General features: G+C 60.2%; 45 protein-coding genes, 1 pseudogene and 2 riboswitches (1 of these 48 running past the window's edge). Of the genes and pseudogenes, 16 read left to right on the forward strand and 30 right to left on the reverse strand.

Annotation, left to right across the window (positions count from 1 at the left end):
* Positions 1-32: 32 nt before the first annotated feature.
* The 4 genes from DLM86_RS03055 to DLM86_RS03070 form a co-directional block, all read right to left on the reverse strand.
* Positions 33-767 carry a 3D domain-containing protein gene (locus tag DLM86_RS03055; protein WP_245954313.1) on the reverse strand — a complete coding sequence of 245 codons (735 nt, stop codon included), beginning with the start codon at positions 765-767 and terminating at the stop codon, positions 33-35.
* Positions 768-840: 73 nt separating this feature from the next.
* Positions 841-2,754 carry a threonine--tRNA ligase gene (gene thrS / locus DLM86_RS03060; protein ID WP_110838472.1) on the reverse strand — a complete coding sequence of 638 codons (1,914 nt, stop codon included), beginning with the start codon at positions 2,752-2,754 and terminating at the stop codon, positions 841-843.
* Between the two features lie 414 nt (positions 2,755-3,168).
* Complete coding sequence (gene thrS, locus DLM86_RS03065) at positions 3,169-5,106, reverse strand: threonine--tRNA ligase (RefSeq protein WP_110838473.1); 1,938 nt, start codon at positions 5,104-5,106, stop codon at positions 3,169-3,171.
* A gap of 360 nt (positions 5,107-5,466) precedes the next feature.
* Entirely contained in the window at positions 5,467-6,387 is a 921-nt protein-coding gene (locus DLM86_RS03070; RefSeq protein WP_110838474.1) for a putative sporulation protein YtxC, read from the reverse strand.
* A gap of 169 nt (positions 6,388-6,556) precedes the next feature.
* Between DLM86_RS03070 and DLM86_RS03075 the strand changes: the two genes are divergently transcribed.
* Both DLM86_RS03075 and DLM86_RS03080 read left to right on the forward strand, forming a co-directional pair.
* The gene (locus DLM86_RS03075) at positions 6,557-7,498 is read left to right on the forward strand and encodes an SMP-30/gluconolactonase/LRE family protein (RefSeq protein ID WP_245954314.1); all 942 of its coding nucleotides are present in this window, start codon (positions 6,557-6,559) and stop codon (positions 7,496-7,498) included.
* 158 nt (positions 7,499-7,656) lie between these two features.
* Positions 7,657-8,505, forward strand: coding sequence for a hypothetical protein (locus DLM86_RS03080; RefSeq protein WP_110838475.1), 849 nt, complete (start codon positions 7,657-7,659; stop codon positions 8,503-8,505).
* 58 nt (positions 8,506-8,563) lie between these two features.
* On the opposite strand, the gene mqnC is transcribed toward DLM86_RS03080, so the two are convergent.
* The 10 genes from mqnC to DLM86_RS03130 form a co-directional block, all read right to left on the reverse strand.
* Positions 8,564-9,703, reverse strand: coding sequence for a cyclic dehypoxanthinyl futalosine synthase (gene mqnC / locus DLM86_RS03085; RefSeq protein WP_110838476.1), 1,140 nt, complete (start codon positions 9,701-9,703; stop codon positions 8,564-8,566).
* A 201-nt stretch (positions 9,704-9,904) separates the two neighbouring features.
* Entirely contained in the window at positions 9,905-11,524 is a 1,620-nt protein-coding gene (locus DLM86_RS03090) for a type 2 periplasmic-binding domain-containing protein (RefSeq protein WP_110838477.1), read from the reverse strand.
* A 232-nt stretch (positions 11,525-11,756) separates the two neighbouring features.
* Entirely contained in the window at positions 11,757-12,749 is a 993-nt protein-coding gene (locus DLM86_RS03095; protein WP_110838478.1) for a hydroxyacid dehydrogenase, read from the reverse strand.
* A gap of 254 nt (positions 12,750-13,003) precedes the next feature.
* The gene (locus tag DLM86_RS03100; RefSeq protein ID WP_110838479.1) at positions 13,004-14,401 is read right to left on the reverse strand and encodes an extracellular solute-binding protein; all 1,398 of its coding nucleotides are present in this window, start codon (positions 14,399-14,401) and stop codon (positions 13,004-13,006) included.
* Positions 14,402-14,508: 107 nt separating this feature from the next.
* Positions 14,509-15,867, reverse strand: coding sequence for an EAL domain-containing protein (locus tag DLM86_RS03105; protein ID WP_110838480.1), 1,359 nt, complete (start codon positions 15,865-15,867; stop codon positions 14,509-14,511).
* A gap of 254 nt (positions 15,868-16,121) precedes the next feature.
* Positions 16,122-17,276, reverse strand: a complete 1,155-nt coding sequence (locus tag DLM86_RS03110) for an aminotransferase class I/II-fold pyridoxal phosphate-dependent enzyme (RefSeq protein ID WP_110838481.1) — start codon at positions 17,274-17,276, stop codon at positions 16,122-16,124.
* A 212-nt stretch (positions 17,277-17,488) separates the two neighbouring features.
* Positions 17,489-18,451 carry a homoserine O-acetyltransferase MetA gene (gene metA / locus DLM86_RS03115; protein WP_110838482.1) on the reverse strand — a complete coding sequence of 321 codons (963 nt, stop codon included), beginning with the start codon at positions 18,449-18,451 and terminating at the stop codon, positions 17,489-17,491.
* Positions 18,452-18,531: 80 nt separating this feature from the next.
* A riboswitch (SAM riboswitch) is annotated at positions 18,532-18,659 on the reverse strand.
* 8 nt (positions 18,660-18,667) lie between these two features.
* The gene (locus DLM86_RS03120; protein ID WP_110838483.1) at positions 18,668-19,792 is read right to left on the reverse strand and encodes an alpha/beta hydrolase family protein; all 1,125 of its coding nucleotides are present in this window, start codon (positions 19,790-19,792) and stop codon (positions 18,668-18,670) included.
* A 102-nt stretch (positions 19,793-19,894) separates the two neighbouring features.
* Positions 19,895-22,840, reverse strand: a complete 2,946-nt coding sequence (locus DLM86_RS03125; RefSeq protein WP_110838484.1) for a DUF4962 domain-containing protein — start codon at positions 22,838-22,840, stop codon at positions 19,895-19,897.
* Positions 22,841-22,867: 27 nt separating this feature from the next.
* On the reverse strand, positions 22,868-24,217 hold the full coding sequence (locus tag DLM86_RS03130) for an ABC transporter substrate-binding protein (RefSeq protein WP_158289298.1): 1,350 nt from the start codon (positions 24,215-24,217) through the stop codon (positions 22,868-22,870).
* Between the two features lie 412 nt (positions 24,218-24,629).
* On the opposite strand from DLM86_RS03130, the gene DLM86_RS03135 reads away from it, so the two are divergent.
* Both DLM86_RS03135 and corA read left to right on the forward strand, forming a co-directional pair.
* Positions 24,630-26,045: an extracellular solute-binding protein gene (locus DLM86_RS03135; RefSeq protein WP_110838486.1), complete on the forward strand. Its 1,416-nt coding sequence runs from the start codon at positions 24,630-24,632 to the stop codon at positions 26,043-26,045.
* A gap of 610 nt (positions 26,046-26,655) precedes the next feature.
* A complete protein-coding gene (corA, locus tag DLM86_RS03140) occupies positions 26,656-27,591 on the forward strand; it encodes a magnesium/cobalt transporter CorA (RefSeq protein ID WP_110838487.1) in 936 nt (311 codons plus the stop codon).
* 72 nt (positions 27,592-27,663) lie between these two features.
* On the opposite strand, the gene DLM86_RS03145 is transcribed toward corA, so the two are convergent.
* The 3 genes from DLM86_RS03145 to DLM86_RS03155 form a co-directional block, all read right to left on the reverse strand.
* A complete protein-coding gene (locus DLM86_RS03145; RefSeq protein WP_110838488.1) occupies positions 27,664-29,100 on the reverse strand; it encodes a galactose-binding domain-containing protein in 1,437 nt (478 codons plus the stop codon).
* A gap of 309 nt (positions 29,101-29,409) precedes the next feature.
* On the reverse strand, positions 29,410-30,705 hold the full coding sequence (locus DLM86_RS03150) for a homocysteine synthase (protein WP_110838489.1): 1,296 nt from the start codon (positions 30,703-30,705) through the stop codon (positions 29,410-29,412).
* A 223-nt stretch (positions 30,706-30,928) separates the two neighbouring features.
* Positions 30,929-31,978 carry an HRDC domain-containing protein gene (locus DLM86_RS03155; protein ID WP_110838490.1) on the reverse strand — a complete coding sequence of 350 codons (1,050 nt, stop codon included), beginning with the start codon at positions 31,976-31,978 and terminating at the stop codon, positions 30,929-30,931.
* 203 nt (positions 31,979-32,181) lie between these two features.
* Between DLM86_RS03155 and DLM86_RS03160 the strand changes: the two genes are divergently transcribed.
* The gene (locus DLM86_RS03160) at positions 32,182-33,543 is read left to right on the forward strand and encodes a TrkH family potassium uptake protein (protein ID WP_110838491.1); all 1,362 of its coding nucleotides are present in this window, start codon (positions 32,182-32,184) and stop codon (positions 33,541-33,543) included.
* Between the two features lie 35 nt (positions 33,544-33,578).
* On the opposite strand, the gene DLM86_RS03165 is transcribed toward DLM86_RS03160, so the two are convergent.
* Complete coding sequence (locus tag DLM86_RS03165; RefSeq protein ID WP_146250141.1) at positions 33,579-34,286, reverse strand: hypothetical protein; 708 nt, start codon at positions 34,284-34,286, stop codon at positions 33,579-33,581.
* 109 nt (positions 34,287-34,395) lie between these two features.
* Between DLM86_RS03165 and DLM86_RS03170 the strand changes: the two genes are divergently transcribed.
* Both DLM86_RS03170 and DLM86_RS03175 read left to right on the forward strand, forming a co-directional pair.
* The gene (locus DLM86_RS03170) at positions 34,396-34,695 is read left to right on the forward strand and encodes a DUF3055 domain-containing protein (protein WP_110838493.1); all 300 of its coding nucleotides are present in this window, start codon (positions 34,396-34,398) and stop codon (positions 34,693-34,695) included.
* Between the two features lie 80 nt (positions 34,696-34,775).
* Positions 34,776-35,117 (forward strand): hypothetical protein, encoded by a 342-nt coding sequence (locus tag DLM86_RS03175; protein WP_110838494.1) that lies wholly within the window; start codon positions 34,776-34,778, stop codon positions 35,115-35,117.
* A 95-nt stretch (positions 35,118-35,212) separates the two neighbouring features.
* Here the strand turns inward: DLM86_RS03175 and DLM86_RS03180 are convergent, their stop codons facing one another.
* From DLM86_RS03180 to DLM86_RS03200, 5 genes are all read right to left on the reverse strand, one after another.
* Entirely contained in the window at positions 35,213-36,412 is a 1,200-nt protein-coding gene (locus tag DLM86_RS03180; protein ID WP_245954315.1) for an MFS transporter, read from the reverse strand.
* Entirely contained in the window at positions 36,409-37,575 is a 1,167-nt protein-coding gene (locus tag DLM86_RS03185; RefSeq protein WP_110838496.1) for an MGDG synthase family glycosyltransferase, read from the reverse strand. The genes DLM86_RS03180 and DLM86_RS03185 overlap by 4 nt, the downstream gene beginning before the upstream one ends.
* A gap of 41 nt (positions 37,576-37,616) precedes the next feature.
* The gene (locus DLM86_RS03190; RefSeq protein ID WP_342773045.1) at positions 37,617-38,144 is read right to left on the reverse strand and encodes a phosphatase PAP2 family protein; all 528 of its coding nucleotides are present in this window, start codon (positions 38,142-38,144) and stop codon (positions 37,617-37,619) included.
* Positions 38,145-38,791: 647 nt separating this feature from the next.
* On the reverse strand, positions 38,792-39,274 hold the full coding sequence (locus DLM86_RS03195) for a GNAT family N-acetyltransferase (RefSeq protein WP_110838498.1): 483 nt from the start codon (positions 39,272-39,274) through the stop codon (positions 38,792-38,794).
* Positions 39,275-39,388: 114 nt separating this feature from the next.
* Positions 39,389-40,261 carry a 5'-3' exonuclease gene (locus DLM86_RS03200; RefSeq protein WP_110838499.1) on the reverse strand — a complete coding sequence of 291 codons (873 nt, stop codon included), beginning with the start codon at positions 40,259-40,261 and terminating at the stop codon, positions 39,389-39,391.
* 200 nt (positions 40,262-40,461) lie between these two features.
* A riboswitch (PreQ1 riboswitch) is annotated at positions 40,462-40,505 on the forward strand.
* 118 nt (positions 40,506-40,623) lie between these two features.
* On the opposite strand from DLM86_RS03200, the gene queF reads away from it, so the two are divergent.
* Positions 40,624-41,124, forward strand: a complete 501-nt coding sequence (gene queF, locus DLM86_RS03205; protein WP_110838500.1) for a preQ(1) synthase — start codon at positions 40,624-40,626, stop codon at positions 41,122-41,124.
* A gap of 31 nt (positions 41,125-41,155) precedes the next feature.
* Entirely contained in the window at positions 41,156-41,689 is a 534-nt protein-coding gene (locus DLM86_RS03210; RefSeq protein WP_110838632.1) for a VUT family protein, read from the forward strand.
* Positions 41,690-41,799: 110 nt separating this feature from the next.
* Here DLM86_RS03210 and DLM86_RS03215 read toward each other — a convergent pair whose 3' ends face one another.
* Both DLM86_RS03215 and DLM86_RS03220 read right to left on the reverse strand, forming a co-directional pair.
* The gene (locus DLM86_RS03215) at positions 41,800-42,633 is read right to left on the reverse strand and encodes an alpha/beta hydrolase (protein ID WP_110838501.1); all 834 of its coding nucleotides are present in this window, start codon (positions 42,631-42,633) and stop codon (positions 41,800-41,802) included.
* An 84-nt stretch (positions 42,634-42,717) separates the two neighbouring features.
* Positions 42,718-45,006, reverse strand: coding sequence for a helix-turn-helix domain-containing protein (locus tag DLM86_RS03220; RefSeq protein WP_110838502.1), 2,289 nt, complete (start codon positions 45,004-45,006; stop codon positions 42,718-42,720).
* A gap of 311 nt (positions 45,007-45,317) precedes the next feature.
* On the opposite strand from DLM86_RS03220, the gene DLM86_RS03225 reads away from it, so the two are divergent.
* From DLM86_RS03225 to DLM86_RS03240, 4 genes are all read left to right on the forward strand, one after another.
* The gene (locus DLM86_RS03225) at positions 45,318-46,208 is read left to right on the forward strand and encodes an ABC transporter permease (RefSeq protein ID WP_110838633.1); all 891 of its coding nucleotides are present in this window, start codon (positions 45,318-45,320) and stop codon (positions 46,206-46,208) included.
* 19 nt (positions 46,209-46,227) lie between these two features.
* Complete coding sequence (locus DLM86_RS03230) at positions 46,228-47,112, forward strand: carbohydrate ABC transporter permease (protein ID WP_110838503.1); 885 nt, start codon at positions 46,228-46,230, stop codon at positions 47,110-47,112.
* Between the two features lie 37 nt (positions 47,113-47,149).
* Positions 47,150-48,784: an extracellular solute-binding protein gene (locus tag DLM86_RS03235; RefSeq protein ID WP_110838504.1), complete on the forward strand. Its 1,635-nt coding sequence runs from the start codon at positions 47,150-47,152 to the stop codon at positions 48,782-48,784.
* A 268-nt stretch (positions 48,785-49,052) separates the two neighbouring features.
* Positions 49,053-49,469 (forward strand): VOC family protein, encoded by a 417-nt coding sequence (locus tag DLM86_RS03240; protein WP_110838505.1) that lies wholly within the window; start codon positions 49,053-49,055, stop codon positions 49,467-49,469.
* Positions 49,470-49,546: 77 nt separating this feature from the next.
* Here DLM86_RS03240 and DLM86_RS03245 read toward each other — a convergent pair whose 3' ends face one another.
* The 3 genes and pseudogenes from DLM86_RS03245 to DLM86_RS03255 form a co-directional block, all read right to left on the reverse strand.
* Positions 49,547-49,972: an SRPBCC family protein gene (locus tag DLM86_RS03245; protein WP_110838506.1), complete on the reverse strand. Its 426-nt coding sequence runs from the start codon at positions 49,970-49,972 to the stop codon at positions 49,547-49,549.
* A gap of 76 nt (positions 49,973-50,048) precedes the next feature.
* Positions 50,049-51,008, reverse strand: a pseudogene (locus tag DLM86_RS03250) (sigma-70 family RNA polymerase sigma factor); the annotation flags it as partial.
* Between the two features lie 387 nt (positions 51,009-51,395).
* Positions 51,396-52,271 carry an AraC family transcriptional regulator gene (locus DLM86_RS03255; RefSeq protein WP_110838634.1) on the reverse strand — a complete coding sequence of 292 codons (876 nt, stop codon included), beginning with the start codon at positions 52,269-52,271 and terminating at the stop codon, positions 51,396-51,398.
* A gap of 187 nt (positions 52,272-52,458) precedes the next feature.
* Between DLM86_RS03255 and DLM86_RS03260 the strand changes: the two genes are divergently transcribed.
* From DLM86_RS03260 to DLM86_RS03270, 3 genes are all read left to right on the forward strand, one after another.
* Entirely contained in the window at positions 52,459-53,751 is a 1,293-nt protein-coding gene (locus DLM86_RS03260; RefSeq protein WP_110838508.1) for an ABC transporter substrate-binding protein, read from the forward strand.
* 438 nt (positions 53,752-54,189) lie between these two features.
* Positions 54,190-55,098, forward strand: coding sequence for a carbohydrate ABC transporter permease (locus DLM86_RS03265; protein ID WP_110838509.1), 909 nt, complete (start codon positions 54,190-54,192; stop codon positions 55,096-55,098).
* Position 55,099: 1 nt separating this feature from the next.
* The gene (locus tag DLM86_RS03270; RefSeq protein ID WP_245954317.1) at positions 55,100-55,939 is read left to right on the forward strand and encodes a carbohydrate ABC transporter permease; all 840 of its coding nucleotides are present in this window, start codon (positions 55,100-55,102) and stop codon (positions 55,937-55,939) included.
* A gap of 55 nt (positions 55,940-55,994) precedes the next feature.
* Here DLM86_RS03270 and DLM86_RS03275 read toward each other — a convergent pair whose 3' ends face one another.
* Both DLM86_RS03275 and DLM86_RS03280 read right to left on the reverse strand, forming a co-directional pair.
* Complete coding sequence (locus tag DLM86_RS03275) at positions 55,995-57,083, reverse strand: sialidase family protein (RefSeq protein ID WP_110838510.1); 1,089 nt, start codon at positions 57,081-57,083, stop codon at positions 55,995-55,997.
* A 24-nt stretch (positions 57,084-57,107) separates the two neighbouring features.
* Positions 57,108-57,671: the 3' portion of a carbohydrate ABC transporter permease gene (locus DLM86_RS03280; protein ID WP_110838511.1), read on the reverse strand. The gene runs 339 nt beyond the window's last position; only the last 564 of its 903 coding nucleotides appear in the window; its start codon lies beyond the right edge, outside the window — the gene reads right to left on this strand; the stop codon is at positions 57,108-57,110.

Consider the following 57,671-nt stretch of genomic DNA (forward strand, 5'->3'; position numbering starts at 1 on the left):
TCGACAAACCGGTCCATCGGTTTCCTTGATCGCTATAGGCCCAACGAACTAAGCTCGGCCGCCTGCACCGGGGACCATATTTCGTCCCACTTGCGCAGCGTATCCTCGGATACGCGGCCGTTGCCCATCCGGACGACGAACACGTTCACGGTTCGCTTGCCCCATTCCTTGTACACTTGATCCTTCGTGGCGAAATACAGGTCGATCTTGTTGCCCTTGATCGCCGAGCCGGTATCGGCCACGATCCCGTAGCCATAACCGGGAATGTAGAGAATCGTCCCCATCGGAAAAACTTTCGGGTCGGCCGCGATCGTGGACAGAACGCCTTTTCGCGCCTTTACGCCGGAGGACGTAATGCCGTATTGCGGATGCCCGGGATGCTTGCCCGTCGATTCGACGCCCGCATAGTAGCCGGTTGCGGTCACCTCGACCGAGCCGACAAATTGCGAGACGTCATCGTGAAGCACCGGATATTTTTTATTTTTTTCGATCAGCTCTTGGCGGGATTTGATTTTCGATAGCCGCTGGGCGACCGTCTCGCGGGCGGCCGGTTCGGTAACGTCGGCATTGCGGCTTTCGGGCAGCCGGCCCAGCACCGTTTCCGTCGCTTTGGCATGAACGCCCGACGATTGGCTCGTTTCCGTCTTCCCGGAAAGGGCGAATCGGGCGTCCGAGCGGCTGGACATCGGTCCGAGCACGGTCAAGCAGGCGACGAACAGCAGCGCCGTACCGAATTTTTTGGATCGACAAATCGTCGATAATAACATGGTTGGGCTAACCTCCCTATTCAGGAGGATTCCCCGAAACCCGGTATCGTATACGGTTCGCCGCAAGCTTGGCTTAAACCTTCAACCGAATGTCTTCCAGCATCATCGCCTGCACCTCATCGAGTCCGTAACGCCCGACGTCGCCTTCGCCGCGCTTCCGGACGGACGCCGTGCCGGCTTTCTCCTCCTGCTCGCCGACGATGAGCATGTACGGCGTCTTGCGAAGCTGCGCCTCGCGGATTTTGTAGCCGAGCTTCTCGTCCCGCAAATCGGCATCGGCCCGGATGCCGGCCGACCGGAGCTGCTTCTTCGTCCGCACGGCGTATTCGGCGAACTTGTCGGATACCGGGAGAACCGTCGCCTGCACCGGGGACAGCCATATCGGGAACGCACCGGCATAATGCTCCGTCAAAATGCCGACGAACCGGTCGATCGAGCCGTACACGGCGCGGTGGATGACGACCGGACGCGCTTTCCGGTTCGACTCGTCGACGTAGGACAACTCGAACTTCTCCGGCATCTGGAAGTCCAATTGAATCGTGCCGCACTGCCAGCTTCGCTTGATCGCGTCGCGAATATGGAAATCGATCTTCGGGCCGTAAAACGCGCCGTCCCCTTCGTTAAGCCGGAACGGAACGCCCCGTTCGACAAGCACGCTGCGCAGCGCATTCTCCGCCTGCTCCCACAGCTCCTCGGCCCCCATCGACTGCTCCGGCCTCGTGGACAGCTCGATTTTGTATTCGAAGCCGAACACCTTGTACATCCGGTCGATCAAATCGATCGTCCTGCCGATCTCCTCCTCGATCTGATCGGGACGGACGAACAGATGCGCGTCGTCCTGGCAAAACGTGCGCACCCGCATCATGCCGCTCAACGCGCCCGAATATTCGTGCCGGTGCACCTGCCCGAATTCCGCCAGCCGGATCGGCAGCTCCCGGTACGAGCGAATGCGGTTTTTGAAAATGAGCATATGTCCGGGACAGTTCATCGGCTTCAGGGCGAACGGGACGTCGTCCACCTCGCTGAAGTACATATTCTCGTGGTAATGTTCCCAATGCCCCGACTCCTCCCACAGCCGCCGATTCATCATGAACGGCGTGCGCACTTCCTCGTAGTCGTGCTCCGCGAGCATTTGGCGCGAAAATTGCTCCAGCTCGTTGCGGATCGTCATGCCGTTCGGCAAGTAGAAGGGCATGCCCGGCGCTTCCTCCGAGAATAGGAACAGCTCCTGCTCCTTGCCGATTTTCCGGTGGTCCCGCTTCTTCGCTTCCTCGAGCCGGGCGATATGATCGTCCAGCTCCGGCTTGCTTGCGAACGCCGTCCCGTACAGCCGCTGCAGCATTTTATTGTTCGAATCCCCGCGCCAGTAAGCGCCCGCCACGCTCATCAGCTTGAAGGCGCGAAGACGGCCCGTCGACGGCACGTGCGGTCCCCGGCACAAATCGGCGAATTCGCCCTGCTCGTAGATCGAAAGGACCGCGTCCTCCGGCAAATCGCGGATCAGCTCCAGCTTGAGCGGCTCCTCCGCTTCCTCGAACCGTCTCAAAGCTTCTTCGCGGCTTACTTCCCGCCGCTCGATCGGCCAATTTTCCGCGACGATCCTCTCCATCTCCCGCTCGATCTTGCCGAGATCGTCGGCCGATAGCGGCTGCTCGACATCGACGTCGTAATAAAACCCGTCCTCGATAACCGGGCCGATGCCGAGCTTGACGGCTTTGCCGCCGTACAGCCGCTTGATCGCCTGCGCCGTCAGATGCGCCGCGCTATGCCGGTACAGCCCGAGCGCTTCGGGCGAGTCGGGCATGACGATCTCGACGTCGGCGTCCCGATGCAACCGATGGCTCAAGTCGACGAGAACGCCGTCCACCTTGGCGGCAAGACCGTTTTTCTTGACGCCGCTTCCGAGCGACGCCGCCACCTCCCGAACCGAAATTCCCGCTTCGAACGATTTGAGCGCCCCATCGGGCAAACGAATATGAATGGACATGGTGAAAACCTCCTGATTTTATGAAAATGTTGAGCGAAAAAACGGTATTATAGGATACGGGTGTATACTATCCGAAATCGAATAACAGGCCGCCAACAAAAAACGCCCGTCCCCGCAAAGGGACGAGCGTGCTCGTGATTCCACCCTACTTCGTCTTCGCCGGCAAACCCGGCGAAAACCTCATGGCATCCGATAACGGGGATGATCCGGCGCAAGCTCATGCGGTTCGCTCGCCACGGTCCGTAAGTCGGTCCCCGGCGCCCGGTTCGCATGCGCGGCTCTCGAAGCGGTAAGCCGCCGGCCCGTCGCTTGAGGGGCTTTCACCTGTCCCCCTCTCTCTGGGAAGCCGTACCGGCGCTCGTGTCTTCGGTCGATGCCTTTGTTCGATTTGAGAGTAAACTATAACTTAGAACGTCATACCGTTCTGGAGCGAATGTCTTCCGTAATCATCGACACGACGTCGTTCGTCGCATGCGCGCCGATGTCGCCTTGGCCGCGCTTGCGGACGGACAGCGTGCCGTTGTTCACTTCGTTCTCGCCGACGACGAGCATGTACGGCGTCTTCTCGAGCTGCGCCTCGCGAATTTTGTAGCCGAGCTTCTCGTTGCGCAGGTCGGCTTCGGCGCGAATGCCGGCCGCCAGCAGCTTCTCGACCGTCTGCTTCGCATAGTCGTCGAATTTGTCCGAAACCGGAATGACGACCGCCTGCACCGGCGACAGCCACGTCGGCAGCGCACCGGCGAAATTTTCGAGCAGGAACGCGGTCATCCGCTCCATCGTGCTGATAATGCCGCGGTGAATGACGACCGGACGGTGCTTGTTGCCGTCTTCGCCGATATATTCGAGACCGAACCGCTCCGGCAGCAGGAAGTCGAGCTGCGCGGTGGACAGCGTCTCTTCCTTTTTCAGCGCCGTCTTGATCTGGACGTCGAGCTTCGGTCCGTAGAACGCCGCTTCGCCTTCCGCCTCGTAGTACGGCAAGTTCATCTCCTCGACGACTTCCTTCAGCATGCGCTGGGACATTTCCCACATGGCGTCGTCCGGGAAATATTTTTCCGTATCGTTGGGGTCGCGGTACGACAACCGGAACCGGTATTCCTTGATGCCGAAATCCTCGTACACTTGGCGAATCAGACCGATCACGCGGGCGAATTCGTCCTTGATCTGGTCCGGCCGGCAAAAGATGTGCGCGTCGTTCAGCGTCATGGCGCGAACGCGGTGCAGGCCGGTCAGCGCGCCGGACATCTCGTACCGGTGCATCGTGCCGAGCTCGGCGACGCGGATCGGCAAATCGCGGTAGCTGCGCAGGTCGCTCTTGTAAATCATCATATGGTGCGGACAGTTCATCGGACGGAGGACGAGCTCCTCGTTATCCATCTCCATTTTCGGGAACATGTCTTCCTGGTAATGCTCCCAGTGGCCGGATATTTTATACAGCTCGACGCTGCCGAGCACCGGCGTGTAGACGTGATGATAGCCGAGCGATTCTTCCAGATCGACGATGTAGCGCTCCATCAGGCGGCGCAGCTTCGCCCCCTTGGGCAGCCAAAGCGGCAGCCCTTGGCCGACTTCCTTGGAGAAGGTGAACATTTTCAAATCTTTGCCGATCCGGCGATGGTCGCGCTTCTTCGCTTCCTCCAGCAGCACGAGGTGCTCGTCCAGCTGCGCCTTCTTCGGGAACGCGGTCCCGTATATGCGCTGCAGCATCTTGTTCTTCGAATCGCCGCGCCAGTAGGCGCCCGCCACGCTCAGCAGCTTGAACGCCTTGATCCGTCCCGTCGACGGCAGATGCGGTCCGCGGCACAGGTCGAAAAACTCGCCCTGATCGTAAATCGAGATGACCGCGTCCTGCGGCAAATCGCGGATCAGCTCCAGCTTGAGCGGATCGTCCAGCTCGGTGAAGATGCGCACCGCTTCCTCGCGGCTCACTTCGCGCCGGGTAATCGGCAAGTTCTCCTGCGTAATCTTCTCCATTTCCTTCTCGATCTTCTCGAGATCTTCCGACGACAGCGGCTGCTCCAGATCGACGTCGTAATAGAAGCCGTCCTCGATAACCGGACCGATGCCGAGCTTCACCGCCTTGTCGCCGTAAATCCGCTTGAGCGCCTGCGCCATCAAGTGCGCCGTGCTATGGCGGTACACTTCGAGCCCGTCCGCCGAGTCGAGGGTGACGATCTCCACCTTCGCGTCGGACGCAAGCTTATGGTTCAAATCGACGACTTTCCCGTCCACCTTGCCGGCGATCGCGTTCTTCTTCAACCCTTGGCTGATCGAGCCGGCCACGTCTTCGATCGTCGCTCCCGCTTCGTATTCTCTGACCGCCCCGTCGGGCAGCGTTACTTTCACCGTCATGTCGATAAGCCTCCCGTAAAGAATCTGAATACAAACAAAAAACACGCCCAATCCCGATAAGGGACGAGCGTGATGTTCTCGTGGTTCCACCCTGATTCGTTCCGCCGAACGCCGAAGCGCGGCAAAACCTCATTGGCATCCGATAACGGGGATGAAGCGTGCGGCGTCTACTGCCGGCGAGTTCGCATACGCGAATCGCGGGTTCGAGCCCAAGCTGCAAAGGGGTAAATCCGCTGTTTGAACAGAAGGAGATTGCAGCACGTGTCTCCTCTCTCTGGACAGTCTCGCAGGGATTCGTGTCTTTGGTCGTCGCTTGTATCGATGATTGTGACAACATAATACCGCAACGCCGGTGCGGTGTCAAGGATACAGCTGGTCTTTGTTTTTGCCGGTCAGCACCGTGCCGCATACTTTGCAGTACGTGCATACTCGGGCCCGGTTCTCGAAAATTTGCAGAATCGTCTTGATCACCTGCTCCTCCGGCTCTCGCGTGTGGATGACGATTTGCTGGGGAGACACGGAGATGAGCGTACTGACGATCATGTCCTCGAAATTGATTTCCTTGTCGAGCAGCTCGACCGTGAAGCCTTCGAATTGGTCCGTATCGATCGGCTTCATCTGATCGTTATACATCGTAAATTCGTTGCCGCCGCGGTGCATCAGATGGGCGACCGGAATTTTCGTTTCCTGGATATAGACGAAATATTTCAGGAGCGAAATGAATTCCTGGTACTGCTGGTCCATAATGTATTCGTCGATGGCGTATTCCGCCACCTCGCACAGCTCGTTCATGTAATCGGCGAGCCTGAACCGGATGAAGCCGATCAAATTCAAGCCGTTATGCTCCTCGAGGTAGGCCGTCAGCGCATCGGCGATTTTGTTCTGACGGCGCTGCCGCGGCTTCGGCATATCGGCGGACGGCTCCGGCTGGTTCAGCACTTGCCGGCAATACTGCTCGATCGAAGCGACCTCGGCTTCGTCGTCGTAATGATACTGCCCTACGACAATATCCCGCAGCAGCTTCCGCTCCATTTCGTCCAGCACGTAAGCGGCCACCGTCTCCGCAGCCGACCGGATGACCGGCGTTCCCGACACGTTCAACTGAAATTCGGGCAAAGCCGCCACACAGCGCAAGACCGTATGCGACTTGTACGCATCGCATTCGAACCGGACCGGATGCCCGGCTGTATGTAAGTCCCGGGCGGCGAGCGACAGCCTCACGTACAGCTTGTCGGCATAAGACGCCCATTCTTTCGGCAAGGTCAAGGCGAACAGTTCCATCGGACACCACTCCTTTCGTTACGCACGGGTGATGGAAAGCTCCTTTCTACAAGTATATGGCCCCATCCGACCCAATATACAAACAACTATTTGGCACCGACCGCGCCCCCCGCCCCCCGCATAAAACGGGTCAAACGGGATCGTTTCGTTGTATAATAAGGAAACGGGAATGCAAACGGACTATCACGAGTACGATAACGGAATCGAAACGATTTGGAGGATGATGGAACGGATGGCGCAAGCGGAATTGCTTTTCGACGCCAAAGCGGCGCTCGGGGAAGGCCCGTGCTGGGACGAGCGGGACGGTCTGCTCTATTGGGTCGATATCGACGGAAAAACGCTGCACGCATTTGACGCGGATGCGCGCAAGGCGGCGTTCGCCAGGACGTTCGACCGCAAAATCGGAGCGGCGGTGCCGCGGAAGTCCGGGGGGTTCGTGTTGGCGATGGAGGACGGCTTTTACGGTTACGACCCTGCGAGCGACCGGCTCGAGGCGCTGGGCAATCCGGCCGGACGGAAGCCGGGAACCCGGTTCAACGACGGCAAATGCGACGCGGCCGGACGGTTCTGGGCCGGGACGATGGCGATGGACGGGACGCCGCGACAGGGTGCCTTGTATTGCCTCGAGACGGACGGCACGATCCGTACCGTGCTGGAGGACGTATCGTGCTCGAACGGACTGGATTGGAGTCCGGACAATCGGACGATGTATTATATCGATTCGCCTACGAAACGGGTTCAGGCGTTCGATTACGACTTGGCGTCGGGCTCCCTCTCCAATCCGCGGGTCGTCGTCGAAGTGACGGAGCCGGGGGCGGTGCCGGACGGCATGTCTTGCGACGCCGAGGGCATGATCTGGGTCGCGCTGTGGGACGGCTACGGGATCCGGAGATGGAACCCGCACACCGGGGAACGGCTGCTCGCCGTCGAGGTGCCGGCGGCCCAATCGAGCTCGTGCACGTTCGGAGGCGCGAACCGGGACCGGCTGTTCATCACGTCGGCGCGGACCGGCATCCCCGAATCGGAGCTGGCCAAGCAGCCATTCGCGGGCGGCCTGTTCGTCTTCGAGGCCGGCGTCTGCGGGCAGCCGACCCGTGCGTTCGGCGGCTAAACGCAAGCATAACGGCAGTCCGATGCGGATCGATCGTCCCCGCTTCGGTCTGCCGTTTTTTTTCGCATGCTGAGCCGGCCGACCCGGCGCTCCGCCTGGCGTCCCGCTTAAAAACGAACGGCTTCGGCCACACTAATGCCGATCGGGAGGTGTGCCGAATGCCGTCTTTTGTTCCTTATGCCGTCTTGATACTCGTCATGTTGACGAGCTTGATTACGATTCTCGCGCATTTCCGCGACTACCGGCTTTTTCTTATATTTCTCGCCTATTCCGGGATGATTTACGTCTTCGAATATGCGATCGTCGTCTTGATGAACGGCTATTCCTACTACCCGAATCTTCTTCCGATCCGCTACTTGGACAACTTGCTCGGATCGATCTTCTCCAATCTGCTGGCCGTTCCGGTCATCGCCCTGTTCATCGCCGTTTACCGGCTGGGGAACCGTTGGATTTTGTTGTTCGCCCTGCTCTTGAGCGGGGTCGAATGGCTGTTTGAACGTATGGGGGTCTACGAGACCTATTGGTGGAAAGTCCCTTACACGACGGCGGCGCTTCTGTTCTTCTTCTGGCTGGCGCGATGCTGGATCGTTTGGCTTCAGCGGGGCAACCGCGCGATCCGATACGTCACCTTGGTCATGTATTCGTCCAGTCTGATCGATACGCTGGTATTCGTGCTGATCGCAGGCGGAGTTCGTCTGTTCCGCGTCGGCGTCTTCGACGATCCTTACCGGGACGACGTATTCGTATCCGCCCTTTTCGGCTTCTTCAAGGCGCTGCTTCTTGCCGGCGCCGTATATTGGACCGACGGGATCCGCTGGATCGCCGCCGCCCTCGCGGCCATCTTCGCGATCCAGATCGTCCTGATCCGGTGCGATATATTGCATGTGTTTGTTCCGTATTGGCTCTATTTTCTTATGTACGCGCCGTGCTGCTTCTTCGTCGCCTGGCTGATCGCCATCGGCAAACGTTCCTTGAACGATTGGTCGGCTTTTCCCTCGAGACGATAACAAAAAAAACCGGACGACTTCAACGGAAATCGTCCGGAGGGTATGAGGGCGGTACCGCTCAGTTCTGCATGACAAAATCGTTCTCGACCTTCTCGTTCGCATCGTCGAACACGCGCAAAATGTCGTAGCGCGTATTGCGCTGAGCCGGAATTTTGCCTGCTTGGCGAATCAAATCGAGCGTCGAGGAGATGTTCACCTTATGCGTCGTGCCCGCAGCGGAGACGACGTTCTCCTCGATCATCGTGCTGCCGAAGTCGTTGCACCCGTATTGAAGCGACAGCTTGCCGACCTCCGGCCCCATCGTCACCCACGACGACTGGAAGTTCGGAATGTTGTCGAGCATGAGGCGGCTGATCGCGACGTTTTTCAAATAATCGTCCGGTCCGAGCTTCTCCGCCTTCAAGTTCGTATTGTCCGGCTGGAACGTCCACGAGATGAACGCGAGGAAGCCCGGAGACGCATAGCCGTTGCGAATGCATTCGTCCTGGGCGTCGCGTACGCGCAGCAGATGGAGCACCCGCTCCTCCATCAGCTCGCCGAAGCCGATGACCATCGTCGCCGTCGTGCTCATGCCGATCCGGTGCGCCGTCTTCATGACGTCCATCCACTCCGTCCAGCTGCCTTTCAGCCGGCTGATCTTGCGGCGCGTCCGGTCGTCCAATATTTCGCCTCCGCCGCCCGGCAGCGAGTCGAGTCCCGCTTCGTGAATCGCCCGGATGACTTCCTCGAGCGACAAGCCCTCGGACACTTCCTTCATCTTCCATATTTCCGCCGGCGAAAACGAGTGCATCGTGATGCTCGGGAACCGTTTCTTGATTTCGCGCAGCAAGTTCGTGTAATAGCTGAACGGCAAGTTCGGGTTCGTCCCGCCCTGCATCAAAATTTCCGTTCCCCCGACGTCGATCGTCTCCTGGATTTTGCGGAAAATCGTCTCGTCCGGAAGCACGTAGCCTTCCTTCGAGCCCGGCGGCCGGTAAAACGCGCAAAACCGGCAGTACACGTCGCAAATATTCGTATAGTTAACGTTCCGGCCGATGACGAACGTCGTGACCGGCTCCGGATGAAATTTCTGCATGATCCGATTGGCGGCCGCGCCCATCTTCTCGATTTCGTCGGAGTCGTACAGCGCCAGGCCGTCCTCCAAGTCCAGTCGTTGCCCCGCGATCGCTTTGTCCAATATGCGGTCGATCCGGCTCATCCCCATCACTCCTTCGACTAATTCTTTTCAATCGTACCACATCGGAAGCGGGAAAAACAGTGAACGAATCGGGAACGCCCCGAGCCATAGAGAGCGATTCCTTTCCGACGTAAAGAAAACCGCCCCCGGCACGGCGCGTTGGCGTCGCGGGCGGGGACGGCTTCGAGCGTTGCCGATTACTGGGATAGCCGGCTAATCGCTTTATTGGAACGGCTTCAATTGCTTGTCGGCCGTGCGTACGGCGTTGATTTGATCGACGTACGCTTGGAAAATCTCTCTGCCTTTGTATTTCGTCATCAGCTCTTCGCGGTACTTCGGCCAATTGGAAGCGTCTTTGTCGTCGAACAGGACGACGTTTTGCAGACGGGCCATTTCCTTGCGGAAGTCGCCGATGTTCATGCCTTGCGGCGGCGCCAGCGCGACCGGCTCGCCCTTATGCTTCGGAATCGCCTCGACGAATTTGAGCACGGCGCGGTCGCGGTCGGAGACGCGCGGGTCGATGATCTCGAGACCCAATGCGGACGGATCGTCGAAGTTCGTGAAGAACTTCCAGATGTCCAGGAAGCTGCCGTTCTTCGTGACGTCCGCTTCGTATGCCGCGGGATCGATCGTAATTTTTTTGCCTTCCTTCTTGTAATGCTTGCCTTCAAGACCGTAGTGGGTCATCAGGTAGCCTTCTTCGCTGGCGAGCCAGTCGAGAATTTCCACGGACCGTTTGATCTTGTCCGGCGATTTCTCGGCAATCGTCTTGGAGAACAGAAACGGACTGGCTCCGCCGGTCGTGCCTTGCTTCCATCCGTAAGGCTGGTTCGCGAACGGGAAGATCGGCTGCCAATCGGCTTTCGGATCGAGCTGCTTCGCGCGGCTTTGGACGCTGGACGGCACCGATTCGAGAGCGATGTTTTTGTCCGTCGACCAGATGACGCCGACTTTGCCTTGCGCCGCTTTATCGAAATGCTGCGGCGATTTGTTGACGAACCAGTCCGGATCGACGACGCCTTCCTTGATCATGTCCTTGACGTCCTGAAGCACTTGCTGCACCTTCGGGTGAGTCTGCGTTTCCACAAACTCCAGGTTTTTGTCGTCGATCATGAAGTCGGCGACGAGACCGTTGTTGATCCAAGCCGGGAAGTCAAGTGGCAGCCTGTTGCCCGCCGCTGCGGCCGAAAAACCGTACGTATCCTTCTTGCCGTTGCCGTCCGGGTCTTCGTTCGTGAACTTGCGCATCGCGTTCATCAGTTCTTCGTACGATTTCGGCGGCTGCAGGCCGAACTTGTCGAGCCAGTCTTTGCGGATATAGAACGAGCCGTACGTGTTGCGCTGGAACGGCATCAGCGAGCGGGCGTGCTTGATCCCTTTCAGCTGATAGTTTTTGAGCTCGTCCTCGGTGACCCACTTGAAGTAGTTCGGCATCGTCTCCTTGTTCACGAAGGCGCTCTGGTCCGCAAGCAGACCGTCTACCGCAAACTTCTGGCTCGCCGCGCCGTTGGACAAAAACATGTCGGGGTGATCGCCGCTCGTCAAAATGACGTTGATCTTGTTGTCGTAATCCGCGCCGAACGGCAAATATTCAAGCTTCAGGGAGACATTGAATTTCTCTTCGATCGTTTTCTTGACGAAATCTTTGTCCGCCGAAGGCAAATTCGCATTAGGCGGCGAGAAGACGAACCAGCGCAAATCGAGCTTCTGCTTCGTAGCGGTGCCCGAATTTCCCGTCGTTCCGCCCGCTTCGGGAGTGTTCGTCTCTTCCTTCTTGCCGCAGGCGGTCAACACCATCGTGCCCGCGATGACGACAGCCCCCAACACTTTCAACGTTTTCATGGCTTTTTCCTCCGTTCTGCTCCTAACGGCTTCCGGCAATCGCTTCCGCTTTCCCCGTGATCCCCTTGTCGTTCCATAGGCTACCCGTTCGCTTGCTGCTGTCGGCCGACCACGCCCGTGCTGCCATTCCGGCCCGCCTCACCTCCCGATCGATTCTCCCGGTTCGCCCTGCCGACGCTCGCGGCAACCGCTTACAATACGTTCGCGGCACCTCGGCGACGGACCGGGTTTTCTAAGCCAGCACGTGCAGGTTGCGCAAATCGACTTCCCCTTCGAGCGGCTGGCCGGCGAGAAACCGTCCGACCTCCTCGACGGCGTGACGTCCCATCCGCTGCTTGCCGTTGTTGACGGCTCCCGCAATGTGAGGGATGAGGATGACGTTGGGCAGCGTCCGGAACGGATGGTCCGCGCTCGGAGGCTCCTGATCGGTGACGTCGATGCAGGCGGTAAATCGTCCTTTGGCCAGCTCGGCCGCCAAATCGTCCTCGTCGATCAAGCTTCCTCTCGCCGTATTGATCAGCACGGCGTCGTCCTTCATGCGAGAGAACGCCTGCCGGTTGAACATGCGGTCCGTCTCCGGAATCGAAGGAGCGTGAATCGAGATGACGTCCGACATGTCAAGCAGCTCCGCAAACTCGACCTTGCGGCAGCCGAGCACGGCCGCCTGCTCCTCGGATACAATCGGATCGTACAACAGGATATCCACCTCGAACTGCCGCAGCAGCCGGATGTAATGCCGACCGGCTTTGCCGGCGCCGACGACGCCGATCGTAAGGCCGTACAGTTCGCGAATAAGCTCCTTGCCTTCCTCCCACAACCCTTGCCGGGTGCTTTGCGACAGCTGCCACATCCGCTTGAGCGACGCGATCGTCAGTCCGAGCGCGGTTTCCGCGACCCCGATGCCGAGCGCTTCGTTGGCGCTGCTGACCCGGATGCCCCGGTCGATCAGCTCCGGCGTCACCACGTATTTCACCGTACCGGCCGCATGCGCGACCAGCTTCAGCCGGCTCGCCTCGCGTAACACTTCGGCGTCGAACGCGGGACAGCCCCAGGACGTAATGGCGATGTCCGCATCGCGAATCATTTCGGCGACCCGCTCCTTCGACGGTTTGCCGGGCGACGAGTTGACGATGAGCTCCCCGAATTGGCGCAGCCGGTCCAAATGCTTCGCGGTAAAAATCCCTTGCCAAATATCGGAGCCGGGTATCAAAGCGATTCGTTTCATGTTGTCCCTGCTTTCTGTTACCTTCGGTTAACTCATAAGTAACTCTAATTCATTTTCATAATAGCGAATGTAAGCGGTTTTTGTCAACAGAAAACCGTTTTCACATCCATTTATTAACTTTTATCTGACTCATAAAATTCATTTTGGTAGTTACGGCCGATTTCGTCCGTCGCCCCCCTCTCCCCTAAGATCCCCGGCACCCGCGCCGAACGGGAGAATAACAAAAAAAGCCGGCCCCCGTTAGGGAGACCGGCTTACGCGTCGGACGCTGCGTCGCGCCGCCGTTGTCGAATCTCGTTCAATACGTTCTCGATATTGGAGCAAACCGTCCGCTCCGACTCGAGCCCGGCCCAAAACAGCTTCAGCTCGTTCATAATGGCCGGCAGCATGTCCATCGTCACGTTCAAATCCGTATGCAGCCGGTACGTCGGCACGATATCCCGGTGCATCGGGTAGCGCAGCGGACGGAACATCGCCTCCTCGCCGATCCATTCGGCGGCGGGCTTCGACGCCGGAATGCTCAGCGTGCGCTGACGGATGTCGAGCTGGGACCGGTACGAGGCGATGAAGTCGACGAACGTTTGCGCTGCCTCCTTCTGCTCGGACTTCGCGTTGATGCCGAGCCCGATGGCGAGAAGAAGCGTCTTCGGACTGTCGTTGGAAGGGAGCGGCGCGATGTCGTAGTCGAATTCGGCTTTTTTCAACGCGTTCAAACCGAAGTACGTCGTCAAAATCATCGAAACCTTCTCCTGCACAAACAGCTTCTCCGCATCCGCTTCCTCGTAAAACAGCGGCGTACCGCTCTGTCCCAGCACGACGTCGCGGCACAGCCGGAACGCGTCCATCCACGGCGTGCCGGCGATGCGCACCGGCTCCTCCTCCGGCGGCAGCTTCATGCCGCTTTGCAGCAAAAACACCGGCCACCGGTTGAGCGACAGCGGGAAGAAGTAAAACCCGTACCGTTCGTTCGGAACGGCCAGCCGCTCCGACGCCTGCCGCAGCTCGTCCCACGTCCAGCCGCTGTCCGGCTCGAGCAAGCCTTTCTGCCGGAAATGATCGCGGTTGTAGCACAGGACGACCGGCGAGAAGATAAACGGCTGGACGTACAGCCGCCCTTCGAAGGTAAACGCTTTGTTCAGAAACGGATACGTATCGCCGTTCGGTTGGCGCTCTTCGAGCAGATGGAGGCAGCCGGCTTCGATCATCTGGCGATAGTTCGCCACGTTCACCGTCACGACGTCCATAATGCCCGCTTCGAGCGCCTGACGCATGCTGACGAAATGATCGAAGATGATCGTCTCGACGCGAATGCGGGGGTACTGCTTATGAAACATCGACACCAGCGTGCCGAGATCGGCCTCCTCGATCGTCGTCCGGTAGCAGCCGAACCGGATCGTAATCGAATTGTCGTCCGATACGCCGGCGATCCGATTGCCCACCTTCGGGATTTTCTCGATCAGCCCTTCGGAGACGAGCACGTCCAAGCATTGGCGGACCGACTTGTTGCTGATGCTGAACAGCTTGCCGAGCTCCCGTTCGGACGGCAGGAAATCGCCGACCTTTCTTTTCCCCGATATGACCTCGTCGCGGATCGACCGGATCATCTCGTCCATCCGCTTCGACAGCGACGCCCGGCTCGGTCTGTTCGCCATGTCCATTCTACCTTTCCGGCCGTGCGGACACGGCTCCAAGAATAAGGGTCCCCCTCGGACGGGCGGTCCGTTACGGGCTCGCTCCGACCTTCGGGGGACCTTGTCGTTCAGGCGCTGCCCAATTGGCGCTGCGCGATAATTTTCTCCTTCAGCTTCTGCAGCTGGTATCGCTCTTCCTCATACAGGAGCGGGGCGGGCTTGGCGAAATAAAACCCTTGTCCCATCCGCACCCGATGCTCGAACAGCACGTTCGCCTCCTCGGGACGCTCGACGCCTTCGGCGATGACCTGGCAATTGATATGCTCGGCCATGAACAGAATCGTCCGAAGCATCACCTGCTTCGACGTGATCCGGTCGATATCCCGGATGAGCGACCGGTCGATCTTCACCATATCGGGGCCGATCTCGGAAATCGAATGGAGGCTCGCGAAGCCTGAGCCGGCGTCGTCGACGGCGAAGCGGAAGCCGAGCGAACGGTACTCCCGCAAAATATCGGACAGGTGGGCGTAATTGTCGATGCGGTGCCGCTCCGTAATTTCCAGGACCACTTGTCCCGGCTCCGTCTGCGGAAACTGCTCCATCGTCTGGCGCAGCACTTCGAGAAACGACCGCTGGGCGAGCGAGACGGCCGTCACGTTCAAAAACACCGTCTCCTTCAGACCGCGGCGCTCCATTTCCCGGAACGCTTTTTTGAACACGAGCATCTCGAGCTTAGCGAGAAGATCGGCTTGATACGCATACTCGAACAGCTCGTCGGGGAAATGAAACGGCGTGTTCTGGGGACCGCGCGTCAAAAACTCCCAGCCGGATACTTCCCCGGTTTCGAGGTTCATGATCGGCTGCGCCAGCACGCGAATATCTTCCTCGCGGATCAAATCGAGGAGCCGCAAATGCGCGGAGCAAAAATCGGGCGGGAGCCGCCGGTGCGCGACCGACGCCGCGTACTGGGCGGCGCTGCGGATCGCCGTCGTCGTATCGGCGATGTCCGGGGAGATGAAGCTGCAGCCGACGACGAACCGGAACGGCGCGCTCCACGTCGCTTCGTATACCGCGGCGAGGCGCCGCTCCAGCTCGAGCCGCAGCTGTTGGGACATTTTATGGATAACGTCGTAATCGAGCAATTCGTTCGTCGATAAAAACAACACGTATTCGTCGTGGTCATGCTTCGCCCCGATAATGTCGGATTCGCGGAAAAACTGCGGAAGCACGGCGACGATGGCGCTTCGGATCGATTGCTCCAAACGGCGGAGGCAATCGGCCGGATACGTTTCCGTCATGGGCAGCGCCCCTTCGAGCTTGAGCAGCAGGACGGCGCATTTGTTCCCGTTCCGGCGGGACTGGTCGACAAGGGACAATACCGGATCGCGCAGCGTAAAGGACGGGGGGAAATATTTCAGCATTCGATCGGGAAGCGGCAGGCTGAATACGGTTTTCAGATGCTGCTTGATGTTTTGCACGAGAGTCATAGAGGTCCCCCAAAAAGTTGTTCGCCTGCGTAGGTTCCGGTCGAATCTTGTATCCAACACTGCTATATTATCACAATTTTCCTGCGAAATACAGTAGCGGCGCCGCTTGTCGGCGACGGGAGCAAAAGCGGAAGCGGGCGAAATCCAGTTCCGGCACGGCCAAGAGAGCACGCGCCCGACCCGAACGCGCCGGCAACGCGGGAAGCCCCTTTCCGGACGAAAGGGGCTTCCCGCGAGCCGCTGCCGCCGACCGCTTAGGCGAGCTCGGCCTGCGCCGCGTCGAACGCGTTCGACAAGTCGGCGATCAGGTCGTCGACGTGCTCGATGCCGACGGAGAAGCGCAGCAGCCGGTCGTCGACGCCGACCTGCCGGCGGATGTCTTCGGGAATATCGGCGTGCGTCTGCACCGCCGGATACGTCATGAGCGATTCGACGCCGCCCAAGCTTTCCGCGAAGGCGATCAGCCGGATGTGGCGCAAAATCGGCTCGATCGTGCGGGCGTCCTTCATGCGGAACGAGAATATGCCCGTGTTGCCCGACGATTGGCGGCTCTGGATATCGTGGCCCGGATGGCCGGGCAGCGCCGGGTAAAACACCTGCTCGACCATCGGATGCCCGAGCAAAAACTGCGCGATGGCCGTCGCGTTGGCTTGATGCCGTTCCATCCGCAGCGCCAGCGTCTTCATGCCGCGCATGAGCAGCCACGAATCCTGCGGGTTGAGCACGGCGCCGATCGAATTGTGCAGAAACGCCATCTGCTCGGACAGCTCCTTGCCCTTCGTGACGATGAGACCGGCCAGCACGTCGTTATGGCCGCCCAAATATTTCGTCGCGCTATGGACGACGATGTCGGCCCCGAGCTCGATCGGGCGTTGAAAAAACGGCGTAAGCAGCGTATTGTCGACGATCGCGACGTAGCCCTTCGCCTTCGCCCAGCCGCATACTTTCTCCAGATCGGTAATCATCATGAGCGGGTTCGTCGGCGTCTCGACGACGATCGCTTTCGTATTCGGACGGCTGGCGCTCTCGAGGGCGTCCATGTCGTTCGTATCGACGTAAGTCGCCGTCACGCCGAAGCGGGACATGATCTTCTCGATCAGCCGGTATGTACCGCCGTACAGGTCCAGCGAGACGAGCAGATGATCGCCCTGGCCGAACAGCGCGAAAACGGTTTGCAGCGCGGCCATCCCGGTGCTGCAGGCGAAGCCGGCGTCGCCCGATTCGAGCTCCGCGATCGCCTGCTCGAGTACGGCGCGCGTCGGGTTTTTCGTACGCGAGTAGTCGAAGCCGGTGCTTTGTCCGAGCCGCGGATGGCGGAACGCGGTCGCTTGGTAGATCGGGAAACTGACGGCGCCCGTGACCGGCTCCGATTGGGAGCCGATTTGCGCCAAACGGCTTTCGATTTTCATAGTGTGACAATCCTCCTCGGGATAATAGGGTTTATGTCAAAAAGGAGCCGCACGGAGGCGGCCGGAGCCGGGCATGGTGCGGGAGAAGCGTACGAATGTACCTTATTGGGCGCGCGGCCCGCCTGTTTCGGCGAAATGACGTACATTCGTACCTTATCCGGGCCATGTATGCGATACAGCCTGCCGGGGCACGGGGAGCCGGGCGGGACCGCTCACAGCCCCGCTCCGTACGTCAGCCACTCCTCGTTCTCGCGCTTTTCGTTTCGTGCGGCGGGGTCGAACGGCGTCTCCTGGTAGACGTAATAGTTGAGCCAGTTGGAGAACAGCAGGTTCGCATGCGCTCTCCACGTGACGAGCGGCGGCCGGGTCGGGTCGTTATTCGGGAAATAGTTGCGCGGCACGTCGATCTCGAGACCTTTGGCCACGTCGCGGTCGTACTCCCATTTTAACGTACACGAATCGTATTCGGAATGGCCGGTTACGAAAATATGCTTGCCGTCCTTCGTCGCGACCAGGTATACGCCGGCTTCCTCGGACTCGGACAAAATTTCCAGCTCGGGCACCTTCTCGATATCTTCCTTGCGCACTTCCGTATGGCGCGACTGCGGCACGAAGAACACCTCGTCGAACCCGCGCAGCAGCTTCACGTGCTTCGCCGTCGTCGTATGCGGGAAGACGCCGAAAATTTTGCTCTCGACCGGATATTTCGGCACGCCGAAATGATGGTACAGACCGGCCTGCGACGCCCAGCAAATATACATCGTCGACGTGACGTTCGTCTTCGTCCAATCCATGATCTGCTGCAGCTCGGACCAATAGTTCACGTCCTCGAACTCCATCTGCTCCACCGGCGCGCCGGTAATGATCATGCCGTCGAAGTAATCGTCCTTCACGTCCTCGAACGTTTTGTAGAACGTATTCAGATGCTCGGCGCTCGTATTTTTGGACGTATGCGATTTCGGGTGAAGCAGCACGAATTCGACTTGCAGCGGCGTGTTGCCGATCAGGCGCAAAATTTGCGTTTCCGTCGTTTCCTTCGTCGGCATCAGGTTCAGTATCGCTATTTTCAGAGGACGAATATCTTGGTGGAACGCCACCGTTTCGTCCATCACGAATATGTTCTCCTCGATGAGCACTTCTTTTGCAGGCAAATGGTCCGGTACTTTGATCGGCATCTCGATCACTCCTCGTCGAAAAATTAAAAGGCCTTTCTCCGGAACAGGAGAAAGGCCACCGCTTCGCGCTCGCATGTCCTCTCTCATCTCCCAGAAACGGTTGTTGCTCGTTCCCGCAAGAATTAGCACCGTGCACTTCCGTCATAAAACGGAACTGTCGGTTGCCGGGCTTCATAGGGCTAGTCCCTCCACCTACTCTTGATAAGAGTTTCAAAGCTATTCGGTTATGTTAGTTATTAATGTAGCCGATCCCGGCGATTTCGTCAAGATGGATTCGGCTGGATGCCTTTCGGCCCCCTCATCTTGCCCGGACGGCCCCTTCAGCCACCGGTCGAGGAACGCATACGCGAGCCCGCGGATTTCCGGCGGAAAATCGTGTCCCCCCGCGGTCATGTACGCTTGGAACCGGTCCCCCGCGCCGAGAAACCGGTACAGCTCGTCGAGCTCCGCCATGCAGGCGCCGACGGCTTGCCAATGCGGGAAGATGCGGTCGTTTTGGCCGTAATAGTGAAACGCCGGCACGGGCGCCGCCAGGGCGGCGATCTCGTGAAACTCGAACGGCACCTCGTAGCGGCTCAAATGGCCGGATATGCGGGGAAGATGCGTATACCAATCGCGCTCGCCCCAGTGGGTCGGTTGACGATCGCCGTAGAACGGACTGAAACCGCAGCTGCTGACGTACGCCCGGATGCGAGAATCGAGGCCGGCGAGGAAATAGGCGTTGTAGCCGCCGAACGAATGACCGATCGCCCCGATCCGGTCCGCGTCGACGCCGTCAAGCGAGCGGAGCAGATCGACCCCCTGGATGTGATCGATCGCGTTTTTGCCCACCGTCGACCAATCCGGATGCCGCTCGTAGAACGGCATGCTTCGGAAGCTTTGCAGCCCCGGGTAAATCCGTTCCCCGGCCGTCAGCGCATCGGGCGCCAGCACGACGTAGCCTCGCGACACGAGCTCGACGCCGTATCCCCGATTCGCGCGGCCGTTCGGCACGGCGACGTCGGCTTTGCCGGACTCGTGCGTCGGATGAAGCGCCAGTAGTCCCGGCCGGCGGCCGTCCGCGCCGGCCCCGCCGACGGATTCGTCCGGCAGCAGCAGGAAGGCGCTCACCTTGTCGCCGTATACCGTATCGTAGACGAGACGAATCCGCGTATGGTCCGCCTCCTTCGCTTCGTCCAGCACCTCGTACGATACGGGAACGCGGTCGGGAACGCCTCCGATCTCATCGAGCCATACCCGTTCGATCTCCTTTCGCCGGTCGTGCCAGCTCTCCGCGTTCTCCAAACCGTCCGTCAGCTTCGGAAGTCCGTTCCGATTCAAATCAAGCAAGTTGTAGCTCATCGCAGTATGTCTCTCCCCACTGTAGTCTGTCGATTTCGTTTCGCGCATCCGCCTATCCGATCGATTCGCCCGACCGTCCGGCCTTCGCCGCAGCCGCGCCGTCTATTGCGCGCGGCCGGCTCCGGCGCTCCGCAGCTTCAGCTTCCCGACGGCGCCGCGGACCGCAATCGGCTCGTTCGCCTCCAAGCGGACGACCTCCGGGCGGCCGTATTTTTCGAACATGAACCCGTCCGGCGCCTCCGCCACTTCGTACAAGCCCGGCATGCCGGGCAACATGCCCCACGCTACGGCAGCCCCGTCGATGTCGCGATGCGCCCGCAGCGTTACCGTCCCGGGCACGCCGTCGATCTCCGTCTCCATGACGACGGGATCGAGCGGCTCCGACACGGGCGCTCCGTCCAGCTTGAACGACCGTTCCCCCTTCTCGACCCGGAGCGTCAACCTGTCGCCTTCCGTCCGCCAATGCACGCCGCGCAGCCCCATCGCCTCCGCCGCCTCTCCTCCGCAGGGGATTTCCGCTTCGCCCACCCGTTCGCGAAGCTTCGTAACGCCCGGCGCATGCAGCACGACCTGCGTATCGGCCGCTCCCGAGACCGACAGCTGGCCGTCCCCGAAGGCGACGGTCGCCGGCTTCGCGCTTTCCGCGAGCGTCACGCCGTTCTTGACGAGCTTGGTTCCCTGTACGAGCAAGACCGAGTCGCCCCTGACCGCCGCGGCCACTCCGTCGAACCGGACGTCGCCGGCATCGACTTCCCCGCCGTCCGTCATCCTTACGTAAACCGCGGTCCCGTCCGCGAACGTCAGCTTCCTGTAGTCGCCGCAGTCTTCCGACCGCACCGCCCCCGGGCTTTCGCCGCGCCGGTGCACCTCCATCGTCGCGACGAACGCGACCGCATTCGTCCTGGGCGATAGAAACGCCGCATGACGCTGCTCTTCGTGCTCGTAAGCTCCGGTCGGCTTCACTTCGCTTCCGTCCGCGGCCCGATACTTCGTGTCGACCGTCGTCCGCAAACCCGCCGGAGCATGGAAGTCGACCTTGAGCGCCGCCCTTCCCTTGACGATCGCGGCGCCGGCCCCGTCCTCGTCGATCGTCAATTCCTCCTCGGCATGCAGGCGCCATTCGAACTCCGAGCCGCCCGGCTTGGCGGTTCGGAGCTTGTCGACGACGACGAACGTTCCGGGTCGAAGGAACAGCACATGGCGGTCCGCTTGGGCGAGCTCGCCCTTATAGGCCGCCGCCGCGTCGCCGGACACCGCATCGAAAGCCGGATGCGTGACGAAGCCGGCGATGCGTCCTTTCGCATCGATATCGTTGACCGACTGCCCGTTTTTCCCGTCGAAGGTAATCGCGTTGGAAGCGAACGTCTGCTTCGTATACCGGGCATGGTGCTTGCTGTGATAATAGTCGTAGTAGCCGCTGTCGATGGCGAGCGGCTCCCCGAATGCGTTCAGGATGAACCCGTTCTGGCTCGCGTGGCTGTGATTGTAGCTGCCGTACGGACTGGACTTGAAGTAAAGCGATACCCGGTCGGGATCGTACAGCTCCGAATGCATGGCGACGAGCCCCACGTCCTTGAACCACCTCGATTTGGGCAGGTCGACGGGAGGTCTGGCGTCCAGATCCGGGTCCCCGTAAAAATAGTTGTACAGCTCCGCCCCCGGCGGCTGGCCGATCGCCCGCGACGCCCATTTCAAGCGGGGATCGCCGTACACGGCGGACAGCCGGTTCAGCATGCTGACGCTGGGCGAGCCGGGCTTGTATTCGCTGTCGTCCCCGAATACCCCCTTCGGGCTGTTATGCGGAAAGGCGTAGAGCGGGTACAGCCCCTCGTGGCGGGAATACGCCTTGTCATACAGATTGAAGCCGCTCGAGCTGAGCAGGACGTCCATGAACTCCTTGCCGAACATCGAGGACCATTGCCAATAGCCCGTTCCTTGCGACCAGCCTCCGTCTTCTCCGCCCCATGGCGGCAGCAAATTGATGTAAGCCGGCACGATATCGCGATACCAAGCCTCGGCCTCCGGGATGTCGTGAAGCAAGGCCGTGGCGATAATGCCGATATACCCGAACGCGGTCCACCCGTGGGAATCGTACGGATTCCGGTTGATCGGATGGGTTTGCAAAATGTCCCGGAGCATCGTCTCCGTGCGGGTCTTGATCATGGCTTGCACGTCCCGCCTCTCGTCCGGGGTCAGCAGGTCGAACAGCCAGTCGTAAGCCATCGCGGAGCGGTAGGCGATCGCCCGATGCACCTGGTCGTGGACCGCGTAGCTCGTAGCGCCGTCCGGATTCCAAGAGACGATGTTCATCAGCTGGGCCTTCGCGCTTCTCCCGATGTCAGGCAATCCGCCGATCAGATAGACGAAAGCCGCATCCAGCATCCGGTCGACGGCCCCTTCGGAATAGGCGCGCAGCGTTCGCTGGGCGTACACGTAATCGGGGTCGCCGTGAGGATGCGTCACCGGAAAAGGGAACGTCGGTTCGGCAGGCGGCGGATCGCCCAAGCGCGACGTCACGGACTCGAGCTTGGCCCGGTAGACCGCCGCTCCGACCGTCCGCGACAATCCGCGGAAATCGTCCAGCGTATCGGCATTCGTCCAAATCCGCGGATGGCCGCTGCGGACGGCTCCCATAATCCGAGAAACCGGCGGAACCGGGAAGGGCACGCTCCGCTCCGCGATCCGGAACTTCCGGCTGTCGCTCCAGCCCGACCATCCGCCGTCCGGACGGCGATACTTGACGCGCCAATACCAGATTCCTTCTTCGAACGTGTGCGGGAAATTGTATACGTTCGCCGTCAGCCTGTCGTTCTCGTGGACGACATCGGTTCCCGCCGAATCGCGGCTCACCTGAAGGCGGTAAAGGTCCGCGTCGGCTATATAGGGCCAGCTGAAATCGGGCGGATTTTGCGTCGTAACGAGCGAGTCGATCGGCCGAAACGGCATATTCAGTCCCGACAGCACCGCGGAAGGCCATTCGGCGTCCCCCGCAAGGGCCGCGGCAGATTCGTGGAACGGGTCGTTGCCCGGAAGTCCGGTAACCGGCATGAGGGTCAGTCCTTTCTTAAGCGCATCTTACTTCGTCCTGCTTTTCGCTTTCTCCACTTCCTGCTTCAGCAATTCGTCCGTCTTCCGCAGCGCCGAGTTGACGTCCGTCTTCCCGAGCGCCGCGTCCAGAAACGAATTTCGCAAAATCGTATCGGCGACGTTCGTCTCGATGACCGTCATTCCTTTCGCGCGCACGGGACGGAGCGGAGCGAACTCGTAGTAGCCGACGGCCTTCATGTTTTTGTCCTTGTAGACGGGGCTGTCTTGGCCGAGCACGCTCATCATGTCCTTGTTGTTCACGGTCGGCAGGAAGCCGTTGCGGGCGTCCGTCATTTGCACCTCGTCGCTCAGCATTTCCATAATGACCTGGAACGCCTCTTCCTTGTGCTTGCTCTGCTTCGTGATCATCAGATAGCCCGGCGGGAACGTGCCGATCTTCTTCGGCGCGCCTTCGATGATCGGGATCGATACCATGTCCCAGTTTTTCAGCATGCTGAGATCGAGGTACGGGGAGTAAATGTCGGCGTGAATCGCCACCGTCCCTTTCTGGAACATGGCCCCCTCCTCGGCAAGCGTCGGCCGGATTTCGTTGTTCGGGATTTGATAGAATCGGATGTAGTTGTCGAACATTTTTTTCCACGTATCGAAGCTGGACAATTCGTCCTTTTCCGGATCGAGCGTGGACAGCGAATATTCGTTGTACGTGAAGAAGGTCGCGACGTTGGCGGAAAATCCCCGGTAAGCGACCCCGTCCTCCACGCGGGTCATCTTCCTCGCGATATCGTAAATCTCGTCCCAGGTCATGCCGTCCTTCAAGTAAGGCTGGCCGAATTTGTCGAACAAATCCTTGTTGTAATAAAGCACCCGCGAGAAGAACGGGGAGACGGGGAGTCCGTACAGCTCGCCGTTCTGGGAGGTCAGATCGATGAAGCCCTTCAAGTAAATCGGATTAAACCGGCTCAGGTCGTAATTGTACTTCTTGACCAATTCGCGCATGTCGTATTCGAGCCCCAGATTCAAATAATTGCTTTGCACCGTGCTGGAAATGTTGCGGATGATGTCGGGAATGTCGCCGCTCGCGACATAATCCTGGATGGTGGTTCCTTTTCCGTTCGACGGCATCCAGACCAGCTTGATGTGCGGGAACTTGCTTTGCAACACGTTCTTGAACCTTTTGTTGAATTCCTCCTCCGACACGCCTCCCGCATGAATTTTCAGCTCGATCGGCTCCCGCGGCTTTTCCGCCGTTTTGGGCGAGGGGTTCGGGGAATCGGCGCCTTCGCCGGCCGTACCGGCGCCGCCTCCTCCGCAAGCGGCCAGCAGAAGGAGCAGTATCAAGCCGACCAAGCCGGCCAACGTCGATTTGCGTTTGATCATGTTCGATTCGACCATCCTTTTCGATAAAGTATTGGTTCATTCGGCGATCCCGTTCCGGGATGCGGCTGCGAATCCGGACATCAGTAAGCGCTTACCACCCCTTTTGCCATGCAGATCGAAGCATCCCCCTTGATGAGCTCCATCCTAACCGGAAACTTTTTTCTGATACTTATCTAATATTTATTGTTCAAAATTAAATATATGTAAGGAAGAAGTAACAGTCAAATAATATTTTCCGTTACAGATCAGTTTTAAAAAAACGGTCGTTTTGAACGAAATTTATAATGTTTTTGATATTTATCTAGTATTTAAATAGATGAACACTGCTTTCGATATGAATCAATTTTGTTTGACATGCTGGACGCCATCTACTATGATCAATAATTATAAGTCATAAAGGGATGATCCACTTATGTCGCGAAAGCCTAGCCGTAAGACGTTCCGCCCCCGGCTGGACGAGATGGTCTCGTCGATTCGCAACGGCATTATGGCCGGCGCCATCGAACCGGATCACTATTTGCCTTCGGAGAAGCAGCTCGCCGAGCAATACGGGCTGAGCGTCCAGTCCGTGCGCAAAGGGCTCGACCTGCTCGTCGGCGACGGATTGATCGTGAAAATTCCGAAGATCGGCAGCAAAGTCGTCGACCCCGCGGACAAAGGCGCGGTCACGATCCGTTTGGGGTACTTGCCGACCATTCCGGACGACGCGGACATTCATACGCTGATCGCCATGTTCCGGGAGGAGCATCCGAACATTCACGTCCAAGCCGTGCCGATCGCCGGCTATTCGTACGACCATATCATGCCTTACCTCGACAGCGGCATGCTGGACGTCGTTACCTTGAATTATGAAAACTTCATGCAATTTTCCGAAAACGGCAGCCTGGACGAGCTGGAGCCGCTCGACCGGCAGCAGGACATCTACCCCTTCCTGTCCGACTCGTTCACGGAGAACGGCCGGCTGCGAATTCAGCCTTTCGTCTTTTCGCCGCTCATTTTATGCTACAATCGGGACCATTTCGCGCGCCTCGGGCTGCAGGAGCCGAACAGCAGCTGGAGCTGGCAGCGGTTAAGCGAATGCGCCGCCGACTTGTCCATTCCGAACGAGCGCGTAGGCTTCCATTGTTATTTTTCCACGCTGAATCGGGCCGCCGTCCTGCTCATGCAGATGGGGAAATCGTTCGAGCGCGCTGACGACGGCCGTCTGAAGCTGTCCGGCACTCGCATGATGGAAGCGATCCGATTCAGCCGGGATCTGTACAAGGATATGCCGCTGCTGCCGAACAGCCTGATGAATTGGGAGACGCAGAAGATCGACATGTTCCGTCAAGGCAAGCTGTCCATGGCGATTACGAGCTACTTCACCTTGAATCATTTTCGCGATACCGATCTGGACTACGACATCGCGCCGATCCCTCATTTCGGCGAGCCTCTCACGACGCTCATCGTAATCGGCATGGCCGTGAACCGGCGGTCCAAAAACAAGGAGGCCGCCAAAAAGCTGATCGATTTCGTCACTTCGCCGAAAGCCCAGCTGACGATCCGGCAAAACACGTGCAGTCTCCCCGCCCGGGTCGCCGCGGCGGAATGGAGAGGCCCGGAAAACGCCGCCGTCAACCGGCCGTCCCGCTTCGCCATGTTCCGCGAAATTATGCCGAGCTTCCGTCTGCTCGACGATTTGAACGTCAAGGACAGCGAGCTGCGCAAGCTGGTCGGCGAGCTTCGGCTGTATTGGGCCGGTCTGGGCAGTGAAGAGAAGCTGTGCGCCGAGATGGAAGCGATGCACCGTCCCTCGGAAGACGGCGCCGTTTCCGCGTCGCCCTCCTGATGCCCGATCGGACCGCCGATCGGAGAGGCGCCGTTTCCGGGCAACCGCTCGCGGCGGCGCTCCGCTTCCGCTTCGGCTTTGAACCGCTCGTTTCGACGTGCATATGCTGTAATAGGCCGGTTGCGATCGCGTTTGCGTTTACGGCTCCGACGCGACGCCTTCCCGCTCCTTGGGGCGAAAAGCTCGCGGGTATCTTGTGCGTTTGGCGCACGAGGCGTTATACTAGACGAGAATTGACTTGTCCCGCCGGCAGGCGGGACGAACGAATGTTGCGAACAGAAGGGGTGAACGATGCATGGACGGGGACCGACCCAGACCGACAACGAATCAACTGCATAGCCGGGAACGGCGGTCGGAGCTTGACCCCGGTGCGTCGCGCCTTCCGGTCCTACGCCCCGCGTAGCCGGACTGCCCTCTGTCGTTCCCTCTAGCTAAAGCGGATCGTTTGCTGCGTCTTGCGGCCATTTCCTGCGATGATGGGCCTGCGCAAGCAAGCGTCTTTGGGCATGGCGTTCGTCTTCGGACGTGCGATGTCTTATTGGCGCTTCCAGCGAAAAAACGCATGGCGACATTTCCCGGTTCCGGGGAACACTGCTAAGGGGTGAGACAGATGAAGGTACGTCTGGTTCAAAACGGGTTGTTTACGCCAGTCGAGGATATCGCCGCGGCGCTCGTGCCGCCGGCCAACGGCTTTTATTGGATCGACGCCAGCGTCGAGGATTTGGAGATGCTGCAGCCGCTGTTCCAGCTGCACGACCTCGCCGTCGAGGACAGCTTGACCGAGGAAGAGCAGCGGCCGAAGATCGAGCTGTACGACACGCACTATTTTATCGTCATCAACAGCATCCGGTTCGACGACGAGGAAATTTTCCTGCGCGCCTTGAACATTTTCTTGTTCAAGCATGCCATCATCACCGTCACCCGGCAAAAAATCAACGAAATCCGCTCGATCAAGCCGGTGCTGTGGGAGGAAGAGGTCAACTCGGCCGACCGGTTTTTGTACCATCTCGTCGACATGGTCGTGGACAATTACTTTATCGTCGGCGACCGGATCGAAGCGAAGATCGAATCGCTCGAGGAAGACATCCTCATGCATACGAAGAAATCGCACCTGAACGAAATTATCGGGCTGCGAAGCGAAATATTGTGGCTGAAGAAGATGCTCGTGCCGCAGCGCGACGTCATCTGGGCGTTGAATAAAAAAGAGCTTCGCCTGATCGACGACCAGCTGCAAAAATATTTCGGCGACATTCACGAGAATGCGGTGAAAATTACGGAAACGTTCGAGACGTTCCGCGACTTGATGGGCAACTTGCGCGAGGCGTACCAGTCGAGCCTGTCGAACCGCGCCAACGAAATCATGCGCATCTTCACCGCACTGACGACGATTTTCATGCCGATGACGATCATTACCGGCATTTACGGCATGAACTTCGACTATATGCCGGAGCTGAAGTCGCCCCACGGCTATTATTTGATTCTCGGCATCATGCTGGCCGTCGGCTTGTCGATGACGATTTTTTTCAAGAAAAAGGATTGGTTTTGACCGGCTCGAACGAAGAGGCCGCCCCGCTATCGGAATGTCCGACGGCGAGGCGGCCTTCGTCTGCCTCCATGTTTATTCGTACAGCTCGAGCTCCCAGAACGAGCTGCCGTAGGGCGTCGCCCTCGTCGTGCACAGCAGCTTCACGTACCGCGCGCTTGCCGGCGGGAACGTAATCGTCTCCGTTCCTCCGCCGCCGGAAGTCGTCGAGTAGACGGTCGTATAGGTCGAATCGTCCGTCGACACTTGGATCGAATACGCCGTATCGTACGCCGCCTCCCAATCGATGACCGCTTTGCTTACGGTGCGCACGGAGCCGAGGTCGACCTTGTACCATTCGTTGTTCGCGTAGGCGCTGCCCCAACGGGACCAAGGCTTGCCGTCCACGGAGAGTCCGGCGTATGCCGCGTTGCTGGAGGCGGTCGCCGGCTTGTTCAGCGCCAAGTTTTCCGGCAGGTGGGCGCGGAGAATCGGCGCCAGCAGGCCGGCCGCCTTCGCGTGGCCGGCGTCCGACGGATGGACGCCGTCGGCGAAATCGGCGCCGGAGAGCCAGCCGGTCGTGTCGACGTAATGGACGTTCGCGTCGCCCGCGGCGATCCGGTCGTTCACGGCGGCGAGCGTGGGCGCCGCCTTGTACCCGCCGAACGTGCGCATGACGAGGATGGCCGCGTCCGGCAGCTTGGCGCGGATCCCCTGCAAAAACGCCGAATATGTCGCTTGGAAGTCGGCGTCCGTCACTTGGAAGGCCCGGTCGTTCGTGCCGAGATTGATTACGACGACGTCCGGCGTATAGGTCGTGAAGTCCCAATCCGGCAGGACGGTGCCGTACGTCGCCTCGCGGACCGTCTTCGTCTTGAAATAGTGGCTGCTCATCCCGACCGGATTCGGCGAGTAGCATTGGATGCCGTTTTGGAGACAGACGCCGGGATAGGCGACCTGCGTATGGTCGGCGTTGACCGCTTCGGCGGCGAGCCAGGCGAAGCCGGATACCGCGCCCTTCGTGTTCTGATAGGCGGCCGTTATCGAATCGCCGACGAACTCGATCAGCCTCGGGCGGACCGAAGGCTGTACGGTCGTCGCTCCGGCGTCGAGCACGAGCCCCTGGAACGACATGACGTCGTACTGGGCGTACGTCGTCGCCACCCGCAGCGTATGCACGCCTCCCGATAACGGGGTCGGCGTCAGATTGACGGTGCCGTTCGCGCTCGGGTACGCCGTGTCCGGGCCGTTGTCGATGCTCACCTGCAGGTTGACCGGACCGCCCAGCTTGATTTTCACTGTCGTGCCGGTGAAGTTGACCTTGAAGTAGGCGCCGCCGTAATAGCTTTTGTAGACGGTCGGCGCGCTCGTATCCCACCGCCCGTAGTAACGGATGTTCGGGTCTCCGGGCGTACCGTCGCCCGCCGTCGCGCCCGCCGAACGCGGCAGGAAGAAGCTTGACGCCGCGGTCAGAAGCAGAAGCGCCGCAAGCATCAGCAAGCCGATTCGGCCGGTCGGTCTGGGAAGAAACATGATGGATCGCCTCCTTAACATAATGGATTGCAAGCCAGTCCCTCTCGTAAGCGCTTGCACAGTTCGGTTCGGCCAGCGTCTCGCCGTTCCGGCGGACCGCTCCCGTCGATCCCTCGCTCTCTTCCTCCCTCCTTTCCGGTCGTTCCGTGGCGGAACTTGATTCCATTGTATAAGCGGGCCGGAGACGGCGGCTATACACTTCCATGACGATCGATAGCAGTTTCATGACCGAATGGCGGCTCGGCCGCGTCCGTCGGCGGCGACGCCAAGAAAGAGGCCCTTCGGCCTCTTTCTTCGGTTGCATCACGCTTACGCCTGGCTCGCCTCGATCGCCTGCCGCAGATCGTCGATAATGTCGACGATCGATTCCGTGCCGACCGACAGCCGGATCAGACCCGGCGACACGCCGGCCGCTTCCTGCTCGGCGGCGGTCAGCTGCTGATGCGTCGTGCTGGCCGGATGAATGATGAGCGACTTGGAGTCGCCGACGTTCGCCAAGTGCGAGAACAGCTTGACGCTGTCGATCAGCTTGCGGCCGGCGTCGACGCCGCCCTTGATGCCGAACGTCAAAATGGCGCCTTGGCCTTTGGGCAAATATTTTTGCGCGAGGGCGTAGGACGGGTGGTTGTCCAAGCCCGGATAGCTGACCCATTCGACCGCGTCGTGGCTTTGCAGGAAGCGCGCGACCTCCAGCGCATTGGCGCTGTGCCGTTCCAGCCGCAGGTGAAGCGTCTCCAGCCCTTGCAGCAGCAGGAACGAATTGAACGGCGCGAGCGAAGCGCCCAGATCGCGCAGCAGCTGGACGCGGGCCTTGACGATGTAGGCGACCGGTCCGACCGCCTCCGTGTAGACGACGCCGTGGTAGCTCGGATCGGGCTCGGTCAGGCCGGGAAATTTGCCGCTCGCTTTCCAGTCGAATCGGCCGGAGTCGACGATGACGCCGCCGATCGACGTGCCGTGGCCGCCGATGAACTTGGTGGCGGAATGGACGACGATGTCCGCCCCGTAATCGATCGGGCGAAGCAGATAAGGGCTCGGGAACGTGTTGTCGACGATGAGCGGGATGCCGTTCTCGTGGGCGATCCGGGCGACCGCCTCGACGTCCAGCACGTCGCCGCGCGGATTGCCGATCGTCTCCGCGTACAGCGCCTTCGTCTTCGGCGTGATGGCGGCGCGGAACTGTTCGGGATCGGACGAATCGACGAATTTTACCGTAATGCCCAGCTTCGGCAGCGTCGTGCCGAACAAGTTGTACGTCCCGCCGTACAGGCTCGTCGACGAGACGATCTCGTCGCCGGCGCCCGCGATGTTCAGAATCGCGTACGAGATCGCGGCCTGGCCGGAAGCGACGGCCAATGCCGCCGCGCCGTTTTCAAGCGCGGCGATCCGGTTCTCGAACACGTCGGACGTCGGGTTCATGATGCGCGAGTAAATGTTGCCGAACTCCTTGAGCGCGAACAAGTTCGCCGCATGCTCCGAGTCGCGGAAGCCGTACGAGGTCGTCTGGTAAATCGGCACCGCCCGGGCGTTGGTCGCCGGATCGAGCGTTTGGCCCGCATGGATGGCGAGCGTTTCGGGCTGCAGAGCTTTCGGTTGTTGGGACATGGTCATTCCTCCTCGTCGTAATGGAAGGGCGCGTTATGCCCGCCGTCATGGCCGCGAACCGTAAAAAAAGGCGCCCGAGCCGCAAGCTTCGCGCTGCGGCAAGGACGCCTTCGGTAGACCGATCGGCAATATCCTATAATTTCAATAGGTTTAATTGTATTAATCCGTATCTTACCAGCAGCCGATCGTCCCGTCAACGTTTTTTTCGCGCCGTTCCGCGCGCTTACGCCGACTGCTCCGGCAGCGGCTCGCCTTCGTTCGCGCCGGCGACCGTCTCGGCCGCAGCCGCCTTCGCTTTCCGGTAGCGGATGCGCAGCAGCCTCAGCCACTCGTACGCGCGTCCGAGCGCCTCCTCGTCCAGCTTCTTCTCGTCGTACAGCTTTCGCAGGACGGGGCGCAGAAACCGGTCGCCCGCCGTCCCGAACGCGTTCCACGCTTTATCCACGATCTCGTCCGGCACGCTCGCCAGCTCCGCCGCGATCAGCGGCTCCAGCTCGCAGCCTTCCTTGTCCAGCTCTTCCAGCCAGGTGAGGAGCTCCCGCCTGCCGAGCCCGGACTCCGGCTCCAGCTCGGCCAGCGTCCGTCCTTCCGCGATCGCCTCGAGCAGCTTCCGCTTCAGCTCCTGCTTTGCGGTCTCGCCCTGAAGCCGCTGCTCCCGCCGCTCGCGCATCCATTGCTCGACGTGCGCCGTGTCGACCTCCTCCGCCACCCAATCGAGCGGAAACGATACGTTCCGGTTCGCCTCGCCGGTCAAAGCGAGAATCGCGGCACCGTACGACGCGGCCTTCTGCTCGCCGAAGCCGGGAATGTGCCGCAGCTCCTCCTCCGTCTGCGGGACGAATGCGCTGATCATCTTGAGCATCCGGTTCGAGGCGATGATGAACGGCGACTTCCCTTCGCGCGCCGCCTGTCCGTTACGCCACTTGCGAAGCGCCTCGTACAGCGCCTCGTCCGTATGGTGCTCGCCGTAATATTCCAGCTTCCGGACGAGGATCGACCGGCCCGCCCCCGCGGAATCCCGCTCCCCTGCGAAATCGACGACGGGGCGGAAGCCGGCCAGCCGCTTCTCCGCCACGCGTCCGCGGAATTCGGCGATCATGTCGTTCCAAGCCGAGCCGGCGTACCAGCTCTCCTGGACCGATCGTCCTTCTCCGTCCGGCTGGTGCCACCATACCCGCCACTCTCCGAACTCCTCGGCGATGGACACTTGCGCCGTCACGGCTCCTTCTTGCCCGTCCGCCTTCTCGAAGCTGTTCAAAAACACGAGATTCATCCCATACTCCCCTTTCGCATTTGGACGGCAACGACGAAAAGCACCTCTCCCACGCAAGCGTGAAAGAGGTGCTTCCTCCGGCCGATATTCGATACTTCCTCATATTACCATATTTCGGCGACGGTTACAACTGCAGGAAGCGACATTTTTCGTCCGTCCGGATTTGTAGTACAATAAGGCCAACGAATTCGGAGGTATGCTCGATGAAGTCATGGTCCGGTCGGCGCTTGGGCGGCTTGACGCCGACGCAATTCATTATCGTCTCTTATTTGGTCGCGACCGCCGTTTCGACCGTTCTTCTGCTGCTGCCGCTCAGCTTGAAGCCCGGCGTCCGCCTCGCGCCCGTGGACGCGCTGTTCACCGCCGTCAGCGGCATCAGCGTGACGGGGCTCGGCGTGATCGGCGTCGCCGATACGTTCAGCGTATTCGGCACGTTCGTCCTGCTCGGCGTCATGCAGTTCGGCGGCATCGGCATCATGACGCTGGGCACGTTTCTTTGGCTGCTTCTCGGCCGCAACATTACGCTGTCGTACCGCAGGCTCATCATGGTCGACCAGAACCGGTACAACTTGTCCGGCGTCGTCCAGCTGATGCGTTCCATCCTGCTGCTGGCGTTGTCGTTCGAGGCGGCGGGCACCGTCGTGCTCGGCGTCTACTTCCGGCTGGCCGGCTATAGCGACGGCTGGCTGCAGTCGTTCTATTACGGCTTGTTCCATTCCGTATCCGCCTATACGAACGCCGGCTTCGACCTGTTCGGCGATTCGATGCTGTCGTTCGCCGAGGATTATTTCGTCCAGTCCGTTACGATGGTTTTGCTCATATTGGGCGCGATCGGCTTTCCGGTACTGCTGGAGGTAAGGGAGTACGTTCGGGCGCGCAAGAAAGGATTCCGCTTCTCGCTGTACGCCAAAGTGACGGTGACGACGTTCTTCCTGCTCGTCGTCGCGGGTGCGGTCGGCATCTGGATCGTCGAATCCGACTCGGCGTTCGCCGGCATGCCGTGGCATCAAAAGCTGTTCTTCTCGCTGTTCAATTCCGTCACGACGCGCAGCGGCGGCTTGGCGACGATGGACGTCAACGAATTCACGGGTCCGACCCAGATGCTCATGTCGATCCTGATGTTCATCGGAGCGAGCCCGTCCAGCGTCGGGGGCGGCATTCGGACGACGACGTTCGCCGTCATGATCTTGACCTTGATCACGTTCGCGACCGGGCGCAGCGAGGTGCGGGTGTTCCGCCGCTCCGTCGGACAGGAGGACGTGACGAAAAGCTTCGTCGTCTTCACCTTCGCCGCGATGCTCGTCGTCACGAGCGTCCTGCTGCTCGACGCATTGGAACGGGAGCATTACGCGCTCGACAAAATCATCTTCGAGGTATGCTCCGCCTTCGGAACGTCCGGGCTGTCGACCGGCATAACCGGCGACTTGTCGGTTGCCGGGAAGGCGCTGCTCTCCGTCCTCATGTTCATCGGCCGGATCGGCATCCTGTCGCTGCTGCTCATGTTCCGGATGAAGCGAAGGGCGGAGAAATACCACTTCCCGCGGGAGGACCTCATTATCGGTTAACCGGCCGCACGCTAACCGGCCTGTCGAAGCTTCGCTTATTCCTGCTCGAGCTTCCACGTCCGCGCGGTGTCGAGCAGCTCCTCCCGGGCCGCCTCCGCGTCCCCCGTCACGATCCCGGTCCACGCATAAGCGCGCTTCCGGTCGGCGCGTTCGGGCTCGTCGTCCAGCACGACGAGCCAGTATTCCCGCATGACGGCATCCGATTGCGCGGCGGCGGGCGGCGTCCGCTTCACTTCCGCGAAAGTCGCTTTGCCGACCGGGAGGTCCATCTCCCGCCGCTCGACGATCTCCGCATGGTTGCCGACCGCCTCCCGGATCGGATCCGGCCCGTTCGCCACGCCGAGACGCTGCAATTGCAGGCGGACGTCGCTCCCTTCGTAGACGCCGTCGAAATCGGTCAAGACGACGCCGTCCGGCAGCCGCACGGACTGATGTTTCCAATTGTGCAGGAACGACGACACGCGCCAGCCGTCCTCGTCTTCGGAGACGACGACCGGGAACGGCTCGATGTCGGTCCACGGCACTTCCTTGTCGATATCGGTGGACGATCGGTAGTCGAACCGGACTTGAAACGCGACCGAGCCGTCCTCCCGTTTCGTCCCGCCTTCGATCCGGTACCGCTCGAGCCATGGGCTCGACGTTCCCGTCACCCAATTGGCCGCCTCGAACGACTTGCGGTTCAGCTCGCGGAGCCGCGGCGACAGCATCGCGTATTCCAGCGCCCCGAATTGGAAATTGTTCACGAATTTGACGACGCCGAGGCGGCGGCGGTTTACGCGCGACGCCCTTTTGCCGTCCGGAGCGCGTTCATGTATAATCGGAGTAACGACACAACGATGACGGAGGCCGCGCATGTCCGCGAATTCATTCGATTTTTTGTACGACCATACGGAAGAAACGAAAACCCGGTTCGTCTGCTTCATCTCCCCCTCGCTCGAGCGCTTCGACTTGGCGGTGACGACGACCAGCCGGTTTTACGGCAAAACGCTCGTAACCGACATCCAGTCGGGCCGGACGGCGATCCTTGGCCCCGACGATCTGGACGAACCCGGCTATTTGGAGCACGTGTACCGGTTGTCCGAGGAAGCGGCCGACGAGCTTCGCCAATTTCTCGTCGAGGTCGTCGGCATGGTCAATTTCACCGATATTTGACGCTGCCGGCATGATCGGCACATAAGAAAGACCCTCCCGAGGCACACTGGTACAAACGTGTCCGACAGGAGGGTTTTGACATGTCCGAAAACGAATACGCAAACGCAAATGAAAACAAAACGCCGCGCAACGGCGGCGAAGGCTTCCTTGAGGAGCGCCGGAGCGACTACACCGATCTGGCCACCGTCGAATCGCAGCGCAACGACTTGACCGCGGAGGAATTTCCCGAAGGCCCGTACGGGTCCAGCCTGCTGACCGAATCGCTCGGCAAAAGCACGCCGTGGCGCGAGGATCAGCGGCCGCCCAACTCGTTCAATTACGAAAACCGGGAGCTCCACGAAGGGCTCAACCGGGGCGGCTACCCGGCCGATCATAACACGCACGACGAGTCGCACGACGAATATCCGACCGACAGCGATTGAACGGCCTTCTTACGGCCGGCCTCGACGAGCCCGCCCCCCGTATCCGAAGGGGCGGGCTTTTCGCTTTCGCACGCACTCCGCGACGCCGTCCGTGCTTATTCGGTCTGTTCCGGCGAAGTAAGCCGCCTCTGCGGAAAAAAGCCGTAAAACGCGGCGATTCCCGCCAGCAGAACGGCGCTCGCCCCCACCGTCACGGAAGGGTCGTACGTGCCGGCCACCCATCCGCCGACGACGGGGCCGATCATGACGCCGATCCCTTCGATGCTGGACAGGACGCCCCAGCCGGTTCCCTTCTGATCGTCCGGCACGAAGGAAGCCAGCAGCGCGTTCCACGACGGGAGCACGACGGCGTAAGACAGACCGAGAACGGCGGCGAGCAGCATGGAGGGGACGAGTCCCGACGACGAGAGCAGCAGGAACAGCGCCGCGGCCAGGCCGGCGAAGCCGACGACCAGAAAGCGCCGGTGGCCCCACCGGTCGGACAGCCGTCCCATCGGAATAAGCCCGACCGCCGTCGCCGCCCCTCCGACGATCAGGACGAGCGAATAGCCGGAGTAATCGAGACCCATATTGTCCGTCGCGAACGTCGGCAGCACGGGGACGAGCAGACCGGCGGCCGCGGTCTGCAGCACCATGCCCGGCACGAGCGGCTTCATCGCCGCCAGCTTGCCGCCCAGCTGCGCCAGCTGTTCGCGCAGCGGCACCGACCGGGCGGAAATGCCTCGGCGAACGTTCCAGCCCAGCGCGACCGCCCAGCCGAACGCGAGCAATCCGCCCAGCACGCCGAACGAGACGCCGTAGCCCCGGTCGAGCAAAAATCCCATGACGACGGGCCCCGCTCCCAGGCTGGCCAGCCATACGGTATAAATCGATCCCATCTGGGAAGCGCGGTTGTCCTCGCGCACCTCGCTCATGCACAGCAGCCAAATCGGCGACACGCCGATGCCGATCAAAATCGCGCCGACGACGAGCATCCACGGCTGCTGGCCGAAAAACGCCGTCAGCAGCCCGGCCCCGGTCGTACCGAACGCCGCATGCAGCATCAGGCGCGACGAGAACCGGTCGACCAAGTAGCCGGCCGCCGCCTTCACCGCCGTATCGGCGACGTAATGGATCGATACGGCGAGGCCGACGGCCGCGACGGAGACGCCGAGACGGCCGGCCGCATACGCCGGCAGGAACGAGATCAGAAACGCGCTTCGCACGAACTCCATGACGAACAGAACGGCGGCAAGCCGCACGAATGGCGGCAGCGCCGCCGCCGACGGGCGCTTGAACGAGGATGACGGCATCATGTGAACCTCCCGACCTTTCCGAAGCGATTGGAAGAGCGGGCCGCAACCTCCGGGGCCGGTCCGGCGTCGCGACCGATCGAGCGCGTAATTTCTTCGACGATCGTTTCGGCCGCGCAACCGGACGGTACGGTGCGATTCGGGATCGCTTCCGGCGGCCCGACCTCTTCGTTATCCAATATATCCGACGTTTGTTCGAGCAGATCGCGAATCGTGTAAGAAATGCGCGCCAGCCCTTTGCCCGCCAAGTAGAGCGCGTTTTCCTTCTCCTGTCCGGGAATGGGCCGGTGGACGACGATCGGGATGCCGATCTGCAGCGCTTCGGACAACGTGACGCCGCCCGCCTTCGTGACGAGGCACGACGACCGGCGCATCAGCTCGTCGATCCGCTCCACGTAGCCGCGCACGTCCACGTCCGGCTCGCGGGCGAATGCCGCCTCGAGCTCCCGCCGGAGCGTTTCGTTGCGGCCGCAGACGACGGTCGTTTTCGTGCCGGGCAGCTCCGACAGCCGCCTCGCGATTTCCCGGATGCGCCTCGGCATGCCGAGCGCCCCCGCCATAATCAGGACGGAGCGCTCGCGCTCGGCCGGACGGCCTTCGCCGTAAAACGTTTCGCGGATCGGGATCCCCGTAACCGCGATGCGGCTCTCGGGGACCGACCGGCGGATCATCTCGCGCTTCAGGTCGTCGGTCGCCACGAAGAACCGGTCCGGCGTCGTGCTGAGCCACCGGTTGTGCAGCGTAAAGTCGGTAATGACCGTATAGGTCGGAATGCGCATCCCCCGCATCCGGATATATTCGAACGCGCCCCCGAACGGAAACGTGGCGACGAGCGCGTCGGGGCGCAGCGTGCGCATGACCGCCGCCAGCTTGCGGACGCCCCACGAGCCGAGCCATTTGGCCAGAAAGCCGTCCTGCTTCATTTCCCGCGTCCGGTAATAGCTCCAGCCGTAATAGTCGAGGCCGATTTCCGACAAGGCGGTGCTGCGGGCGTATAAAAAACCGGCGAACGCGTTCATCGTCGGATGCCCTTCCCGGAACAAATCGACGATGACCGCGTCGCGACAGCCGTAGTCGGCGAATTTGCGCTGCAGCGTCCGCGATACTTGCGCATGCCCTTCGCCGAAGCCGGCGCTGAGCAGCACGATTCTCGGACCAGTTCGCATCGGTCGTCTCCTCCTTACATGCAATGCCGCCGACGTTCGCGTCAGCCGATCAAGGACATGGCCGCGGCCGAAACCGCCGAGCCGATCAGACACCCGGCCATGCAATCCGACGGGTAATGAAGACCCAAGTACATGCGCGATAAGCCGACCGCCGCCGCCAACGGAACGACCAGCAGCGAAAGCCAGCCGGACGCGAGCGCGAACGGGACGACGACCGAGAAGGCGGCGGTCGTGTGGCCGGACGGAAACGACGGGTCCTTCAGCGGGTTCGGTCCCGTCACGACGCCGCCGATCGCCATATAGGGCCGGAGCCGGTCGACCTTGCGCTTGACGATCGCCGCCACGATGTGGCTGGCCGCCAGGGAGAGCAGGCTGATCCGTCCGACCGTCCGCCAAGGCTCCGGCGCGAGCAGCGCCACGGACAGCGTAAAGGCGATCGTGAACGTCGCCCCGCCCAGATGGGTCAGCCACCCGAACAGCCGGTCCAGCGCCGTATGCCGAATCCGGAAGTGACACCAGCGGAACAGCTTGCGGTCCCATTCGCGAAGCCGCGGAATCCATCGTCTCATCATCGGCCGTCCTTTCTGTTCATCCGTTTCTTTTGGTTTTTATCATACCGGAAACCGCTTTTTCGCAAACCGGACTTAATGGCGGTTTTGATCCAAGACCAAAGTCCAGTGGCGAGCCGGATCGCCTTTTCGCGCCCTCGAAGTCATCCGGTATGCAGCAATTTCCCCGCCGCACTCGAACATGGCTTCCCGTGTTCAAAAGGTCCCCGTCCGGAAACGCGTCGTCGCTTATCCCGCGCGCTTGGATTTTAACCAACGGCCGAAACGCATCGCGTGACGAAATCGGCCTACTATTGGATTTTATCCAACAAAAATACACTTCATAGCCCATGTGAACGGATTGGGGGCGAATTCGTTGGATTTTTTCCAACGGGGCTCCCTTTTCCGGGACAGTGCATGCACAGCTATTGGACTCGCTCCAATGGAGCGGCCCAAGACGGGCTATAGATGGGGCATGGGACGACGGGAAACGGGCATGCCTCCCCATCCGGCCTCCGCTTGAGCGCCCGTGTTCCGGCATATGCAAGCCCGCACCGCACCCTGCCGCCATTTCGCCCAAGCCAAACGGGCGCCTCCTGCCGCGGTCGTGCGCGGCGGGCCGACGTAAAAAGAGCGGAAGCCGTCTGGCGGCCCCGCTCTCTTGTCGTTTATTCCTGGATCTGCTTGAGCATGCCCCGGTAAATGCCGGGCGCCGAGCCTTCGATCGGGATCGCGCCGATCGTCTTCGCATAAAACTCGGTCGGGCCCGCCCCGCCGATGACGGCGTAGCCGTACCCTTCGTCGTACATCGCCTGCATGCAGGCGAGCAGCAGCGCCTTGCCGACGCCTTTGCCGCGCATGTCGGGATGGACGCCCGTCGGGCCGAAAAAGTTTTTGAGCGTCGCTTCGTAGCAGCCGAAGCCGACGAGCCGCTCGCCTTCCGTGGCGATGAAGCACGATACCGGCCGGCGGCTGAACGCCACGTCGCATTCGCTCTCCCAATGGGCGCTGAAGTTGCGGCGCACCCAGTCGAGCACGATGTGCTTCTCGGGCGCAAGGCCGCGGCGGATGACGATCCCCGCGTCGGCCAGCTCGCGGATGAGCGGCTTGGAATCGGGCAGTTCGTACAGTTTGACGAGCATATCCGGCATGATGAAACTCCTCCTCGAAGTTCGATAATGGATGGATAACAACATATGTACTCGGGCGAACTTGCGGGCCGCGGTCGCGCGCCGCGGCGCGGACGGCGCGATAAGGTCCGGCCGTCAGCCGATCTGCTGGGCGAGCCCCTTGAACTCCAGCTCCTCGAACTTTGCCCGCAGCCGCAGCAAATCCGGCGCCCAAACGCAGTCGTCGATCGGGCAGCTGACCGGCGTGTCGCAGCGGATCGTCGCCAAATCCCGCGAAAGGTGGAGCATGTCGAGCGACGCCTCGATCTTCTTCCGGACGCTCGCGGTCAACGAGTCGAGGTTGGCGAGAATGCCGTCGATGTCGCCGTATTCGGCGAGCAGCTTGAGCGCCGTCTTCTCCCCGATGCCTTTGACGCCCGGGTAATTGTCGCTCGTATCCCCGGTGAGCCCCTTCAGCTCGATGATTTGGCGCGGCGTCAACCCCCGCTCCTCGAGCAGCGCCGCCTCGTCGTACACGGCGTAATTGGACGCGCCCTTCTTCATGATGACGACGTGCACCCGCTCGGAGACGACCTGCAGCAAGTCGTGGTCGCCGGTCAGCACGAAGACGTGCGCTTCCTCCTCCGCGTAATGCCGCGCGAGCGTTCCGATGCAGTCGTCCGCCTCGTAGCCGCGGATGCCGACGTTCGGCACGCCGAAGCTGTCGACGACTTCCTTGACGAGGTCGAACTGCGGAATCAGGTCGTCCGGGGGCGATTCCCGGTTCCCTTTGTAATCGGCGTACTGCTCGGTGCGGAACGTCGTGCTCCCCATGTCCCAGCAGCAGACGACGTGCGTCGGGCGGAACCGTTTGACGGCGTCCATCATATATTTGACGAACCCGTGCACCGCATTGGTCGGCAATCCGGCGCTCGTTCTTTTGATATACCCGCTGTACGAACTGGCATAATAGGCGCGGAACAGCAGCGCCATGCCGTCGACGAGCAGAACGATACGTTTGCTGGTCATCGGTACTCTCCTCGTTCTCCCATTTTCTCTCCGCCATTATAGCACACTATCGGACGATGCGGACGGGGGCGGAATGACGATTTTATCCGGGAAATGTTGACTGGGCCGGCTTGCAAATTCATGCGTGCATCTTGGGCGACGCTGTGATATAGTACATAGGAACAGCCGAAGAAGAAAATCCGGCATGCGGCATTCGCCGCCCGGGAGAGGTTCGCGAACTCCCTCTATAAAAAACTAAGGACAAACGTGCCCGAAGGGTGTCGTTTATTTGTCGCTGTAGTTTTCGATAGCCTCGTTCGCCCGTCCTCTCGTTCTCTTCTCGAAATCGGCCTTGCGCCGGAGAAAAGAAAGGGGATTTTTTCATGTCCGCAGGAAGAACCGGAGAAGAGCTGAAGGACGTCAGCCATTTGGGAAGCCAAGGGACCGTCTACACGTTCTCGTATAACCCGCAGCTGCTGGAGTCGTTCGACAACAAGCATCCGGACCGCGATTACTTCGTCAAATTCAATTGCCCCGAATTCACGAGCCTATGCCCCGTGACGGGCCAGCCCGATTTCGCGACGCTGTACATCTCGTACATCCCCGACCGGAAAATGGTCGAAAGCAAGTCGCTCAAGCTGTACTTGTTCAGCTTCCGCAACCACGGCGACTTCCACGAGGACTGCGTCAACATCATCATGAACGATCTGATCGCCCTGATGGAGCCCCGCTACATCGAGGTATGGGGCAAATTTACGCCGCGCGGCGGCATTTCCATCGACCCGTACTGCAACTGGGGACGCCCCGGCACAAAATACGAAGCGATGGCCGAGCACCGGCTGCTGAACCACGACATGTATCCGGAACGCGTCGACAACCGATAAGGAGGACGGAATCGCCATGAACCGTAACGCATTGCTGATCGCCTTGTACTTGCTGTCCATCGTCTGTGCCAACGTCGTCACGGCTTCGTTCGCGCCCATGAAAATCGGAGCGATGATCGTCCCGATGGGCTCCCTGCTCATCGGCGCGACGTTCGTCCTCCGCGACTTCGTGCAGCGGGCGGTCGGACGGAAGAAGACGTACGCCGCCATCGCCGCCGCCATGCTGCTGTCGCTCGCCACCTCGTACGTCCTCGGGGACACGCTCTGGATCGTCTTCGCCTCGGCCGTCACGTTTCTCGTCTCCGAGACGACCGACACCGAGCTGTACACGCGGCTGAAGCTGCCGATGTCGCTCAAGGTGCTGTACAGCGGACTCGTCGGCGGCATCGTCGACAGCGCCCTGTTCGTCGTCATCGGCCTGTCCCCGCTCGGCGCCGGCTTCCTCCCTTGGGAGGCGGTCGGGTACGCGATCGTCGGGCAGGTGCTGATCAAGACGGCGATGCAGTGTCTCGGTGCGGCGGGGATCGCCGTCCTGACGCGGCCCGGCCGGTCGGCCGACGCTTGAGCCGGATCGCCGCACGATAACCGAAAGCCCCGCCGCCGCATCGCAACGATGCGGACCGGCGGGGCTTTTCGGCTGCGGCGCGCAAGCGGCGCGGCGGCGGACGGCGGTCGTTACGCCCAGCTGTCCAGCAAAAACTGCGCCAGCTCGCCCGGCCGGATCGGGTCGCCCGAATGCCGGAGCTCGAACCGTTTGCCGAGCTCGTCGTATTTTTTCTTCAGCATATAACCGTGCATCGGATGATGGATGACGACGCCGACGGGGGCGTCCGCCGGAATGAACGGCCCGTCCAGCGGGTAGTCGTACGCCATGAACGCGGGAGGCGCCGCCTCCGACATGAAGTTGATCGCCGAGGCCGCCTCGGCGAGACGGAGCGTCTCGGGCCGGTACAGGTCGTCCGTCGAGGCGACGCCGTAAAACAGCGCCAAATTCGGCTGAATGTGCGGCCCTTCGTAGATGCCCTCGTAAAACCGCTGGTCCTTCGACACCTGCGTGCCGAAGCCGACGAACGCGGATACGGCGGACGACGTCCGCTCGACCGGGTCGGAGCTGTCCGGGTCGGCCAGATCGCCCTTGAGCGCGTTCCACAGCGCGATATGGCCGCCGGCCGACGAGCCCGCCGACGCGATCCGCGCCGGATCGATCCCCCACTCCGGCGCCATGTGGCGGACGAATTGGAGCGCCCGCGTCCCGTCCTCCATCGGAGCCGGGAACGGGTCGGTCGTAATGAAGCGGTAATTGGCCGTCACGACCGAGATTCCCGCCTGTATGCATTCCTTCATGAGCGCCGTCGGCACGACCGCCGCTTTGTCCCCGCTTACGTACCCGCCTCCGTGAAAGAAAACGACCGCGGGAGACGGCTCGCCCTCCTTCCCGACCGCGTACACGTCGAGCACGTTGCGTTCGTGCGGGCCGTAGGCTATGTCCTTCCATTCTCGAACCTGCATTCGTCCGATCCACCTTTCCCCAAGTTGAACTATGTCCACCTTACCGGAAACGGGCGGCCGAGCGCAACCTTTTGTCCGCGATTGTCACACATCGTCCATCGGCAGGCCGTTCTCCGGCTCGGGCTGTCCGATTAACCGGTTTTTCCGGTATTCGCCTGGCGGCACGCCCGTCATTTTCTTGAACATGCGGATGAACGAGGTGACGTTGCGGTATCCGATCCGCTCGCTGATGTCCTGCACGCTCCAGTCGGTCCCGGCGAGCATCTCCTTCGCCTTGCGGATGCGGACGGCGTTGATATGCTCGCTGAAGTTGGCGCCCGTCTTCTCCTTGATGAAGACGGACAAGTAGGCGACCGACAAGTTCAGCTTGTCCGCGAGCAGATCGAGCGACGCGTCGTCGGCGAACCGGTTCTCCACGTAATCCATGACGAAGGCGATGACCGGATCCCGCTCCTCCTTCCGGGCCAGGACGATCGCCGCCGCCGTGCGGAACAGGTCCGCGTACAGCGTCTTGAACTGGTCCGGCGAGAAGCATTCCGCAAGCCGCGCCAGATGAAGCTCGCGCAGCGAGGCGGCGTCGGCGCTCCCGTACGGCTCCAGCATCTTCGCCACTCGGGCGATGACGCCCTCCGCCAGCTGCCGGAACTGGGCGAGTCCGGCTTCCTTACGGTCCATCTGATCGATCATCCGGTCCATGAACGTCCGGCAAAACGCGTCGTTCCCCGCCTGCAGGTTCGCATACAGCTCCCGCTCCTGCGGCACCGCGAGCACGAACGGAACGGGGGCGCCGCGATGCTCGCGAACGACCTGGCTTTCGTCGAGCGGTCTCGCCTGGCGCACCATCTCGAGCACTTGCCGGTACGCCTCGTTGAATTTGCCCGAGCCGTCGTGCACGTCGCCGACGGCGATCGTCGCCAGCACGTATGCCTTGTCGCGGTCCAAAATCGTCTTCAGCGCCGCGAGCGTATCGTCCAGATGATCCGGATAGCCTCCGCCGCGGACGATCGTCAAAATTTGATTGTTCTCGATCTGGAACGTATGCGAGGACGGCATCTTCTCGCTCATGAGCACGTTGACGTACTCGTGGATGTAATACGCCATCCGGTCCGTCCGCATGCCGCTGTCGGCCGCCGGCTTCGATTTGAAATGAAGCTGGTACAGCACGACGAAAAACGGCTCGTCGATCTCGGCGATATCTTTCCACTCGTTGATATTGGACGTAATCGCTTTCAGCTTGTTGATGTAGCCGAAGCTGGCGAGCAGCGACCGTTTGCCGAGCAGCTCCCGGTGAATCGCCTCCTTCTCCTTCATGAGCTCGCGAATGTTTTGATGAATCAGGTCGAACTCGCGGATCGCGCTTTGCAGCTTGACCGGCTCGCGGCGGAGAATGGACGTGACGATCTGCTTCACCGGCCGGTTGATTTGCCGGCTGAACAGCACGGAGGCGGCGATGCCGATGACGACCGATACGGCGAAGACGACGAGCAGCGTCAAGCTCGCGTTGCGCACCCGGGACGCGATATTGGCGTACGGCACCGCCGTGACGTAGGTGAGCCGGGAGCCCGTCCCTCGCTCGACGAAATAATAATAGTCGCCGGCCAAAACGTAGCTCCGCCCCTGCTCGAAGGCGGGGATATCCCCGACGCCGAGCTTGTCCGAGGAACGGTACAGCAGCGAGCCGTCCTCCTTCAGCAAGAAGAACAGCCGGCTGTCCTCCGTTCCGTAGAACGCTTCCTGCATCGCCTTCGCGTCGAGCAGCGCGATCGCTTGAACGTTCGACGACGGCATCCGGAACGAGAACGGGATGAGCCGGACGTCGGATGCCGCGTTCAGCGACGAGACGGTAAACGTCGCCTCCGGGTGCAGCTCGTAATGGCCGGCTCCTCCGAACCGCTCCTTCCAATAGGCGATCGGGTAGGCGGCACTGGCGTAAAATTTCCCGAACATCATCTCCGCGCCGACCGTGCCCTCCTTCTCGACGACCAGCGAGTGGGAATCGTAGTAAAGCAGCAGGTTGTTCAAATAAAACATCGGGTTGTACGCCTCCGAGCGAACCCGCTTCAGCACGTCCGACGCCTTCCAGTATTCGACGTCCGCCTCCGGCTTCGTGAGCAGCTGACGGTTGAAGGCGACGGCGTTTTCGTCGTGATACAGATCGAAGAGCAGCGTCTTGATCCGGTCGAAATGGGTTTCGTACCGTTCCGCCGTATTTTGCAGCATGAGCCGGTTATATTGGATGATTTCGTTTTGCACGCCCCGGTTGAACAAATGGACGGACAACGCGTTGAAGACGGAGAACAGCAGGATGATGCCGAGAAAGCTGAAAAAGATTTTGAAAACGAGCGTCTGCCGGTTCGGTATGACCCATTTCAAGGCTGCCCTGCTCCCTTACCTGTAAATTTCGCCCCGCGGCCGGGACGGGAAGGCTTTCGACGAAGCGTTTTCATTGTACCGGAGTTTCGGATTTCGAAAAACATGCACTTTTTTATAATCTTATCTTCTTTTTAGGCGGGCCAATGAGCCGCTAGAGAGCCAAACAACGGTAAATTCCGCTCGCGCCCCCGCTCTGGTATGCTCCGGGAAGAACAGACGAAAGCGGGTGAAGTGAGGCCTTGTCGAAGCAAGCTTCCGTTCCGGCCGCGGCGACGGACCCGGGCGGCCGGCCGCGGCGTTCCGCGGCTTGGATGCGGGTACGCCGCAATTGGGATTTGTATGTGCTGCTGCTGCCGGTAATCGCGTTTTTCATCGTATTCGAGTACGTGCCGATGTACGGGGTCCAGATCGCCTTCAAAAACTTCGTGGCGACGAAAGGCGTTTGGGGGAGTCCCTGGGTCGGGCTCCGGCATTTCGAGCGTTTTTTCGAGAGCTACTACTTTTGGCGGCTGCTCCTCAACACGCTCGGCATCGGACTGTACCAGCTGATCGTGGGGTTTCCGGTCCCGATCGTGCTGGCGCTGCTCATCAACGAAGTGCGCTCCCGGACGTTCAGCCGGTTCGTACAGACGGTGACGTACGCGCCGCACTTTTTGTCCACGGTCGTCATGGTCGGCCTAATCCTCATCTTCCTGTCGCCGGAGACCGGCCTGCTGAACCGGATCGTCGCCGCGGTGCGCGGGGAGCCGATTCCGTTCCTGACCGAGCCGGCCTGGTTCAAGAGCGTCTACGTGCTGTCCGGCGTCTGGCAGCAGATGGGCTGGAGCTCGATCATCTACTTGGCCGCGCTGACGGGCATCGATCCTCAGCTGCACGAGGCGGCCCGCGTCGACGGCGCGAACCGGTGGCGGCGCATTTGGCACATCAACTTGCCGGGCATCATGCCGACGGTGACGATTCTGCTCATCCTGAACATGGGCTCCCTGCTCGGCGTCGGCTTCGAGAAGGTGTATCTGATGCAAAACCCGCTCAACATGCCGGCGTCGGACGTCATCGCCACGCACGTGTACCGCAAAGGGATTATCGACGGTCAGTACAGCTACTCGGCGGCTGTCGGGCTGTTCAACTCGGTCGTCAATTTCGTTCTGCTCGTGGCCGTGAACCGGATCGCGCGCAAGGCGAACGACACCAGCTTATGGTAACGGAAAGGAGGAGCGAACCGTGACTAACCGGAGCACCGGCGACAAGCTGTTCGACGGGTTCGTCTATGCCGCTTTGGCGCTCTTGTGCGTCATCGTGCTGTACCCGCTGCTGTTCGTGCTGTCGGCGTCGATCAGCAGCCCGGAGGCGGTCATGCGCGGCGAGGTATGGCTGTGGCCCAAAGGCTTCACGTGGGTCGGCTACGCGAACATTTTCCGCAACGACGACATCTTGACCGGCTATATCAACACGATCGTCTACACGCTGGTCGGCACCGCGATCAACCTCGCGATGTCCGTCGCGGCCGCCTACCCGCTGTCGCGCAAAGATTTGGCCGGTCGCGGCGTCATATCCGCGATGATGGTGTTTACGATGTTTTTCAGCGGCGGCATGGTGCCGACGTACTTGCTCGTCAAGCAGCTCGGCATGCTCAACTCGATGTGGGCGCTCATCATTCCGAGCGCCGTGTCGGTGTACAACGTGCTGATCATGCGCACGTTTTTCCAGAACGCCATCCCGTACGAAATGCAGGAGGCGGCGTCGATCGACGGCTGCTCCAACCTCGGCACGCTCGTGCGCATCGTGCTGCCCCTGTCGCTGCCGATCGTGGCGGTCATGGTGCTGTTTTACAGCGTCGGCCATTGGAACGCGTACTTCAACGCCCTCATGTATTTGACCGACCGCGACAAATATCCGCTGCAGCTGTTTTTGCGGGAGATCCTGATCCAGGGGCAGATGCAGGAGATGCTCGGCGTCGGCGACGAGTCCCACGCCCGGACCGTCATGGAAGGCGAAGCGATCAAGTATGCGGTCGTCGTCGTGGCCAATTTGCCGGTGCTGCTGCTGTATCCGTTCCTGCAAAAATATTTCGTCAAAGGCGTCATGATCGGGGCGGTCAAGGGGTAAAAAAACGATACAATAAAGATGGGGAGGACGATCGACGATGAAAAAGACGAAATGGGTGCCCGCGGCTCTTGTTGCCGCGATGGCCGGCAGCTTGCTGGCGGCGTGCGGAACGGACGGCGGGGATGCGACGGCCGGCGACGGGGACGGGGCGAGCAAAGGCGAAGTCGCCAATTTGAACGCCGCGGGCATGCCGATCGTAAAGGAACCGATCTCGCTCACGTTTTTCACCGGAAAAGCGGCCACCAACGGCAACAACTTCGAAGAAACGCTCGTCTGGAAGCAGTATGCGAAAATGACGAACGTGAACGTGACGTTCCAGCTCGTGCCGTTCGAAAATTTGACCGAGAAGCGCAATCTGGCGCTGGCCGGCGGCGACTACCCGGACGCGTTCTATTCCGCCCGCGTCCCGGCGTCCGACCTGATGAAATACGGGGCGCAGGGCACGTTCGTCAAGCTGAACGACCTGATCGACAAGTACGCGCCGAACTTCAAGAAGCTGCTGGAGAAGTACCCGGATTTGAAAAAAGGATTGACGATGCCGGACGGCCATATTTATTCGTTCCCGTCGTTTTACAGCCCGGAGTTCATGCCGATGCTGATCGGTACGCCGCTGTGGGTGAAGAAGGATTGGCTCGAGAAGCTGAACATGAAGGAGCCGGAGACGACCGAGGAGCTGTACCGCTATTTGAAGGCGGTCAAGACGACCGATCTGAACGGCAACGGACAAGCCGACGAAATCCCGTACGCCGGGAGCGGCATCAATCCGCTGATCGAGCAGCTGCGCGGCGCCTGGGGGTTCGGCAACCGCGGCTTGGGCCACAAGTTCGTCGACGTCGACCCGAAGACGAACGAGCTGCGCTTCTTCCGCACCGACCCGGCTTACAAGGAAGTGATCGAGTACGTCCGCAAGCTGTACACGGAGGGGCTGATCGACAAGGAGATTTTCACGGTCAAGACGGCCGCCCTGTATGCGAAAGGACAAACCGGCGTGTTCGGCGCCACGATCAACCCGAATCCGATGACCCAGCTGAACCAGCCGAACTATGTCGGCCTCGGCGCCCTGAAAGGGCCGCACGGCGACCAGCTTTACTCCCACGTGAAGGTGCCGGCGGTATGGCCGGGAGCGTTCGTCATTACCGACAAGAACAAGCATCCCGAGGCGACCGTCCGGTGGATCGACCATTTCTTCGGCGACGAGGGCGCGACGTTTTATTTCATGGGCGTCGAGGGCGAAACGTACCGCAAAACGGCCGACGGCAAGCTGGAGTACGTGGAGGCGATCACGAAAAACCCGGAAGGCTTGACGATGGACCAGGCGCTCGCCAAGTATATCACCTGGCTCGGGGGCAGCTATCCGGGCTACGTGCAGGAGAAATATTTCAAAGGCTCCGAGACGCTGCCCGAATCGATCGCCGTCGGCAAAAAAGCGGAGAAGCACCAAGTGCCGGAGCTGTGGAACAGCTTCAACTTCACCGAGGAGGAGTCCGAGTTCCGCTCTACCGTCGGCGCCGACATCGAGACGTATATCGGCGAGACGGAGGCGAAGTTCATCACCGGCTCGCTGCCGATGTCCGAATGGGACAAATATGTGGCGACCGTGCAGAAGATGGGTGTCGACGAGTATATGAACGTGTACAAGAAATCGTACGAGCGCTACAAAAACAGCAAGTGACCGTCTACGGCTTCTGGCCGTCCATGGCGGGAGTTGCGGCCCTGCCGCACTCCCGCTCTTATTTTTGACAGTCCCGATTTTCGTTAAACAGCTGCACGAGTTTTGCAGCCGGCGCCACCGCCGTTTCTATCCGAACTCCATACCAAGTTATGTTTCAAAATTTACGCTTCCGAATCCATGAGACCGATGAATTCCCGGATCGGCTGTCGTCTATAGAAACGAAGGCACAAATGAACACAAACTAATTTGACGAAGAGGTGTTTTGAAAATGGCGTTAATGTCCGCATTCACGAGCTTCAACCTGCCTGTTAAAAACGTAGAACAATCGAAAGCGTTCTTTACCGGACTCGGATTCGAGCTCAACCCGCAATTCCCCGATAACGAAAATTCGGTAGCCATCGTGATCGGCGACAACCTGCAGGTCATGCTGATCAATCAAGCATTCTTTAATACGCTCACGGAGAAGGAATCCGTCGATACGAGCAAATATGCGCAGATGACGATCGCATTGGCCTTCGAGAGCCGGGAAAAGGTCGATGAAATCGTGAATACCGCGGTCTCCTTGGGCGGGAAATTGCACGCTGAGCCTGAAGAGCACGGGTTCATGTATCATTGGGGCTTCGTGGACTTGGACGGCCATCTGTGGGCCATTAACTGCATGAACATGGATGCGGCACAAGGTTGAGGCTGACGGGGAGCACGCTCGTACTAGGGTTCAAATAGAAAGACGCCGGGCATCTTTCCCGGCGTCTTCTTCGATGATTAGTTTTGTTCGGTATAGGCTTTGAAATTGTCCATGATCGCTTGCCAGCCTGCTTGCTGGAACTCGACGGGATTGGAGCTTTCCGCGTCGAACGTTTCAATGACCTTCGTCTCATTCCCTTGATCGACGAAAGTAATATCCACTCTTCTTCCGTCTTCCATGGTGTAGCCGATCGCCTCATGCCGGCTCACGACATCGTAGACGCCGCCAAAATCAAAGCCCATGCTGCCATCCTTCGCTTCCATCCGTGTCAGAAACTTGCCGCCGACCCGCAGATCGTTCTCGGCTCTCGGCGCATGCCATTCCTCGGACGCTTGATTCCACTTCGTGATGTGAGCCGGCTCGGTCCAATAGCGCCATACCTTCTCGACAGGGGCTTGAATGACGGCTTGCACGGTTACTTTTGTCGGTTGACTCGATTCCATGTTAAATAGACACCTCTCTCATGATATTCGTCGTTTGGTTACGCTCAATGATATAGACGTAAGTCCATGACGAAATTCATCGGTCCATTCGCTCTGGCAGCCCAAATCGCGAAAATAATGGCGTATGAATGAAGTTTTGAACGTGCAGGATTTGATTTTCTCTGGCTTCGATAACGTGGATGCCCCAAGGTACCAGACCGGAGCCCTCTTTATCCGGCATATACTGGGCCAACGCCGGATAACCGCCATTTACCGTAATGGGCACAAATCGCGAACCTTCGCAATGCCAGCGAGTAAGCGAATAGAAGGCGGCCAAATCTTCCTTGCCGCGGATCCACATCTCGAAGGGCGGCATCGACATGCAGCCTTCCTCGTGGAACAACGCGACGAGCGCAGCAATATCGAATTGCTCGAAGGCCTCCACATACCGGGACAGCAGCTGCTGCTCCGGTTGAACGTCCATGCTGCTGAGCTCATCCGAGCGAAGCTGCGCCCGGTCCATCGTCTCTCGGGCTCTTTGCAAGGCGCTGTTCACCGCTGCCGGCGACATCGCCAACGTTTCCGCGATCTGCTTGGAGGACCATTCAAATACATCCTTCAAAATGAGTACTGCGCGCTGCCGCGGAGGCAAGGTCTGCAGGAGAGCGATGAAGCACAGTTGAAGGGTGTCTCTGCGGACGAGCCGATCCTCCGGATTGCCCCCAAAGTCGGGAGACGGCCAGATCCAGGCAGAGTCCGGCAGCGTGTCGCGCGGCTCGACGATGGCGACGGCCGGGTCGAACAGGTCAACGGGAAGGGCGCGGCGTTTGGATTGTCTCAGCTTGTCCAAGCACAGGTTGGAGGCAATCCGATACACCCAGGTTTTAAACGAGGAATCCTGTCTGAACGTGCTCCAGCTCTGCCAGACCCGAATACTCGTCTCCTGAACGGCATCGTCCGCATCGTCCATGGAGCCTAGCATTCGGTAACAGAACGAGGTTAAGCCCGGCTTCAAGCTTGCAAATAATGCTTCGTCAAATGCAGTCTCGTTCATCGCGGCCTCCCTTAACGATCTCCCCGAAGGGCGGTACCTTCATTATATGCAATGAAGCGGACAGCCTCAATCTGAATAAATAGGCAGGATTACGGGTTCATTTATCATGGGCCGGGGATAACGAACAGCATCAACGTGAAAATAAAAATCCAAGGTCGCTGAGCGCATATGCTTTGTCCAATCGAAGCCTGTGTATATCCGATATCGCATATGGTTTCCATTGCGATTTCCATGAGCATAGGTTTGATTTTGTATTAGGCGATACGGGCACCAGTACCATTAAAAATAAAATTCGACGAGTCCAATTGAAATTGGATATATAATCACTATATTGGTTTGAAGCTATCAAGACATGACGGACAGCCGGCACGCAAGCCGGCTGTCCGTTCGTCATTGCAGCGGAATATAGACGTTCATCCTCATCGCGTCGGGGTACGAGGAGCGCATGACGTCGGTCACCTCGAAGTCCGGACCGTCCGTCCGTTCGTAGTTCGAGTTCGGCAGCCAGGTGCCGTAGACGTATTCCCGCGTGCGCCGCACCGTGTCGGCGTCCCCGTTCGCCCGGAACACCGCGTAGGTGCCGCCCGGAATGACGAAGCCGCACAGCGCCGGGTCCAGATCGGCGCCGATCTCGCTCACCTGCTCGCCGACGATGAACGAGAAGCCGCCGTCGTCCGCGAACTTGCACGCTATGCCGTACGCCATGTCGGGAGCGGCCCGATTCGGAATGCGCAAAAAATAGCCTTGCTGCCCGAAATCGAAATAAAACCCCGGTATGTCCGCGTATTGCTTTCCTTCCTCCAGCGTCGTCCGGTATTCCCGGCCCGCGATCGCGATCGGGTCCAGACGGACGATATCCGGTTTGTCCACGTTCATGCCCTCCCTTTCGGCGTGACGATGCCGTTCGAGGAAATCGATTTTTCGTCGCGGGACGAAGCCTGTCTCCCCCGCCCTGCGGAATTCGCCCGGAGGCAAGCCCGCGAACTGCTCGAAAGCTCGGGTGAACGCCTCCTGCGAGCCGTACCCGCACGCCACCGCGATATCGAGAATGCCGGTGTCCGTCCCCCTTAACTGCGCCGCCGCCTCGGTCAGCCTCCTATGACGGATGTAGCCGCGCACCGTGAACCCCGTAATCGCCTGAAACAGCCGTTGAAAGTGAAACGACGAGAAGCCGGCCGCCGCGGCGATGTCGGCGATTTCCAGCTCGTCGTGCAGCCGTCGCTCGATATGGTCGACGGCGTTCTGCATGCTGCGGTAATAATCCAAGCGGCGCTCCTCCATTCTGTTTCGTCATCCGTCTTCCCATTGTACCGGAAAGCGGTGCCCTCGTTTTGATCGATCGTGCGCGGTTGTCCCGGAAAGAGAATTCAAAAAAACAGAAATAAGATGGAGAAATATTTTATACATATAAGATAAACAACCTGAATCGATTCGAAAAGGGAGGCAGTCCACAATGCGCGCATTCCGAAAAATCGGGCTCTCGCTGGCCGCTACGGCCGCCTTGATGTCCGGCGTACTCGCCGGCTGCGGCGGCGGAAAGGACGGGGCGGACGGCGGCGCCGGCTCGAAGGTCGTCGTCTGGTATTTGTGGGGAGGACCCGAAGGGCAGGCGCTTGACGCGGTCATCCAAGATTTCAACAAAAGCCAGAGCCAATACGTGGTCGAAGGGCTCTCCGTCCCCGACGAGCAGAAGATCAAGGTGGCGATCGCCGGCGGCAACGGCCCGGACTTGACCGACTCGTTCAGCGCCAACGTCGCGCCTTACGCCGAGCAGGGCATCGCGCTGCCGCTCGACGAGTTCATCGCGCGCGACAAGTACGACATGAACGACTTCCTGCCGGCCGCCGTCGAATCCGGCAAGTATAAGGGCAAGACGTACGCGCTGCCGCTGAACGTTTCGTTCTCCATGATGTACTACAACAAGAAGCTGCTGGCCGAGGCCGGCTTTACGGAGCCGCCCAAGACGAGCAAGGAGCTGATGGACGTCGTCGTGAAGACGACGAAGACGAGGCCGGACGGGACGATCGACGTGCTCGGCTCGCCCCAGTACCCGTCGGACAAATTTTTGTTCGGCCCGCTCGCCTACGGCTTCGGTACGAACTGGGTCAACAAGGACGCGACGCAATTTACGTTCGACGCCCCCAGCACGCTTGAAGCGTTCCGCTTCATCTACGACTACAACAAGAAGTTCGGCGCGGACAACGTGAAGCGCATGCAGGGCTCGGGCAAGTGGCTCGACCCGAACGATCCGTTCTTCATGGGCAAGCAGGCGATCCGCTTCGACGGCCCGTGGATGTCCGCGCAGATGAAGAGCAAGAACATCCAGGTCGACTACGGCATCGCCCCGCTCCCGTACTTGGACGGCAAGCCCGAAATGGCGGGCGGCGGCGAGAACAGCTCCTCCGTGTTCTACATCGCCAAAACCGCGAAAAACAAAGAAGGCGCTTGGGCGTTCATGAAGTTCCTGTACGAGCCGAAAAATTTGGCCAAATTTTTGTCCGTCCTCGGCAACGTCCCGGCCAAAAAGTCGGCGCTCGACGACCCGGCCATGAAAAGCGTCCCGGACTTCGACAAAATTATGGAGCTGAGCAAAAGCCCGAACCTCCGCTCGACGCCGAACTACGCGAAGCAAATCGACTTCGGCAAAGTGCTCGAGGACGAATTGGATCAAGTGACCTTCCTGAAAAAGACGCCGGAGGAGGCGCTCAAGTCGCTGACCGAGCGGACGAAGGATTTGTTGAAGTAAGCCGCGGCGGCGTGCACTCGCGGGCTCGTCGCGGCCGGCGGGTGCCCGCGGCCGGCGACGTGGGGCCGAGCGGCGGCAGGCGGGTGCGAGCGTCCCTTCTCCCCCCGCCGCTCCCGCACCGCAGCCGCGTTTTTCCGGGGCCGCGGCCGCATATAACGTACAAATGCACACTATTCCGGCGAACGAGCGCAACTTTCGGCCAAATAAGGTACATTTGTACACTATTCCACCGCCGCGGCCGCTTTTTCCGGTTCCGTAAACGCATATAACGTACAAATGTACACTATTCCGGCGAATGGGCGTCACTTCCGGTCAAATAAGGTACATTTGTACACTATTCCACCGCCGCAGCCGCATTTTTCGGGGGCGCGGCCGCGCCCCTTTCGCTTTCAAAGCGCCCCCGACGCCGGGGGCTCCATTTTCCGCACAAGGGAGGCGATGACGTTGCGTACGAAAGCGAACTGGACGGGGCTGCTGTTCTCCGCCCCGTTTATACTCGGCTTTCTCGCGTTCACCCTGTACCCGGTCGGCGCCTCGCTCGTATACAGCTTCTCCGAGTTCAACCTGTTCAAAGGCGCGACCTGGGTCGGTCTGGACAACTACAAATGGGCGCTGCAGGAAAAGGAAGTCCGGATCAGCATCCTGAACACGCTGTACATGGTCGTGCTGGCGACGCCCGCGACGCTGATCGTCGGCCTGCTGCTCGCCCAGCTGCTCAACCTGAAGGTGCGCGGCCAATCGGTATACCGGACGCTGTTCTATGTGCCGTCGATCGTCCCGGCCATCGCGACGTCGCTCGTCTGGATGTGGGTGCTGAACCCGCAAAGCGGCATGATCAACACCGCGCTTCAATGGATCGGCATCAAAGGGCCGAACTGGCTGCTCGACCCGGCTTGGACGAAGCCGTCGCTCATCCTGATGGGCGCCTGGGGAGCCGGCGGGGTCATGATCATTTTCCTAGCCGCGCTGCAGGACGTGCCCAAAAGCTTGTACGAGTCGGCCGAGATCGACGGCGCCGGACCGGTCCGCAAGTTTTTCCGCATCACCGTTCCGTGCATTTCGCCGATTATCCTGTTCCAGCTCATCATGAGCCTGATCGCGTATTTCCAATATTTCGCCCAGGCGTTCATGCTCGCGTCGCTGTCCAATTCCGGCGCCAACCAGACGATGGCGGGACCCGGCAAATCGCTGCTGTTCTACGCCATCCTGCTGTACCGCGAAGCGTTCGTCGATTTCCGGATGGGCCATGCGAGCGCGATGGCGTGGATCTTGTTCCTGCTGTCGTCGATCGTGACGCTCGTCGTATTCCGCACATCCAACCGCTGGGTTACATACGGAGGCGATTAACGTGGACGTTCGAAAATCGTTGCCGTACAGGCTGCTCGCCCACGCCTGTCTCGTCTTGTGCAGTCTCGTCTTCATCTCGCCGATGATTTGGCTATTGCTCACGTCGCTCAAAACCGACAAGGAGCTGTACACGAACCCGCCGGTCATCGTGCCCAAGTCGCTCCATTGGCAAAATTACGCCGACGTCTTCCGCCAAATCGATTTTCTCGGCATGACGTGGAACACGTTTCTCGTCTCGGCGCTATGCGTCGTCGGCATCCTGCTGTCGGCGCCGCTCGTCGCGTTCGCCTGCTCCCATATCGACTGGGTCGGCAAAAAGCCGCTGTTCGTCGTCGTCATCGCGACGCTCCTGCTTCCGTATCAGGTGACGATGATTCCGACCTACATCGTCTGGAACAAGCTGGAGCTGATCGGCACGTACGTGCCGCTCGTCCTCCCCGCGTTCCTGAGCGCCGGAGCGGGCTACTACGTATTCATGCTGCGGCAGTTTTTCATGACGCTGCCGTCGTCGCTGTTCCAGGCGGCCCGCATCGACGGCGCCTCGGACTTCCGCATATATTGGCAAATCCTGCTGCCGCTCTGCAAGCCGGTCATCGCGACCGTCGCCGTCTTCGTCTTTCTCGGCGCGTGGTCCGACTTCCTCGGCCCGCTGCTGTATTTGAACGACCAGGCGCAATATACGCTGTCGCTCGGCCTGTACGCGTTCATGCAGACGAATTACGTCATGTGGGAAAAGCTGATGGCCGCCTCGGCGATGTTCACGCTGCCGATCGTCGTCCTGTTTTTCTTCGCGCAAAAGCAGTTCATCGAAGGCATTACGCTTACCGGCATCAAAGGGTAGCCGCATCTAGCGAAAAGCCCTCGCGGCAAGGCCGTGAGGGCTTTTCGCTTGCCGGTCAAGCGTACAGCTCGGACCGCGCGATTTTGCGAACCTTCAGCCGGGACAGGCAGATGCCGTCTTCCGCTTCCCCCGCACAATAGGCGAGCAGCACCGCATCCCGGGTAAAATGGATCGTGACGTAGCAGCAGCCGTTGCCGTCCTCCTCCCGCTCCGCGGCGAAATGGCCGCTCCACGTGTTCCCTTCGTCGCGGCTGATCGCCCCGACCAGCGGCGTTCTCCCCCAGCTGTGCTTCTCGATCCGGCGCGTATTGTACGCCGGAATCGGGTTCCAGACGGCGAGCAAATGGCCGGTCGCCGGGTCCCGCTTCATCGACAGCGGCGAGCAGGGCGACGAGAACGCCGACGGCATCGGCGCGCTCCACGATTCGCCGCCGTCATGAGAGAACGTCTCGTACTGGCATCCCAGATCGGTGCGCGCCCAGCCCCAGAGCGCGCCTCCCGCCAGCTCGATCAAGCCCGGCTCCTGCATGTCGCTCCGCGAATTCGGCGCCCCGATCGAGCAAAAGTTTCTCGCCTCGCGCCAGTTGGCGCCGTCGTCGTCGGACAGGAAGAAGAACGTAACCGCCCTTCCGTCGAACGACCCCCACTCGGTTTCGCTGCTTCCTTTCATCCGGTGCAGGCCCGCGGGCGCGACAAGCCGGCCGGACGACAGCCGGACGACCCGGTCGTTGTTCGTCACGTAATATCCTTTGCCCGGCACGCAGCACACGGGCTCGCTCCAGGAGTTCCCCTCGTCGGCCGAACGGCGCAGATGGAGCCGCATATCGTGCCAGCCGTAGCGAATCAAGTAGAACATGCCGATGTCGCCGTTGTTCAATCGCAGCAGCGACACGCTCATGATATTGATCGCATCGTGGTCTTCCGGCCGCGCCACGATCTCGTCGTCGGACCACGTGTCCCCTCCGTCGGACGAATATCGCGCCGCGATGCACGCCTTCGCGTCGTCGTGGGCGGAATCCCCATTGAAGCGGCTGTAGGCGAACAGCAGCCGCCCGTCGCTCAGCTCGAGGAAGGCGCCCTCGCTGTTTCTCGGGTTTCCGGCGCCCGGGCGCAAATCCAATACGATCGTTCCTTTTCGTTCCATCGTTTCTCCACTCCTAACGGTTGATTATCCTTTCAAGGAGCCGGTCAGCACCCCTTTGACGAAATGCTTTTGCAAAAACGGGTACACGCACAAAATCGGCAGCGTCGTCACGACGATCATCGCCCCCCGCAAGCTTTGCGCGGTCGGCTTGTTCGCCACGCCGTTCAGCATCTCCGCATCCAGATCCTGGCTGGAAAACGACAGCACGATCCGGCGAAGCAGCACCTGAACCGGCATCAGGTTCGGGTCGTTGACGTAAATCGTCGCATCGAACCATGCGTTCCAATGGCCGACCGCGTAAAACAAGCCGATCGTCGCGAACGTGGGCAGGCTGAGCGGGAAGACGATGCGCGCCAGCACCGCGATCGGGCTCGCACCGTCGAGCGTGGCCGATTCGATCAAGCTTTCGGGAATTTGGCCGAAAAAGTTTTTCATGATCAGCATATTCCAGGCGCTGATCAGCCCAGGCACGATCATGACCCAGAACGTATCGGTCAAATGCAAAAACTTGAGCAGCAGGTAGGTCGGGATGAGCCCGCCGCCGAACAGCATCGTAATGAATACGAGCGTGATGAGAACGTTGCGTCC

Origin of the sequence: Paenibacillus flagellatus (assembly GCF_003217775.1) — a bacterium.
Lineage (GTDB): Bacteria > Bacillota > Bacilli > Paenibacillales > NBRC-103111 > Paenibacillus_AB > Paenibacillus_AB flagellatus.

What these genes read in the sequence shown, in the direction of transcription:
- DLM86_RS03075 (WP_245954314.1), top strand. Translation starts at nt 6,557, where the DNA reads ATGCAAACGGACTATCACGAGTACGATAACGGAATCGAAACGATTTGG.
- DLM86_RS03090 (WP_110838477.1), bottom strand. Translation starts at nt 11,524, where the DNA reads ATGAAAACGTTGAAAGTGTTGGGGGCTGTCGTCATCGCGGGCACGATG.
- DLM86_RS03170 (WP_110838493.1), top strand. Translation starts at nt 34,396, where the DNA reads ATGTCCGCGAATTCATTCGATTTTTTGTACGACCATACGGAAGAAACG.
- DLM86_RS03095 (WP_110838478.1), bottom strand. Translation starts at nt 12,749, where the DNA reads ATGAAACGAATCGCTTTGATACCCGGCTCCGATATTTGGCAAGGGATT.
- DLM86_RS03240 (WP_110838505.1), top strand. Translation starts at nt 49,053, where the DNA reads ATGGCGTTAATGTCCGCATTCACGAGCTTCAACCTGCCTGTTAAAAAC.
- DLM86_RS03215 (WP_110838501.1), bottom strand. Translation starts at nt 42,633, where the DNA reads ATGCAGGTTCGAGAATGGAAGGACATAGCCTACGGCCCGCACGAACGC.
- DLM86_RS03190 (WP_342773045.1), bottom strand. Translation starts at nt 38,144, where the DNA reads ATGAGACGATGGATTCCGCGGCTTCGCGAATGGGACCGCAAGCTGTTC.
- thrS (WP_110838472.1), bottom strand. Translation starts at nt 2,754, where the DNA reads ATGTCCATTCATATTCGTTTGCCCGATGGGGCGCTCAAATCGTTCGAA.
- DLM86_RS03145 (WP_110838488.1), bottom strand. Translation starts at nt 29,100, where the DNA reads ATGTTTCTTCCCAGACCGACCGGCCGAATCGGCTTGCTGATGCTTGCG.
- DLM86_RS03265 (WP_110838509.1), top strand. Translation starts at nt 54,190, where the DNA reads ATGACGTTGCGTACGAAAGCGAACTGGACGGGGCTGCTGTTCTCCGCC.
- DLM86_RS03110 (WP_110838481.1), bottom strand. Translation starts at nt 17,276, where the DNA reads ATGAAAATCGAAAGCCGTTTGGCGCAAATCGGCTCCCAATCGGAGCCG.
- mqnC (WP_110838476.1), bottom strand. Translation starts at nt 9,703, where the DNA reads ATGAGCCGGATCGACCGCATATTGGACAAAGCGATCGCGGGGCAACGA.
- DLM86_RS03150 (WP_110838489.1), bottom strand. Translation starts at nt 30,705, where the DNA reads ATGTCCCAACAACCGAAAGCTCTGCAGCCCGAAACGCTCGCCATCCAT.
- DLM86_RS03125 (WP_110838484.1), bottom strand. Translation starts at nt 22,840, where the DNA reads ATGCCGGTTACCGGACTTCCGGGCAACGACCCGTTCCACGAATCTGCC.
- DLM86_RS03155 (WP_110838490.1), bottom strand. Translation starts at nt 31,978, where the DNA reads ATGAATCTCGTGTTTTTGAACAGCTTCGAGAAGGCGGACGGGCAAGAA.
- DLM86_RS03135 (WP_110838486.1), top strand. Translation starts at nt 24,630, where the DNA reads ATGTCGCGAAAGCCTAGCCGTAAGACGTTCCGCCCCCGGCTGGACGAG.
- DLM86_RS03225 (WP_110838633.1), top strand. Translation starts at nt 45,318, where the DNA reads ATGCGGGTACGCCGCAATTGGGATTTGTATGTGCTGCTGCTGCCGGTA.
- DLM86_RS03055 (WP_245954313.1), bottom strand. Translation starts at nt 767, where the DNA reads ATGTTATTATCGACGATTTGTCGATCCAAAAAATTCGGTACGGCGCTG.
- queF (WP_110838500.1), top strand. Translation starts at nt 40,624, where the DNA reads ATGTCCGCAGGAAGAACCGGAGAAGAGCTGAAGGACGTCAGCCATTTG.
- DLM86_RS03200 (WP_110838499.1), bottom strand. Translation starts at nt 40,261, where the DNA reads ATGACCAGCAAACGTATCGTTCTGCTCGTCGACGGCATGGCGCTGCTG.
- DLM86_RS03185 (WP_110838496.1), bottom strand. Translation starts at nt 37,575, where the DNA reads ATGCGAACTGGTCCGAGAATCGTGCTGCTCAGCGCCGGCTTCGGCGAA.
- corA (WP_110838487.1), top strand. Translation starts at nt 26,656, where the DNA reads ATGAAGGTACGTCTGGTTCAAAACGGGTTGTTTACGCCAGTCGAGGAT.
- DLM86_RS03100 (WP_110838479.1), bottom strand. Translation starts at nt 14,401, where the DNA reads ATGGCGAACAGACCGAGCCGGGCGTCGCTGTCGAAGCGGATGGACGAG.
- DLM86_RS03130 (WP_158289298.1), bottom strand. Translation starts at nt 24,217, where the DNA reads ATGATCAAACGCAAATCGACGTTGGCCGGCTTGGTCGGCTTGATACTG.
- DLM86_RS03175 (WP_110838494.1), top strand. Translation starts at nt 34,776, where the DNA reads ATGTCCGAAAACGAATACGCAAACGCAAATGAAAACAAAACGCCGCGC.
- DLM86_RS03070 (WP_110838474.1), bottom strand. Translation starts at nt 6,387, where the DNA reads ATGGAACTGTTCGCCTTGACCTTGCCGAAAGAATGGGCGTCTTATGCC.
- DLM86_RS03275 (WP_110838510.1), bottom strand. Translation starts at nt 57,083, where the DNA reads ATGGAACGAAAAGGAACGATCGTATTGGATTTGCGCCCGGGCGCCGGA.
- DLM86_RS03160 (WP_110838491.1), top strand. Translation starts at nt 32,182, where the DNA reads ATGAAGTCATGGTCCGGTCGGCGCTTGGGCGGCTTGACGCCGACGCAA.
- DLM86_RS03195 (WP_110838498.1), bottom strand. Translation starts at nt 39,274, where the DNA reads ATGCCGGATATGCTCGTCAAACTGTACGAACTGCCCGATTCCAAGCCG.
- DLM86_RS03235 (WP_110838504.1), top strand. Translation starts at nt 47,150, where the DNA reads ATGAAAAAGACGAAATGGGTGCCCGCGGCTCTTGTTGCCGCGATGGCC.
- DLM86_RS03105 (WP_110838480.1), bottom strand. Translation starts at nt 15,867, where the DNA reads ATGACTCTCGTGCAAAACATCAAGCAGCATCTGAAAACCGTATTCAGC.
- DLM86_RS03120 (WP_110838483.1), bottom strand. Translation starts at nt 19,792, where the DNA reads ATGAGCTACAACTTGCTTGATTTGAATCGGAACGGACTTCCGAAGCTG.
- DLM86_RS03245 (WP_110838506.1), bottom strand. Translation starts at nt 49,972, where the DNA reads ATGGAATCGAGTCAACCGACAAAAGTAACCGTGCAAGCCGTCATTCAA.
- DLM86_RS03260 (WP_110838508.1), top strand. Translation starts at nt 52,459, where the DNA reads ATGCGCGCATTCCGAAAAATCGGGCTCTCGCTGGCCGCTACGGCCGCC.
- DLM86_RS03080 (WP_110838475.1), top strand. Translation starts at nt 7,657, where the DNA reads ATGCCGTCTTTTGTTCCTTATGCCGTCTTGATACTCGTCATGTTGACG.
- thrS (WP_110838473.1), bottom strand. Translation starts at nt 5,106, where the DNA reads ATGACGGTGAAAGTAACGCTGCCCGACGGGGCGGTCAGAGAATACGAA.
- DLM86_RS03180 (WP_245954315.1), bottom strand. Translation starts at nt 36,412, where the DNA reads ATGATGCCGTCATCCTCGTTCAAGCGCCCGTCGGCGGCGGCGCTGCCG.
- metA (WP_110838482.1), bottom strand. Translation starts at nt 18,451, where the DNA reads ATGCCGATCAAAGTACCGGACCATTTGCCTGCAAAAGAAGTGCTCATC.